Genomic DNA, 57671 nt, shown 5'->3' on the forward strand with positions numbered 1-57671 from the left:
GATCAGTATAGCCGCAGCGTGCTTGTATAATCAACGAACCAAGGGCTATGCGAACTGGTTTAGCAACATTACCTCGGTCACTAGGAAACAGGCATTAAAAAATGGACCTTTCTATCTTTTTTAATTCCTACGATTATCGGATTTAGTGCCTGCTTCATTCTTACTAAAGCGGTCGATTCCTCGGCTTAGTTTAACATAATAGACTCTACACATTGGTTTTACTGGAAGACACTATGTATTCCAGTAAAACTCTATGCCATTCTGGGTTTTGATTTAGAGATGTGACGATTGCTTGGATGGAGCAGATGGTAGCCTCCGAAAGATAATATGTTCCATCGCTTCGGCCGCAATATCGCAGTCAGTATTAATGAGCACCTAAAGTTCCTGTAATAATTGATTACGTTTCACTAAGAAATCGCCAAGTTTTTTTCCTTTTTCTGAAAAGGTAATCTCTCCATAGCGTTGATAATAAATATACTGGCCATTTTTCAATTTGCGCAACGCTTTTGTGACCGATGGCAGTGAAACCCCCAGTTTGATACTGAGGTCAGTGACCCGAACAGTATCTGACGATAAAGAAAAACGGTACTGCTCTTCTAGATAGTCCTCTAAACTGGGGGTGAGAATACCCATTGCTACTCCTTTTTAAAGGTCGTTTTTAATACTTATGCAATATTGCCTTAAAACTTTCCAACTCTCTAAGGAATACCTGGTTTTACTAATTGCAACTATACTGCCAGAATGTATAACACCTATAAAAGCTTTCTCCCCAAAATTAATGATGAGTTTTTTCTGTTAATTATGAGACAACCTAAATTATTTGGATAGAACCCTATAAAAAACATACACTACAACACAGACAGAATTAACGATAATAAGCTGCGGAGGAGGCACCTTCGATGTATAAAAAAGATGGAAAAACTATATCAATAGCTGTCCACCCTGAGCTTCGACGCATTTTACTCAAAAACCCAACTCAAGAATCCTTAAGTACGATTATTGAATACCAGCTCTTTGAACAGGCCACTCCCCCCCTTGCAGACGACATCCTTCGTCTGTTACCTTCATGGGAACAGCAAGCCTTAGAAGGAAATGAGGTACTAGCCAGACTTATCCAGTACATGTCTTATCAATCCCTTAGTTCTATAAAAAACCAGAAAATTATTCAAGCTAACCTCTTACGCATACAAATTTTAGCCTCAACGCCCGGAATTATTTCCTTTCCCGCTACAGAAATTCAAGAAAACCTAATTAAGTTCTTACAGTCTTCTGATATTTTGGCTGATCTTCCAGAACTAGAGGTCGTATCATTTTCTGCGAACGAGATTAAGCCCCTCTCTTCCGACTTAACTCGTTTTCGGCTAACTCCACACAGCCGCCGTTATATTCAGAATCTATTCCACTCTGAAAGGCGCGAAGCTATTCTATCTGTATTGGCCCATATTACTAAGAGTTACCCCCTGCTATCCACTTGTCGTCAGGCCTATGCCCTTATGCTGTCGCTCGATAACCCTGAGATTTGGGGAAATCATCCTTTTTGTGTTCGTCTAATCGCCAATCGTTTTTGGGATAATAAAATAATGAAGACCATAGAAGCATAGCATAACCCTGCTCATTTTACTTGCTATCGCTAACTTGGCTAAACCAATCTATTAATTGCCGGGCTATACTTCCACTGCTCGGAATCAGCGGAAGTTGATCGGCAGTAAACCATCGTGCATCTAAAATTTCTTTCTTGTCGATATTTATATCCCCACTGTCGTAATCAGCTATAAAACCTACCATTAGTGAATCTGGGAAAGGCCATGGCTGGCTGCCGAAATATTTTATGTTTTTGACTTTTATGCCCACCTCCTCTGCTACTTCCCTTTGAACGCACTCCTCAAATGTTTCTCCCGGTTCCACAAACCCAGCCAAAACACTATAAAAGCCAGCTTGAAAACGACTCCCCTTAGCCAACAATATTTCATTTCTCCGAGTAATAGCCACAATGATCGCCGGGGAAATCCGAGGATAATTGACAAATCCACAAGAAGGACAACGTTTGGCCCTTTCATCTATTTTGTTTTCTGTCTGTTCTCCGCACTGACTGCAATACTGATGGGAACGATCCCAATGCATAATTTGATAAGCTTTTCCCGCCAAAACAAATAAATCTTCTGGCATGTGATCGAGTAAGCGCCGTAAATTACAAAATGACGTGCCCTCCGGTGCAACAGTAATTGGAGAAAGTTCAGCAACATAACATGGACGTCCGTCCAATTGACCAACATATTGTCTCCTGATTGGTCTTATATTTAACTTATCCAGATTAATATCAGGCAAAGCAAATTGACCATTATTTTCTATGACAAGGAACTTATTCCCTTTGAACAACAACCAATATACCGTTTCATTTCCTTCCTCTTGCCAGCTGAATCCTGGTTCAAAAAACATTCGGGCATCCTCTTTTCATCGCTAATTATGAGTCATATCTAATTATATATCCTCCCCTACTTTAGATAAATGAACCGTTCCATACTTGGAATATACGGAGACCATTCATCTTCTGGATGGTTCTCTTTAGCTTGCTCAAACTGATATAGTTCTGCATCCATGGCATCTGCATAGTGAATCACTAACGCTTCCATCAATTTTGGACGCTTTGGTGATTGCCATTCATATTTCCCGTGGTGACTAGTAATAATATGCAACAACTTAGAACGCTGATCCCGTGAAAAACTTGGAATTTTAGCAATTTCCTCAGTTAAGAGTTCGATCCCTATGATAATATGCCCCAGCAACCGTCCTTCTGTTGTAAATTTAACTCCCCGATCGTAGGAATACTCACCAATCTTGCCGATATCATGCAAAAGCGCTCCCGTCACAACTAAATCACGATTTATTCCGGGGTAGTGCTTGGAAATTCCTTCTGCAAGCTCTGCCACTCTAACACTATGCTCCCAAAGTCCTCGGAGATACGCTTGATGAATTTTCATGGCAGCCGGAGCTTTGCGGTAAGCATTTCCCCATTTCGGATGCTCTAAAATCATCTCCATTAGCATTTTGAGCTCCGGTTGGATTATCTTCTCTATAAGAACAGCCAACCGTTTTTCTAACTCGTCTGCAGTAACCGGGGAACTTGGTAAGAGATCAGATAAGTCTACATCCTCCTTTGAAACTATCTGGACAGCTTCAATTGTTAGATCAATAGTACCACGGTACTCAGAAGCAACTCCTTTGACCCGAAAGATGTCCTGATCTTTCAGCCATACAAGAACTTGTGGATCATAATTCCACATCTTCCCTTGAATCATTCCTGAACGATCTTGGCACGTCATGGAAAGGTATGCCCCTGGTTTTTGCCGAAAGGGCACCTCTTTCCATTCATTAACCAGCAACATCCCTTCAAATCGTTCCCCAGCTTTACAATCTCTCAGCATATATTAAATACTTCCTTTCTTTCACAGCATCTTTTATCATATCATAACAAACTGGGGAGACATTCAGTTGAAAAGATATTTTACTAAGCTCTCAAGTCGAGCCTTGTTTTTATATCCCATATTTAGAACGTTCTTGGAAATAATAATAATAATAAAATTAAGAAGGGAACTCCCTGTCTTCGACTTTCTAGTCATATTACCTTAAGAGCAATAACAGGAGCCGATCTTGCAGATCCCAATATTTCTCTACATACATACTGCTGTAGCAATTATTTTAATTGGGTTTTCCCAAAAAGTCTTAACAACTTTAATCATCAAGCATCGCAAATTTGGACACCTGCTTACCTTTGAGCCTACAATTGTTATTCAAGATGGACAGTTAATCATGAATAATCTAAAGAGAATTCGTTATTCCGTTAACAATGTTCTTCATATGCTTCGAGAAAAGGATATTTTTGATCTGAGCGATGTGCGTATGTTTAAGAGTATTTTTTTAGCCAATTCTTTTATAGCCCGTTCGAGGGTTTTACTGCAGACTTCTTCATCCCGTCGATTAAAGCGTTTGTAGATTTCGGTTATGGTTAATCCTTGAGGAGTGGCAGTGAGCATGCGCAAAATCTCCATTCTGTGGCAACATTTTTGACGATTTCGCGTTGGCGTGTTAACTTATCCAAACTTAATCCTCCAATCCCTTGCAACCGAAAAAAGAAATGATAGAATAGATATGGCAACATTAAGGAGGTGAATCCACAATTGGATCCTAACCTTAAAATGAGTTCGAATATGAATATTAACATTACACAGAAAGCAATGAAATTCCTTCAGAAGGCTAAAAAAAACAAGCTTTACATAAAGCGCATTGTAGTCACTCAGTGTTGCATCCCGCTCTCTACTCCCCCTGCCGTACGAAAAGGAAGGCCAAGGAAGCCTGAGAATTTTCACGAATTTATTTTTGACGGAATCACGGTGTATTATGATCGCGATTTAATCCCGAAGCCGGAATTAACCATCGATACTGAAGGGCTGGGCTTGTCCGAACGATTAATGGTTTCTGATTGGGTTATTAAATATTAAAGTCGGCCTTTGGCCGACTTTTTTCATATTACTTTAGAAGTTAATCCAATTCATTTACTATTATTTCAAGACTTGCAAACTCATCTTATAGTCGTAAATCAATTCATTAAATTCCTCTGGCGAACCGTTTTCACGAAGTAACTTCTGTGCTTTTTTTAATAAGTATTTATGTACTTCTCCCCTGGTAATTAGAAACATAATCATCTTCTTCATATTTAGATCAACTGTCAGTTCCAGCTGTTGCTGATATAGACGAATCACTCTAGTTTCCGTCTGGATATCCATCTGCAACATTTTAACAACGTCGAGGCTTTGGTTAATCTGCGTAATTCCCCATAAAGCACCCTGGGTATTAACCAGAGTTAAGGGTGGTCCTCCCAGTTTATTAATCGCTACTGAAATCAATTCCATATGTCCAAATTCTTCTGCAGAGAATATCCCCAGCAGTTCTCGAATATGTCGATTTGATATATTCGAACGTTGGTTAAAGTATTGTAAGGCTGATGCCAACTCACTGCCAATTCCTGAATAATGTTCTGTCAGCACTTTTGCAAACACTGGATCTTCACGTTCAACGTGGATCGGATAAAACAAACGCTTGTGATAATTAAACACTTCCATCCCACCCTCTATTTAAAGAATCCTGCCTTTATTATATGGCGATAGAATCCATGTGGTCACAAGCGACTGATAACACTTCTCTTCTGTCATTCATAAACTGCTCAGAGGAAGTGATCGAAAGCGTTATTACATTGTCCCAAAAAGCAAGAATCCTGCCTCATAATTTGTGGGCAGGATTCTTACTCTTATCGCCATGGGGCAAGATGTCATGAAACCAGTACGAGAGTTTAGTGGGGATTAGTCTATCAAAGAAAAAGAAATCCCCTCCCGTCAAAGGAGGGGGGAAAAGAAAGAAAAGAAGGGGAGAAAAATGAGAAGAATATATGTTAACCGTTGCAGTAACGGGTAATCATTACTAACTAATCTAAGTATAGATCATCCGTGTTACATTGCCATGAAGTTTGTGTGAAGAATATGTTAAACCTTATTATGGAAATTTTAGTTTTCTAACCCTTTCACGCCAATATCCCGTCGAAAATGTGATTTTGGGAAATCAATTTCATCTACCAGAGCATACGCCTTCTCTCGAGCCTTTTGAAGAGTTTGTCCTTCAACAGTTATTCCCAAGACCCGTCCTCCAGTACTCAGAAGCTGACCTTCATGAATTCCTGTTCCAGCGTGAAAGATAACTGCATCTTGACCACTCTCCAATGGCAATTGAATCGGAACCCCCTTTGTGTAAGCCAAAGGATAGCCTTCAGCAGCCATTACTACACAAACTGCAACTTCATTTTTCCATTCCACCTGAACTTCGGAAAGTTTTTTTTCTGTACACGCCCAAAGAACTGGCAAAAGATCTGACTTAAGTCGTTTCATAACCACTTGGGTTTCAGGATCACCAAATCGAACATTATATTCCAAGAGTTTAGGGCCCTGCTTAGTTATCATCAACCCCAAGAAAAGTACACCTACAAAGGGAGTCCCTCGTTCTTGCATTATCTTAAGAGTCGGCGAAACAAGGTCGCGCATGACGATTGCTTCAAGTTCAGTCGTCCAAATCGGAGGAGGGCTATACGTACCCATACCTCCAGTGTTAAGCCCCAGGTCACCCTCTAAGGCCCGCTTGTGATCCTGAACAGGAACCATAGGTAGAGCTGTAACCCCGTCCGAAAAACACAGTAAGCTAACTTCTTGCCCCTCTAAGAACTCCTCGATAAGCAATTTTTTACCTGCTGAACCAAAGTTGCCGTCCATTATTTCATCCACCGCTTGGAGGGCAGTCTCCAAATCCATTGCTACTATAACACCTTTACCCGCCGCTAAGCCATCCGCTTTCAAAACACAAGGAGCGCCTATGGTTTCAATGTACTTTTTAGCTCGAACCGGATCTTCAAATACTTGCCACTCTGCTGTAGGAATCTTAGCGCCTTCCATAATCATTTTGGCAAACGACTTGCTTCCCTCCAACTGAGCTGCAGCCTGCGTCGGCCCAAAGATTCTCAGACCCGCCTCCTGAAAAGCATCTGCAATACCTAAACTCAAGGGGTCTTCTGGACCGACAACCGTAAGATCAATCTTCTCCTTAACGGCAAATTCCACTAGCCCTACAATATCCTGAACAGAAATTGGGACATTCCAGATAACTGTCCCGGCATTTCCCGGTGCCACATATAAGCGTTCAAGTTCAGGGCTTTGCGCCAACTTCCAAGCTAAAGCATGTTCTCGTCCGCCGTTGCCTATAATTAACACACGATGCTTCTTCACTGTCTGACCCCGCTTCCCATTTATAGCCTTAGAATTTATCATTAATGCTGAAAGTGCCGGCGATGTGTAAAGACCATAATTATATTTAAGCGATTAGCGGCTTCGATAACCGAAGGATCATTGCGAGACCCCCCTGGCTGAACGATGGCACGAATACCCGCTTTAGCAGCCTCTTCGATCGAATCAGGGAAAGGAAAGAAGGCATCCGAGGCTAGATAAGCCCCTTTAGCTTTATCTCCGGCCTGTTCAAGAGCAATCTTGACTGACCCAACTCTATTCATTTGCCCTGCTCCAACGCCCAACGTCTGTTTATGATCTGTGACTACGATAGCATTTGACTTGACATGTTTCACAATACGCCACGCAAAATCGAGCGCTACCAGATCTTCTTCCGTGGGTTTTTGTTCTGACACAACATCCCATTCGCTAACTGAAGTGGTCCCCTGATCGACCTCTTGAACAAGATATCCACCTTCAATACTTCTGGAAACCCAACCGGGCATAACCTTGCCCACGTCCCCTCTGCCAACCACAAAGAGTCGAAGATTAGTTTTAGCACTTAGAATCTCGCGAGCTTCCAGGCTAAAATCTGGCGCTATAATTACTTCATAGAAACGTTCTTTAAGGGCTTCAGCACATGCTGTATCTACGACACGATTAAAGGCGATAATGCCGCCAAAAGCGGAAACCGGATCTGCAGCAAATGCATTTTCATAAGCCTCAAGCGGTGTCTTGCCCATTGCCACTCCACAGGGGTTAGTGTGTTTAATGATCGTCGCTGCGCACAATTCAAATTCACGCACAAGTTTCCAAGCGGTATTCATATCTATCCAATTATTGTACGAGAGTTCTTTCCCTTGAAGTTGTTTGCCGTTTGCGAGGGTCCCCACTCCGGCTTCTGAACTAATATAGAAAGCTGCCTTCTGCTGTGGGTTTTCGCCATAACGCAGTTCTTGAACCTTTTGTGCAGTTATGCGAAGCGTCTCCGGAAAAGTATCCGGTGGTTCAATCTGCCGCTCTAGATACCCGGCAATCAGTCGGTCATATTCAGCGGTATGAGCAAAAGCTTCAGCAGCTAGTCGTTTGCGCATGCCCGCAGGAACATTCCCAGTTTCACGCAATACGCTTAAAACTTCTTCATAAGATTCTGGATTGACCAACACTGTAACCCGCCCATGATTCTTAGCTGCAGCGCGAACCATAGTTGGCCCACCAACATCTATATTTTCTATGGCCTCCTCAAAGGTCACTCCAGGCTTAGCAATAGTCTCCCGAAATGGATAAAGATTAACCACTACTAAGTCAATATAAAAAATTCCGTTCTGTTCCATTTGTTCCATATGCTTGACACTGTCCCTCGCCAAAATCCCACCGTGAATTAAAGGGTGAAGTGTCTTGACTCGACCATCTAAAACCTCAGGAAATCCCGTGACCTCACTCACATATTTCACCGGGATATTAGCTTCATCAAGTGCTTTGTAGGTCCCCCCGGTTGAAATCAACTCGAATCCTAAACCTACAAGTTCACGCGCAAAAATTACAATTCCCTTCTTGTCGGAAACGCTTATGAGAGCTCTTCGCTTCATCCCAATTCCTCCTGTTGCAAAATATGTACTCTACGCCCAGTCCGCTCTACTTTTCCTAAAGCTAACAAGCGAACGGCATCGGAATAGAGACGGTGTTCCACCGCTAAAATTCTCTGAGACAAGCTTTCTTCTGTATCCTCTGACAACACAGGCACTGCCTCTTGTAAAATAATTGGGCCGCTATCCAAGCCTTCATCAACAAAGTGTACAGTACACCCACTAACTTTGACTCCATATTCCAGTGCTTGACGTTGGGCGTGGAGCCCTGGAAAAGCGGGCAGTAATGAAGGATGGATATTCAGGACCGGAAAATGTATTTGACTCATACAATAAGGACTCAAAACCCTCATATACCCTGCCAAAAGCAACAGCTCCACCTCATTATTTTGCATCCAGATCAAGATATCTTCCTCTTGTGCTTGACGATGCTGGTAATTACTGATCGGAAAAACACGAGCAGGGATTCCAGCCTCCTCAGCCATCATTAATGCCCCAGCCCCTGGAAGGTCTGAGCCAACAGCCACTATCTCGATAGGAAGGTTGCCGCTTTGGCAGGTTGTAATCAAAGCTTGGAGATTACTCCCACGACCTGATGCCAGTATTGCCGTCCTCATAAGCCACCCCTTCTCCAGTAACGACACTTCCAATAACGAAGCTTTTCTCACCTAACTCATCAAGTTTTTGTCGAACTAATCCCTCAGCCTCTGAACGGACAATCAGGACATAACCAATTCCCATATTAAACGTCCGATACATTTCTGACCAGGCCACATCTCCCAAGCGTTGCAACAACGGAAAAATTGGCGGTCGTTTCCAAGCTGATGTATTAATTTGAACCCCCAAACCTGCGGGCAATATTCTGGGAACGTTATCCGTTAAACCTCCACCCGTAATATGGGCCATGCCAAGTATCTCTGCATCAGAAAGAAGCGACAAAATTGACTTGACATAAATGCGGGTTGGGCGAAGCAGTGCCTCCCCAAGAGATTCCCCTAACTCTGGGAATTCTTCATCAACGGAATAGGATTCGAAGATTTTTCGGGCTAAGGAGTACCCATTGCTGTGAAGACCAGACGAAGGTAAACCGATAAGTATATCTCCTGCTTGAATCTTTGAGCCGTCGATTAACTTATCTTCATTCACCACTCCCACTGAAAATCCTGCAATATCATATTCGTCTTCTGCATAGAAACCAGGCATTTCTGCCGTTTCTCCCCCAATTAAGGCACAGCCGGCCATTTCACACCCACTGGCAATCCCGCCAATGACCTCGGCCAGTCGTTTCGGTTCCACTTTTCCAACCGCCAGGTAATCGAGAAAATACAAAGGTTCTGCCCCTTGTACTAAGATATCATTAACACACATAGCTACCGCATCTTGTCCGATACTATCGTGCTTATTCATTTGAAAAGCAAGGCGTAGCTTAGTTCCTACTCCATCTGTTCCAGAAACAAGAACTGGATTTGGATATTTAGCTAAATTTAGTTTAAAAAGCCCGCCAAATCCACCTAGCCCGCCGAGGACTTCTGGTCGGAGAGTCCGAGCAACCGCTGGTTTGATACGTTCTACAACTTCATTTCCTGCTTGAATGTCAACACCCGCATCTCGGTATGAATATCCCAACTGTTGTTCCTCCTTAAAGTTTCAATGCATCGACGTATTCTTTACATAAGTTCACTCACTTCGAACCACGATCTTCGAGCCTCGCAGACCTCATCCACGAGACTTATGAGATTCAAAATTGTTCTTACCTTGGTTTAAACTCGAAACTGGAATAGGATACGCTCCATTAAAGCAAGCCAAGCAAACAGCCTCTGTCCCCAGTGCGCGAAGCAAGCCCTCCTCAGAAATATAGTGCAGTGAATCTGCCCCAACATACTGACGAATTCCATCGACATCCAATTGATTGGCAATGAGCTTTTCCCGTTCAGCAGTGTCAATTCCATAGAAACACGGGTAGGCCACTGGAGGAGAACTGATTAAGAAATGCACTTCTTTAGCTCCCGCCTTCTTGACCATTTCCACGAGCTTAGAACTAGTCGTTCCTCGGACGATAGAATCATCGATCATCACAACACGTTTATCTTTTAGAACGCTCGCATTGGCATTCAGTTTAAGACGAACTGCAACTTCCCTCATTGCCTGGGTCGGTTGAATAAAAGTTCTGCCCACATAACGATTTTTAATGAGTCCTTCTCCAAACGGTATTCCCAAAGCCGTCGCATACCCTAAGGCCGAAGCAGTTCCGGAGTCTGGAACCGCAATTACAAGATCTGCTTCAATCGGGCATTCATTGGCTAGTTCAATACCCATCTGCCGCCGACTCTCAGCTATATTCAAACGATCCATCGTACTGTCTGGTCGAGCAAAATAAATATATTCAAAAGCACAGCACGCCCGCTTAGTTTTGTTTATCCCTAGATGTGAGTGTAATCCTTCTTTATCGATCACAACAATTTCACCAGGTTCTACATCTCTTACAAACTCTGCGCCAATAGTATCAAGGGCACAACTTTCCGAAGCTAGACAATACCAACCACCAAGCTTCCCAATACATAAAGGACGAACACCAAGGGGATCCCTGATTCCAAAAAGCTTATCTTCCGCTAAGATAACTAAGGCATATGCCCCACGCAGATCCATCATGGTCTTAACCAACGCGTCTTCTAATGAATCCCGGCGATACCGAGTTATTAGGTTAATAATCACTTCACTGTCAACCGTCGTTTGAAAAACCGCACCGTTTTTTCCTAGTTCCTCTCTAAGATCTGATGCGTTTGTCAAATTCCCATTATGTGCTAAAGCCATCATACCTTTTTGATAGTGTACCACTAAAGGCTGAGCATTTGCCAGCAGACTTGATCCCGTCGTGGAATATCGCACATGACCGATGGCCATTTTCCCTTTCAAGCCTTCAACTATGCTGTCAGAAAAAACTTCCGACACTAAACCCATTCCTTTATGCACGTTGATGCTCAAGCCATTTGAAACTGCGATACCAGCGCTTTCTTGACCACGGTGCTGTAAAGCATAAAGCCCGTAGTAAGTAAGACGGGCAACCTCTTGATCGGGAGCATAAATACCAAAGACTCCACATTCCTCTTTCGGTTTGTCCTCTCCAAATTCGAACATTTTCGGCCCCTCTCTCCCCCTTAGTTCCGCGCTTGCGGCGAATTACGTCTAGTTCATATAAAGATATCAGTACTTCACTGCGTCATTTTAAGAGATGATTGAATACTATTCTCACTTCTAAACATGCTTTCCTAAGGGTCTATGCAAGGACCGCCTTGACCCTGCGATAGACTTCTTGATACGCTTCTTCGACTTTTCCCAAATCACGTCGGAAGCGATCCTTGTCCAGCTTTTCGCGTGTTTCAATATCCCAATAACGGCAGGTGTCTGGAGAAATCTCATCGCCAAGATAAACTTTTCCATCACGCACTCCGAATTCCAGTTTAAAGTCGATCAACTCAATACCCGCTTTTACTAAGATAGACTGTAAAATCGAGTTGACTTTTAAGCCCATGGCTTGAATTTCTCGCGCAACATCCATGCTCGCCCAGCCCATCGCCTCGACGTGAGATTCATTAACCATCGGGTCTCCCAACGCATCATCTTTATAATATAATTCTACAACCGGGCGTGAAAGTACAAAGCCTTCCTCTACCCCAAGACGCTTTGACAGACTTCCGGCCACAATGTTGCGCACAACAACTTCAAGTGGAATCATTTCTAACCGATGTACAAGCATATCCCGATCGCTTAACAATTTAACATAGTGGGTTGGAATACCCGCTTTTCCAATTTCCTCAAAGAACAGTGCTGATAACTGGTTATTGACCAATCCCTTATCCACGATTTGTCCCTTTTTCTCTCCATTGAAGGCAGTGGCATCATCTTTATAGGCTACCCAGAAATATTCATTTTGATCAGTGTCATACACTCTCTTAGCTTTTCCCTCATATCGTAATTCTAACTTTTCCATTAAGTATAACCCCTTTCATATTTGGTGCAGTATGCCAGTATCTGTTGCAAGTATTTAAGCATTTCATCTTTAGTTGAACGAGTTCACTTCCGTCACCTGTTTTTATTCACCTAAACGAGTTCTAAACGCTGAAAAATATCCGCTACATGCTTTGTATGATAAGCATAATCAAACAGGTCGCTTATTTCTTTTTCATCTAAATAATCTCGAATACCCGAGTCTCTGCTAATTAAGTTCTGAAATTGCTCTTTAGTATTCCAAGCTTCCATAGCATTGCGTTGAACCAAGGAGTATGCCGTCTCCCGACTGACACCCTTATCAACCAAGGCTAACATAACTCGTTGAGAAAAAATCAAGCCAAATCCTTTGTCGATATTTAACTTCATTTGTTCTGGGAATACTTCGAGCCGATCTATAAGCTGTGTCATCTTATGAAGCATATAGTCTAAAGCAATTGTGCTATCCGGTAAGATCATCCGTTCCGCAGAAGAATGTGATATATCTCTCTCATGCCATAAGGCAACGTTTTCCAGTGCTACTTGAGCATTGGCACGAATAACCCTGGCCATGCCGCAGATACGTTCAGGAGTAATGGGGTTTTTCTTGTGAGGCATAGCCGAGGAACCTTTCTGCCCTTTTCCAAAGGCTTCTTCCACCTCATGAACATCGGTTCGTTGTAAGTTGCGAAGCTCAGTTGCCATTTTATCAAGTGAACTTGCAATCCCAGCAAGGGTTGTCATGAAAAAGGCATGTCGGTCACGTTGAAGGATTTGGGTAGAAATTAAAGCCGGCTCTAGACCAAGCACTTGGCAAACATGCGCTTCAACTTGAGGATCTACATTGGCGAAGGTCCCTACCGCACCGGAAATTTTCCCTACCCTTATTTCCTCACGAGCGAAAACTAAGCGCTTTTTTTGACGTCTAATTTCATCGTACCACAATGCAAACTTCAATCCTAAGGTAATTGGTTCTGCGTGAATTCCATGAGTGCGTCCCATCATCAAGGTGTCCCGATGTTCAATCGCTCTGCGGTTCAGAACCGCTTCCAGCCCCTCTAGCTTTGTCAACAAAATATCAGACGCTTCCACTAATTGCAGGGAGAGTGCCGTATCAAGGACATCAGAAGAAGTAAGGCCGAGATGAATGTGTTTTGCTTCATCTCCCACATTTTCTGCTACATTGGTCAAAAACGCCAACACATCATGTTGAGTCACTTCTTCAATCGCTTGCACCCTTTCCCAAGAGAAGGAAGCCTTCTCTCGAATAACTTCGACAGCTTCATTCGGAATTTTTCCTAGCTTGGCCCATCCTTCGCAAGCGGCAATTTCAATTTTCAGCCATAGTTCGAGGCGATGCTCGTCTGTCCAAATCCCCCCCATTTGAGGAAGGGTATAGCGTTCAATCATACTTACATTCTCCTTTAACCTTGACTTAATCTTTGTTGCAGTGCTTCGTCCTTCGCTTCAATATCTTTCATCATCTGAGCTCGATAGTTTTTAACCTTTATACTCAGGGGTTTATCCTCAACAGCTAGAAACTGTATCGCAAGCAAGGCTGCATTGCGTGCCGCACCAATGCCTACAGTTGCCACCGGAATTCCAGGGGGCATTTGCACGATGGAGTAAAGGGCATCAATACCCTCCATAGTGCCACTGCTTAGCGGAACACCAATCACTGGTAGAATTGTTGCTCCTGCTACAACCCCCGGCAAATGGGCGGCTAACCCTGCCGCCGCGATGATAAGTTTACCTCCTTGGGCTTCAAAAGCTTTTACCCAGTCGACGGTTCTCTCTAAAGTCCTATGCGCAGAAGAAATTTTGACTTCAAAATCAAGTTCAAACTCACGAAGAACTTTGACGGATTCCTCCATGACTTTGTAATCCGAATCACTTCCCATAATAACCCCAATCTGGCTCATTTAAGTTTCCCCTCTCTCCCTACATTTTCCTAAAAACAATATTAAAAAACCAGGCAAGGCAGATTACACCCCCTTAAAACAGAGTGAAACCTACCCGCCTGGGCTTTTATCCCTTCGGTGTAATTTGATTTCGCAATCAAACCTGTACCACTCGGACAAAGCAATAATACAAATACATTTGCCCTAGGTACACTTTCGCTCATAGTCAGACCATTTACGGCGGCCTGGTAGAAACTTGCGGACCATATCTCCGCGGTTATATGAACACGTATGAAATTTTGATAAGTTTATTTTACAAGAAGGTATCAATAAGGTCAATAGAAAATCGAACATTAATTTAAATTCTTAAGAAAACGTTCGACTAGTGTCCGATAGATCAAGATCATGTTTTATTCCTACTATCTTTACCGTTTCAGAAAATTTTCATCAGTAAAAAATGAGCCTAGTTAAAATACTACCATCGCTGGCATACTAACCACAGTGTAAGTAATCAAACCAATTGAAAATGCAACAGGGGGCCGTATCGAAACTAAGTTTCGCCACGGCCCCTTATCTTAGTTGTTTTTCAAATCATTGATTTATTTACGGGTTTATATTTTTATCCTAAAATCCCATTTATCTCTTTTTCGGTTGTCTTAACCAAAGTCTCGACCCGCTCTTCCGTAAGCTGTCCTCCAGACTCCAACGTCTCTAAAGTACTCTCAAATATCTTGACCAACAAACCATTGATCGTTGTATATCGTTTCTGGGCATCCTCTGGTTCCCGAACCTTGCCTCCCCATATCCCTGCCATACATTCGAAAAGAAAGTTGGTAATTCTCCTCATGATCATGGCTAAGACCGCTACTTTAGGATCAGTTAGAGTCACAACGCTTTCATACGTTGATGCTCGGACTTCCAGACGCCCAGCCTCCTGCAGATCTCGGTGAGCCTTCGTCCCTTTTAAAACAATCAGGTGGTGGTAGAGCATGTTAGCAGTAATCGCCAGATTATGCAATAGGTCATTTCGTTTTAAAAACTCAAGATTAACCCGGATATCTACTAAAGATGAGTCCGGCTCAAACATAATGAACCCAATATTGGGTTCGATCCCGTAGTGGCGAAGGATTCTGATAGCCCTCTCGTTCTGAGCAACCGTCGTCATCTTATTAATCCGTTTTAACGAACTGTCACTGCCGCTCTCCAGTCCTATGAGAATATGACCCAAGCCTGCTTCTACCAACGCACTTATGGATTCTTCATGAATATCATTAACCCGAGCCTCGATGCCAAAGCGAATGTTTCTGGATTTAAGAAGAGCGGCCAAGCGCAAGGCCCGTTGCTGGCCTCTTTCACCTGGACCAAAAAAATTCGGATCAGTAAAATAGAACTTCTTTATTTTATGTTTAGCAATTAAGTCATCGATTTCCGCGATGATATTTTCTGGAGTTCGTCCACGCCACTGAGAGCCCTGTCCATAAAAAGGGTTAATGTAGCAGAAAGTGCACCCCCCATAGCACCCCCTACTCCCCTGCAAGTTTACTTCAGGCAAGCGGAACAGGGCTTCGGTCCTCGCGGGAAAAGGGAGGGCGTTCAGATCACCCACCAGTTCGCGCCGCCGGAAAACAATCCTCCCCAAATCGTCCCTCTGAGCAAGACCGCGAAAGTTTTCAAGACTAGCTTGACTAACTATAACTTTTGCGGCCTTGGCAAAGGTCAGTTCCGGTTCTCCAAGGATCACTGAATCAAGATCCTGACACTGCTTTAAGATGTTTTCAAAGTCAGTGGTCGGATAGTACCCGTAAGCCGTGATATATGAGGAGAGTTGTTCAACTTTAACCTTGTGCAGAAAATCGTACAAGGCCGTGTCCGTCTGCCAATGATAGACCATATGAACTCCCAGCATGTCCGGTTGCATCGCTTTTACTCTGCACTCTATTTCTTGGTAGTCTAGCCCATCCAGGAAACCTTCAATAATTTCAACCTCGTGCCCTTTACTTGTGAGCATACCTGCAATATAACCAGAATGCAGACAAGAGGAAAGGGGAGTATTGGCGATGTCATTACATCGTTCAGGGCAGACGATTCGTGGGTGCTCTAATAAGAGTATTTTCATTTTGCCTCCCTCCTAACTTCCTGCCACATGAATACGTTTCTGCACTGCTGAAGTGTTTCCAGCTTATATCTGAAGGTATCAAACGGTTTGGGGTTGTAATAGGTGGGATAGAGCAAATCCGTTTCTGAGTTAATAACCCCTTGCGCTCTAGCTATCCTTTCGATCGCTGTGCCTGGTAGAATGCGAATATTATTCAAAATGATGGTTCCCAAATTCCTTTTCTTACTGTGTATTTCATAAAGCCGTTCGACAAACTGGATACTTTTTTCGCAGGTCTTTTCCGTCTCCCCAGGCACATTGACCATAAAATGATAGACACTGACGACCTCCGTTTGCGCAACGAGATTGGCTACTTTTAAAATTTGTGCCTCACTAAGGCTTTTGCCTAAGACATCCAATGATTCTTGACACAATCCATCAGGGGAGAAGGAAAAACATTCACACCCAGCCCGTTCAAACAAAGCGACATTCTTTTCATTAAGCTGGTCTTCCCGCATGAAACCATCCCACCGTATTTTGAGCTTTCTATGGAGTATCTCCTCACAGATTCCCTCTAGGTGACCGCGAGGAACGTTGAGTACAGGATCGGTAAAATGGAAACTCTCAATACCAGAGTCCTTGTGCAAGATTTCCATTTCATCTACGACTGCCGCCGCCGGACGGCACCGCAATCGCTTTCCTTGCAGTTGTGGGTAGACACAATAAGCACAGTTAAGTGCACATCCCCGTTTGGCCTCAATACCAATGGTGGGAACGTAGTTGTTGATCCCTTTATAAAGCTCAGGGCGTAGTAGCTGTCGATTCGCTGGAACATAATCCGCCATGTCAAAATTAGTTGCAGGCGGTGAAACGCGCATCTTCAGGCCCTCTCGCCGACAGAGTCCAGACATTGGCGATGGATTGTCTATAGAACGAAGCAGAGCAGGAAAAGTTACCTCTGCTTCTCCTACAATTCCGTAATCTAATTCTGGCACCTCAAGCATTAGCCGTTCTGGAAAAAGGGAAAAGCCGGTACCGCCCACAATCAACCAAGCTTGGGGCAGAACAGCATCAATCAAGCGAACCGTGACAATAAAGGGCGAAATTAGTGAGCTCGTCTTATTGCCCAGCGGATCAATATTACGCAGGGATAAACCGATAGCCTCAGGTTGGAATGTCAAGAGCTTCTCCTTCAGCACTCCGTATGGGTCTCTTTCCAAGTTCATGTCCAAGATACTTACCTCATGACCATACCCTTGAAGGCGGCCGGCTAGCAGGACAATCCCGATGGGATAGACTCTTTCCTGAGAAATTTCTTCTACTGAAGGGGTTTGAATCATCAAAACACGCACATTAAATCACTCCAATAGCAACATGGCAAAATATCTGACAAACTCACCCTTGTCGCGCAAAATCCGAAGATTAAGACCCGCCCGTCTGACGGTCTCGTAAACATCGATACCCGCGCCCTCCATAGAAGGCCTAGCATCCCGTGTATTGCGACACGTCCCATTGTTATCCGCCACAGCGCAGGTAGTACAAAGAACGCATGGACCGGCCCAATAAGCAAACGCTTTATGAAATCCCGCTAAAAAGGCTTCTCTTTCAGCTTGCAAAACTCGGCTCTGAAACACTTTTCCTGGAGGTTCCCCTTCCAGAAGTAGAGCATAGGAAAAGTCTTTCAGTACCTCTCTCGTTTTTTGAGGAGAGGGACTATTAGGCGGGCAATGACCATCTCCGTACCGACCACAGCCGTACTGGCAACGTAAATCTGTCCAGTCAACAACCCGGATATTATCTTTATCGATAGGAAGGACCTCTCCAAATCCCATTGCCTTAATCCTGGCAATCAAACGGGTTTTCTCATCCAAGGAGAGACTCGATAGTTTCTTTTTATCCTTAGCCGCGAAGATCAGAGCAGTGTCCGTCGCTAAGGGGATGAGCTCAGTTGTGTACAGTTTTGACATGGCTAATTCTTCTTTTACCCATTTTCCAGAAAAGATCCTGCCATTGTAGGTATTGATAAACATATTTAGATCGAGCAAAGCCGACTTGGCAGAGCAGTGCTCAGGAAAGAAATCATGAATAACCAGGAACCCGTCCGACTTAAGACAATTTGCAGCTCGATCCAAGATCAGAGGGATCTCTTCCTCTGAATAAGCGTGGATGATATTTGAAAGAACGACCAAGTCAAACCCTTCCTTAGCTATGAACCAAGGTTCTAAAATATTAGCAGGAATATAGGAAACCCGTTTCCCCAACCCTTTCTTATCCATCAACTCCTGAGTATAGTTAAGGACTTCCTGAATATCCACTAATGTTGCCGATAGAGAAGGAAAGCTTTCTAGAAAACCGACAGCAATCGCCCCAGAGCCTGTCCCAATATCAAGTATTTCCCCCTTGAGTTCAATCCCCTGGAAGAAGGGCAGAATCTCTGCTACCTTTGTTCTAGCTATATTGTCCATAGCATTTATATACTTGCCAATCCGCTGAGCAAACTCCTCTGGACCCTCTTCTTCGACTGGAAAATTCACTCTGCCGCCGGCCTTAAGGCACTCGGTAAGGTCCTGCCACCCAAGCCTAAGGCCTTTTCGCCAAAGGATCGAATCTCCTTGATATTCGGATTTACCTAGGACAAGATAGTCGCTTGCAAGTTTGGTATTATAATAACGACCTGCATCATAAACTACGAGCCCTATAGCACAAAGGGCTTGAAGAAAACGCCCCAAACCACTAGGAGGCATATCCAGTTCTCCAGTAATTTCGTCAGTTGTCATACCTCTAGGCTCCAGAAAAGTAAAGACGTCTAGTTCAACGGCCGTAAATAACACCTCAGAAAACCAGTACCCGGTTGCCATGTCTTCCAGATATTGAGAGCCTACTTCATGGGGATTATTTCGAAGAAAAGGTGCTAGTCCCATCTTTATTACCTCCCCTCGGGATTTCGATTGAGTTCATAAATACAAAGTATGAAAATTCCTTTGGCTTCGATAAAGCTCAAATCGGAATTAGATACACTCCGTCAAAACAAGCTAAGCACGTCCACTTCTCTCATTTCTTGAGTTGGTCGGATGAAGCTTGATGAATATAACGATTTTTTATAATTCCATCTCCGAAGGGAATCCCCATTGTTGTAGCATACCCTAGGGCAGAAGCGGTCCCGGAGTCTGGGACCGCTATCACAAGATCTACGTCCAGTGGATATTCGCGAGCCAGTTCACCCCCCATGCGACGTCGGCTTTCCGATACACTCAGCTGATCAATTGTACTATCCGGAGGGGCAACTTCCTGAGTGTGGGCATGAATCCCAAAAACCCCGCATTCCTCTTTTGGTTTGTCTTCTCCTAATTCGAACATGTTTGCCCCCTCCGAGTTGTGCTCCGTCTTCAAGTTTTTTAACTTAACTGCTTCTGCAATGCTTCGTCCTTCTCCTCAATTTCTTTTAACATCTGAGCTCAAGGCCTCTTCCATGACTTTATAATCTGAATCGCTTCCCATAATGGCCCCAATTTAGCTCATTTGCCTTACCCCCTTGTATCCATGTCTTCTTCCATAAAATTGCTTATCTTTAGGTAGCAGAAAAGCACCAGCTCGGCCTAAATATCTCGGTAGCATCTTGACCTTGCTACGCATTTTTAAAAATTAATGATGTTTGCTTATACTGCTAGCAAGTTCCTCCCGTTTTCCCTAAGTGTTCCCCAACTAATTTCATAGCACAGAAACCACCACACATCGAACAAGCTTCAGCTCCCTCCTCATTACGCTCTCCTCGAATCCGTCGAGCTGTTGGTGGATCGATTGATAATTCAATTTGTTTGTTCCAATCTAAGGCTTTACGAGCATGAGCCATGGCTAAGTCCCATTCCCGCGCACCCTTAACACCATTAACGATATCTGCAGCATGAGTGGCAATGCGTGTAGCAATTACTCCTGCATGTACGTCTTCAGCGGTTGGTAAGCGCAGATGTTCAGCTGGTGTAACATAGCAAATGAAGTTTGCCCCTGCCATAGCAGCCGCTGTAGCTCCGATGGCTCCTGTGATATGGTCATAGCCCGGTGCAATATCCGTGACCAAATTGCCAAGTATATAGTAAGGAACATGATGGCAAAGTTGCTTTTGGAGCAAGATCGTTGCGGGGATCTGATCCACAGGTACATGGCCTGGACCTTCTACCATGACTTGAACTCCGGCCGCCAGAGCCCGTTGTACCAATTCACCAGCCACAATCAACCCTTGGACCTGGGCCCGATCCAGAGAATCTTCAATACAACCAGGTCGGATTGCATCTCCAACACTTAGAGTCACATCATATTTTTTACAAATCTCTAGCACGCGATCAAATTGTGTGTAGAGTGGATTCTCTTGCTCATGGTGGAACATCCAACCCGTTAAGAAGGCTCCGCCGCGACTAACAATATCTGTGATTCGCCCTTGATTTTTTAACCTTTCAACGATAGACATGTTTAAAGCAGCATGAATTGCCATAAAATCAATCCCACGTTCTGCCTGACGTTCAATCATTTCGAACATATCCTCAGCCGTCATACTGACAACGCTTCCATTTTTTACGATACTCTCCATGCCTGTTTGGTAGGTGGGGACAGAGCCGACAGGTAATGTAAAAGTGTCCAGCACCTGACGGTGGAAAGCATCCACATCTCCGCCAATACTTAGTTCCATAATGGAATCCGCTCCAGCCGCGACGGCAACCTTTATTTTATGCAGCTCATCGGAAAAATCGACACAGTCTGGTGACGTCCCGATATTAGCATTTACTTTAGTACGGAGTCCTTCCCCTATGGCGATTGCGACCGAGTTCTTACGTTGTTTGTTCTTCAAGATCACTGCCCGACCTTGAGCAACCTTCTCACATAACTCTTCTGCCCTAAGCCCTTCTACCTTTGCTAATCTCTCTACCTCAGGCGTAATAATTCCTTGTCTCGCTTTAATTAATTGTGTCATATTAATCTCTCCATTTCTTAATTAAACTTTTAATTTAGCCATGACAGAAACATCATTTTCTATTGAAATAAATTTACATCTTACCTCCGGCCTCTGAAAACTGACTTCTGTCAGCACTCCCACGGCAGTTCTTGAAAGAACTCACCTGCTACAGCCATGGCACAAGCGTTTTTACATTTTTTGCAGAAAGATTTTTCGCCCGATTGGAACCCCGTAAGCCTTTCTCGATCTAAGGCTAACGCTTTCTGGGCTTCTATATTCTGCTCCCGACGTGCTTGACTCATTTTAAGGTCCCAATTTACTGCTCCTGGGTACCCTTTTGCCAGATCAGCCACATGAGCAGCAATACGTGCAGCCACTACTCCCCGATAGACATCCTGCGCATCGGGATAACCTATATGTTCGGCAGGTGTAACATAGCAGAGAATATCCGCTCCATCAGCACCAGCCATCGCTCCTCCGATAGCAGCCGTAATTTCGTCATATCCTGGGGCTACATCCGTCGATACCGGTCCGAAGACAAAATACGGAGCACCTTGACATACCTGTTTTTCCAATTTAACAGTTGTCGCAATTTGATTAGGTGGAGTGTGACCAGGTCCCTTAATCATGATTTGAACCCCCGCTTGTCTGCTGCGCTTTACCAGCTCGCCCAGAACGACAAGCTCTTCAGCTTGAGAACGACATAATGAATCAGCTCCGGCACCCGGTCTCATTGCATCAGCTAAACTTAAAGTAACTTCGTACTTTTGGGCGATTTCAAGGATGCGGTCGAACATGGTATACAAAAAGTTGTCCTTACCATGATAGAGCATCCAGCCCATCAACAAGGACCCACCTCGACTAACCAGATTCAAAACTCGCTGATCTGCCTTGGCCGTTTTAAATAAACCAGAGTGCAAGGCGCTGTGTAAGGCCATAAAATCAACTCCATCAGCAGCTTGGCGTTCCATAACCTTAAAAAAGTCTTCTGGCTCAAGTGCTAAAGCTGAACCCTTAGTACATACAGCCTCAGCAAAAGCCTGATACACAGGTAGTGTACCTAAAGGTAACGGTACTCTTTTTATAATTGTCCGCCTTGCTTCGTCCATATTTCCCGCTGTACTCAAATCCATGATGGCATTGGTTCCTGCCCTGATGGCCTCATCCACTTTAAATAGTTCATCCGTTAGACTATCCTCGTCTGCGGCCAAGCCAATACTGGCACTAACCTTGGTACTTAGGCCCAGCCCAAACCCTTGAGGCTTTTGGGGCTTGTGATGACTGTTATAGGGAATAACAATTCGTCCGACAGCAACCCGTTCCATAAGCAGTTGGACATTCATTTGTTCGTTGTGGGCTACTAAGGTAAACAAAAGGCTTTCTTGACCTTTTTGGGCCATTTCCATTAACGTCAAAACTTACAATCTCTCCTTTCCATGTTTGACTCATTCCTTGAAAAGAACAATCTGTAGTGAAAATAAAAAAAGTCTCTAATCACAAAGTGACTAGAGACTTTTCCATAATCTCATCCACACTACTCTTGGTTCTTCGACAAGGTAGGCTTGGCTTAACTACAAGGCAGGTCTCCTGGCTTACGGATCAACACTTCAAAGCACCTTCCGGAAACTAACCCGTGGTAATATGCTTCTTGCTTCCCGTTTACAGTGGCGGGACCGCGCCGGACTTACACCGACTTCCCTATTCTCCTCAAAATGAGGCACCTGTAGTTTTTGAATTTTCTAAATACATTATAAACAATAAATGGATATTTTACAAGGCTTTTTAGTTCCCTGTTGTTCTCTCTTATTGTAACCTTGAAAGTATTCCGAGAAATTTTATCACTATAAAGATAGCCCTACTCTGATGCTTCTTCCGTTTTATAAATTGAATTTTTAGAAAGAATACTATACTCCCCATCACCGTTATGAGTGATTCTTGAAATATGTCTTATAGGGAGGTTACACTTATCACAGTAACCATGAGCAAAATATTTTTTGGCTTTAGTCACTTCTCTAGTTTTTTGCAGAACTCCGTCACATTGTGGACAAAATATACTTACTTTATCTAATAAGGATTTCAGTTCCCTAATCTTTTCCTCGTTTTCTCTCTGTACTTTTTCCCAATTAATGATTGGATTGCAAGATAAATCAAATACTCCTTTGAAAATCTCCGCAGTATAAAATGCATCACTTAATGCATCATGAAAAGGAGATGTTTTTTCAATTTCTAGGCCTTCTACAGCACTTTCCAGACTTGGTTGCTTTGAAAGACCTCCATATTTCATATAGATTTGTTGAATATTTATGTATTTGTCAAATGACAATGAATCAAAACCAAAAAACAGACAATTGTCCCTCAGCCCCAAAATATCATCCTGTCCCCAAGAGCATAAAACTGAATCCTTTCCAAGCCAAGAACTAAATCTTTTAATTGCTTCACCAAAAGATTTCCCTTTAACAACCATACCTGAACTGATATTTGTTTTTTTCTTAACATATGGATTGATTCTCTTATAAATAACAGGCCTAATGATTGAATTAAACTCACTAATAGTCTCTAGATTTTCGTTTAGTTTGACCGCTCCGATCTGGATGATTTCACTTTTCAAAGCGGGATTCGCATAATCCCCTTCTTTGAATTTAAAAAACATATTAAATTCCAGATCAAATACTATATAGTTCATCTTACACCTCCTCTACCACTTGTTTATTATAATCCCTCCACGAGATAAACGCACATACAAGTTTCGATTCTTTTTTTCTAACTGCATTTCAAAGTATATTGCACCCATTATGGTCGCTTTAAACAAGAATCCTGCCAAAGATTGGCTCGATACATCAACTTTTAAAGAGAGACGAGCTCCTTTTCGAATATAGTGAAAGTTAATGAATAATATAAAATCCAGGTCTTTTTTTTTACATTCTGTGAATACTTAATCACGAGGTGATAATATGTGGTTCAATAAAAGTACCGAAGCCGTGCTAGAGGAATTCAAAGTAAATCTAACCACCGGTTTGTCAGAAAATGAAGTGATCCAGCGACGTGAAAAGAACGGTTTAAACGAGTTAACATCTAAAAAACCAAAAACCTTATTTAGAATTTTCCTATCTCAATTGAACAATATCATGATCTACATTTTAATTGGTGCCGCTCTCATTTCGGGGTTTATCGGGAACAAGGAGAAATAACTTCAATTGATTTAAATAAAGAGGCTCATAGACTTCTTCTGGAAAATCTAGTCCTGTGCAATGATTCTACTTACTCAGAAACCACCAAAACAGGAGATCCTACGGAGATTGCTCTCTTAGAAGCCGGCAACAGATTTGACCTCTCTAAAGACTTGTTGCAGAAAACCTATCCCAGAGTTCAGACCGTTTGACTCGGACCGTAAGTTAATGACGACAGTTCATAACTCTAACAATCAATTCATAGTCTTCACCAAAGGTGCCTTAGACAGTTTACTGAAAATCTCAACTTACGCTTACATAAATGGAGACACAGTAACTTTAAACGAAGAACTTAAAACAATTGAAGCCTCAAACAAAATGTCTGATGATGCTTTGAGAGTCTTAGGCGCTGCTTATAAGTCACTTGCCGCTGATCCCTCAAATGAAAGCAGCAAAATAGAAGAGAACCTAACATTTATTGGCCTTGTCGGAATGATTGATCCTCCCAGATTAGAAGTCAAAGACTCTATAGCGCTTTGTAAAAAAGCTGGCATAAAACTGTCATGATTACAGGCGATCATAAAAATACGGCCTTCGCCATAGCCAATGAACAGGTATTTCTAATAATATCGAAGAAGTTATCTCAGGTTTGGAACTAGATATACTAACCCAAGAGCAGTTAACTGATAAAATCGAGGGGTTATCTGTTTTCGCTCTAGTATCTCCAGAGCATAAAGTTACATTGTAAAAGTGATTAGGTCCAGGGGAAATATCGTTTCTATGACTGGAGACGGAGTAAACGATGCCCCCTCGTTGAAAGCTGCGGATATTGGAGTGGCCATGGGAATTACCGGAACCGATGTTGCCAAAGGCGCTGCGGATATTGTTCTAACTGATGACAACTTCTCAACTATTGTCTCTGCCATTAAGGAAGGCCGGAATATCTTTAACAATATAAAGAAATCAATCATCTTTTTACTATCTTGCAATTTAGGAGAAGTAGTAGCTCTCTTCCTGGCGATTCTGTTAGGCTGGGCTTCCCCTCTTAGACCCATCCATATTTTATGGGTCAATCTAGTCACTGACACTCTACCTGCTCTTTCCTTAGGCGTCGATTCTGGAGATCCTACAGTGATGGATAAAAAACCTCGTGATCCAAAAGCCACACTTTTTGCCGAAGGCGCTGGTCTAAGGCTGATTTTAAATGGTGCTTTAATTGGGATTTTAACTTTAACCGCTTTTGTAATAGGAAACAATCTATATCCTGATTCCTTAATGCATGCTCAGACAATGGCCTTCGTAGTCTTGAGTATCTCTCAACTATTTCATTCTTTGAATATACGGCATCCTGATAAATCTATTTTCCAGCTTGGACTCTTTACCAATAAAAACTTAGTCTATTCAATATTGTTCGGTATTTTGCTCCAAGTAATTGTCATTACAGTGCCTGCATTAGCTTCAGTATTTAAAGTCTATCCTTTGACTATAAGGGACTGGGCATTTGTTCTCCTGCTGACTGTTATGCCTTTAGTGATCAATGAAATTATAAAAGCTATACGCCGTAACAATATTAGTGGTAAAACAGTTTAAAAAAGATAGAGACACCTGCAAGAAGCCCTTCTTGTGGTGTCTCTATAATATATTCCTCTTTTACCAAAAGCTTAACTGTTTGTATGTGCTAACCTTTTGGTATTGATTAAGTAAATTGTCTAATTGCTGACTAACTTCAACCACTTCGCTATCAACAAGATTTCGAGTAAGCGCGAATCTATTGAGTCTCTTCCGTAATACCTCAATTCTTTTCAAAAGTTTCTTTTCCACATGGATTCCTCCTGAAATGTGATCTCTCAAGAAGATTTTATTGCTTTTCTGATGAAATGGCAAGAATATATTTCCCATTAAAAGGTAGTCATTTGTCGTAATATGGTATTTTTCCCTCAAGAATTCCAAGTTTATAATGTGCTATGATATTATTTAAACTTTATTGGCTGTCGAAATGCAAAGTAGAGGAATTTCACGCTGAATGCTGGCTAACAGACCTGTATCCACTATGGCGTTCCCGTCCCCCCTCTTTTTAGAGAAATCACAATGAGCGAAAAAAGACAACAAACAGGCGTCTATGATTACCCCCAAAAGGAGTAGATTCATAAACGCCCACCAGATAATCAACCACCTCTAAACCACAGACCCCTGTAGCAATACCTCTTTTAGCCTACTCCCACTCAATCGTTCCAGGGGGTTTCGACGTAATATCATAGACGACACGATTGACACCCTGCACCTCGTTCACAATCCTTGAGGATATGCTATGAAGCAGATCATAAGGAAGCCTAGCCCAATCGGCCGTCATCGCATCTTCGCTAGTGACTGCCCTCAGGATAATAGGATATTCATAGGTTCGACCATCTCCCATAACACCGACGCTTTTGATAGATGGGAGTACAGCGAAACTTTGCCACAGTTCACGATACATTCCAGAACGGCGAATTTCCTCTAAAATGACTGCATCCGCCTCCCGTAAGATATCTAACCTCTCACAGGTCAGTTCTCCAAGAATGCGAATTGCCAGACCTGGCCCAGGGAAAGGTTGACGCCAGACAATCTCCTCACTCATGCCCAGTTCAGTTCCTAATTCGCGTACTTCGTCTTTGAAGAGCATACGCAAAGGCTCAATAAGTTCAAATTGCATATCTTCCGGCAAACCGCCGACATTATGATGACTCTTAATAATTTCTGCTGTTTCTGTCCCGCTTTCCACAATATCCGGATAAAGCGTTCCCTGAACCAAGAAATCTACTTGGCCTAACTTTGACGCCTCTACTTCAAAAACACGTATAAACTCATTGCCAATAGCTTTGCGTTTAGTTTCAGGATCGGAAACCCCTTCAAGCTTTTCCATAAAACGCTCTCTGGCATCTACAAAAACCAAGTTAAGTTGAAACTGCTCTGTAAAAACCTTTTTAACCTGTTCTGCCTCATTTTTACGCATAAAGCCATGATCGACAAAAACACAGGTCAATTGATCCCCGACTGCACGATGTACTAAGGCTGCAGCAACTGAAGAGTCTACTCCACCGCTCAGAGCACAGAGAACACGTCCACCTCCAACCTTAGCCCGTATCTCAGCAACTTGTAACTCAATGAAGGACTCCATCGTCCAGTCTCCAACACATTCACAAATGTCGAAGAGAAACTTCTCTAGCATCACTTGCCCATCTGGGGTGTGCCTAACTTCAGGATGAAACTGGACGCCATAGAAGTGACGTTTTTCGTTCATCATGGCTGCCACTGAAGTATGACTGGTATGGGCAGCAACTACAAAGCCCTCAGGCAATGTTTGAACAGAATCACCGTGGCTCATCCAACATGGACGTTCTCCACCTAATCCTTGCCACAAATCAGTCGCCTTATCAATAGTAAGCATCGCTTTTCCATACTCGCTGGCTACAGGATGGACGACGCTTCCACCTAACTGTACGGTCATTAACTGCATTCCATAGCAAATCCCAAGTATGGGAATCCCCAAAGCATAGATTTCGGGATCTACTTTAGGAGCGTTCGGTTGATTGACACTTGCCGGACCGCCAGAGAGGATAATCCCCTTTGGATGACGAGCTTTAATTTCCTCAATCGATGTTTTATAGGAAATCATTTCAGAATACACATGCGCCTCACGTACACGGCGAGCAATAAGTTGATTGTACTGTCCCCCAAAATCCAAAACCAAAACGACTTCCTTTGTCACTTCATTCATCACCATTCCATATTAATTAAATAAATTTGTAGGCTTCCTGTTTCAAAACACCAACATAAGGCAAATTGCGGTATTCCTCATTAAAATCCAAACCATACCCTACAACAAATTCATCCGGAATCGAAAATCCATTATAATCCGGAAAGACATCTGCCTGTCGACGTGCGGCTTTATCGAGAAGCGTTACTACTTTTACACTTAGAGGATTCCGGGCTTTCAGATTTGTTTTTAAATACTTCAATGTCAATCCCGTATCAACAATATCTTCAGTAATCAAAATATGGACATCATCGACACTGCGCTCTAAATCCTTGAGAATTCTCACTACCCCAGACGATTGAGTGGATGCTCCATAGCTCGATAATGCCATAAAATCATAAGCTAGCGGCAATTTGATCTCTCGAATTAAGTCTGACATAAAAGGTACGGCTCCCTTTAAAATCCCGAGGACTAAAAGATTCTTTCCTTCATAATCTCTAGTAATTTCTGCGCCCAGTTCAGCTACGCGTTTACTCAATTCTTCTCGTGATATTAGGACCTTTGCAATATATTCTTCCATTCAGGGCACCTCCACTATACTATAAAACTGCATTTCTACAAAACTCATGCCAAAACTATACCAGAGGCTTGTCCATTGTGCAAACACTTTATGACTTAATGGCAATTTATTTTAGAAAAGTGGCCGATGCCACGCTGGAGGCGATGTCCAAGTGTCCCCTCACCCACGGACGTCGAGAAGGTCCTCCCTATTCTATTTTATGGACTACAAAAAAATACGCAAGCAGTATGCCCAAACTGGGTAAACCGCTTGCTCTTCAACCATAGAACTTTTCCATTTAGATGTCGGGTTCCTGAATATCTATTTTCTTACCAATATCTTTAAACTCGAGTGTCATCGTCATGGGGTCGGACTTAGCTTTATTTTTCGCTTCAATAGACGCTTTAACAAGTGTCTTATCTGACTTTCGAATATAAAGCGTATACTGGAAATCCGTCCAAAACACCTCCATCATTTGATTCTGTACACTAGGTTTTAATTGACATACCCATACTTTTTCACCATTAACTTTCTCCTGACCGCTAAGCATCACCTCTCCTAGTTCTTTTATTTGAAGCGAAGATAAGGGATTGAGCTCCGCCAGAAAGACTTCCTGGGCTGCTGGAGCGTTGGCAAACCGAATCCACTTCTTACTAAAAGGGTCTTTGCTGTACGTAGAATCTCCGATTTTGATCATCTCTACTTCGCTCCCAACCAGCTGACCCAAGATTCGAGTGTTTCCACCATCCTTTTCTCCTTGAATCTGAGTGAGTACGCGATCTTTTCCCTCAACCCATTGATGCTGGTTTAAACTGTAGCGAAAAGAGGTCGCTGCATTCAGTCGTTCTAAGCCGTGCGTGACTAAATTAATGGGATCCGGCTGCCAAAAATAGCGACCTAGAAATACCCCCATCAGCACGATGCTGATTCCGATGAGTAACCATAATCCTCTTTTCTTCATTTCATGCCCCCCTGGCGGAGTTCTTACCCTACTTATATGTATATATAGCTTGACCTATTCCATCGAAATATACCTTCCAGATCCCAATTTGGTGTATATAAATGCCCTCGAAGAAATTTCAGGTCAATGTACTGAGCAAGATTGCCTTAGAGTTCCATTATTCCCCTTCCATATCCAGGTACATGAATATATTAAGTGAAAATAATCTCAGGAAGAAATAATGCGTAAGGCTCATTATAAAAACCCAATAAGCCACAAAAAAAAGAGGCTTTCCACAAGTTCAGTGTGAACTCATGAAAAACCTCTTAACAGTACTCCAACCGGGTATTATTTTTTCAACCTTTTAATGTGAACATTCATGGTCATTACAATGTCAAATCACCTGATACCAACGGTTTCAGGACAACCTTACATCATTCCGCCCATGCCGCCCATGCCGCCCATGCCGCCCATTCCAGCCATAGCGCCTGCTCCGCCATCTTTTGAAGGCTGGTCAGAAACTAAGCATTCCGTGGTCAGAAGCATTGCAGCGATAGAGCCTGCATTTTGCAGCGCCGAACGCGTAACTTTAGCTGGATCAACAATACCAGCAGCAATCATATCTTCATAGATTTCAGTTACTGCATTGAAGCCGATTCCTCGTTTGCCGGATTCACGAACTTTGCCAACGACAACGGATCCTTCATGCCCAGCATTGTTGGCGATTTGACGAAGTGGCTCTTCGAGAGCACGGCGAATAATATTTACACCTGTAGCCTCGTCACCCGTTAATTTAAGTGAATCCAAAGCTTGGATAGCATCAATCAGAGTTGTGCCTCCACCAGAGACGATTCCCTCTTCAACTGCAGCACGAGTAGCAGCTAAAGCATCTTCAATGCGAAGTTTCTTCTCCTTCATCTCTGTTTCGGTTGCTGCACCTACTTGGATAACTGCAACCCCGCCTGCTAATTTCGCTAAACGCTCTTGGAGTTTTTCACGATCAAAGTCAGAAGTAGTTTCATCAATCTGACGTTTGAGGGCTTCCACCCGCTTTTTAATGTCTTCAGAGTTACCAGACCCTTCAACCAGAGTAGTTTCCTCTTTTGTTACACGAACTTGGCGAGCACGTCCAAGCATTTCAACTGTGGTGTTTTCCAGTTTAAGTCCTAGATCTTCGGTAATTACTGTTCCACCTGTAAGTACCGCAATATCTTCGAGCATAGCTTTGCGACGATCACCGAAGCCAGGAGCTTTAACTCCGACGCAGACAAAGGTTCCGCGAAGTTTATTGACTACGAGAGTAGCAAGAGCTTCTCCGTCGATGTCTTCAGCAATAATCATCAGTTGACGACCTGCTTGTACAACTTTCTCTAATACCGGCAAAACGTCCTGAATCGCACTAATCTTCTTGTCGGTAATTAGGATATAAGGATCATTAAGTACGGCTTCCATTTTTTCTGTATCCGTGATCATATAAGCGGAAATATAGCCGCGGTCAAATTGCATTCCTTCAACCACTTCAAGTTCGGTGGTCATACCTTTGGCTTCCTCAACCGTGATGACGCCGTCTTTTCCGACTTTTTCCATGGCTTGAGCAATCAGATCACCGATGTTCTTATCGCTAGCAGAAATTGATGCGACTTGAGCAATAGCTTCACTAGTTTCAACAAGTTTGGCATTTGCTTTAATGTCTGCAACTACAACTTCTACAGCTTGCTCAATTCCACGTTTGATACCCATAGGATTGGCACCCGCTGCGACATTCTTAAGCCCTTCGCGAATAATTGCTTGTGCTAAAACAGTAGCGGTTGTAGTACCGTCTCCAGCTACATCGTTAGTTTTGGTAGCAACTTCTTTAACCAGTTGAGCTCCCATATTTTCAAATGGATCTTCTAATTCGATATCACGAGCGATGGTGACTCCGTCGTTCGTGATTAGAGGAGATCCAAATTTCTTGTCGAGAACTACATTACGACCCTTAGGTCCCAGGGTAACGCGAACCGCTTCAGCGAGAGCATTGACACCGCGTTCTAAAGCGTGACGTGCGTCTTGGTTGAAAATAATTTGTTTAGCCAACGTATATTCACTCCTTAAAAATAATTCTTATTGAACTAGCCAATAATGGCTAAAATATCGGTTTCTTTCAGAATTAAGTATTCCTCACCATCATACTTAACTTCGGTTCCTGCATATTTGGAATAAATTACACGATCACCTGCCTTAACATCTAAAGCAATGCGTTGACCTTTTTCCATTTTACCAGGTCCTACAGCGACCACTTCGCCTTCTTGTGGTTTTTCCTTAGCAGTATCTGGCATAATAATACCGCTCTTTGTTTTTTCTTCCATCGGGAGTGCTTTAATGATTACCCGATCTGCGAGAGGTTTAATGTTCATGAAGAAAAGTCCCTCCTATGTTTTTTTATTAAATATTTGTTAGCACTCGACTCTATTGAGTGCTAACAATATATCTATAATAATATGCAAGGGGCTGCGGGAAAGCAACCCCCCTATATCACCAAAAATTGGGGTTTAAACGTTATTTACTTTGAAAATCATCCAATTGCTTCTTGTTACACGCTCTAGATATTTTAAATTTCCTTAACCCCTCCCCCCCAGCGCATCTTCCTATCGTCTAAACACTATAATTGCCAGATTTAGACCCTTCTATGCATAATTTTATTCTAAAGTTAATTTCAATTGCCGCTGGGACACTTCCTCATAAAGACTCCCTAATGCCTTCAGAACCTTAGGATTTTTTAGATTAAGAAGATATATTTTTGTCTTACCAATCTTTAAGTTTGGATCGGGATGCTCTTTCTCTGTCAAAATATCTTCCTTCAAAGTATACCGTATAAACTCTTTAACTTGTGAAACCGAACGTCCCAGAAGTTCTGTCAACGCCGCTCTAGCCTTAGTGGATGCGACATAGGGCAGGCGTATCTGGAGTGTTCCAAGGACCTGAATTCCTTGCTCCAAATCCTGCTCTGGATGATACTCCGCTTCATGTTTTTCCTGAAGAATCCACTGCAAAAGATCATCTTCCTCACAAAAAGGTTGCAAAGCATGATGAACACTTCCAGCTATCCCAATCACCTTAACGTCTTTCCCCCATGCTCGTACTTTTCTTAATAATGAAAGAAAGTCTCCATCACCTGTTAGCAATAAATACATATCAAAAGTTGATGCTCTTGTCAGCAATATTTCTTGAGCTTCGAGCATTAGTTCTAGGTCTGCCGCATTTCGCCGAAGTTCTGTGCTTGAATAGTTATTCTTTCCATAGACATGACGTGTAAAAACATTTGTTTTCTCAAAGGTTGTCTGGGTTCTCCAAAATTCCTCGCGGTCAAAGTTAGCATAGAGATAGACCGCCAATAAACAGATATTATTACGCTCTGCATATAGTTTCAGAAACTGCACTAACTGTTCCGGAGATAATTCATACCCTCTGTCTAATAAACTGGTCCAAATATTCTCGTAATCGACAAATGCTATGGCTTTCAAATTGATCACCTCACAGCCCCCTAATCTTCTATATTCTACGTAATAGATGTACAGACGTGACAAGCTACGTTAAAGGCTCTATAGGCAGTATTGCAGAGAATTATTTCGGAATACAGGGGTATTTCCTATTTAATCAAACTCTAAATTTCAGCAATATAGCAGGGATGGACTTTATCCTTGATTGCTGAAACTGAAAACCGAGAAAGGATAGAATCAACGACAAAAGTTGCAAAAGTATAGCAATTAGTACCATAACTCAAAAGGGATTGGCACATCGCCAATCCCTTTTGAGCTACAACTAAATCAACTTTTCAATTATTATAGTCATATTGTAAATCAATCCCAAATTATCGACTGATTAAAGTTGTTAAACCGTTGATGCACATTCATTGGCTTCCCCTTTAAGAATTTGAATTCCATGAGGAATTGCAGGGGCGATTGCAGCGAAACACTCGCGTACCGCTTTAGGACTGCCCGGCATATTAATAATCAGTGTCCGCTTTCTAAGGACTGCAATTGCTCTGCTTAACATAGCCTTTGGAGTTACTTTAAGGCTCTCCATCCGCATCACCTCAGCTATACCCGGAACCATACGATCTGCTACAGCTAACGTCGCTTCTGGGGTCACATCCCGCATTGAAAACCCGGTCCCTCCCGTAGTCAAGATCAGATCCAAACTGAGCTTATCTGTCCAAAGGCACATCGTTTTTTCTAGTGTCGCTTGGTCGTCTGGAAGCACCACGTACTCCACAACCTCTCCGCCAATCTCTTGAACAAGTTTGGCCAAGGCAGGTCCCGACAGATCCTCTCTTTCTCCACGTGATCCTTTATCACTAGCTGTAATTACTCCTACACGAAGCATTGGCTAATCACCTCAATGCTGTCTCCAACTCGAACTGCTCCGCCTTCCAGTAATCGAACAAAGATCCCTTCTTTTGGCATGACACAATCCCCAGCCTGATAGAAAATTGCGCATTTCGTATGGCACTCCTTACCAATCTGGGTAACTTCCCCTATACTGGTTTTTCCGATTTTCAGTTTTGTTCCGATCGGCAAAGTAAACAATTCTATTCCTTCTGTTGTTAAATTCTCTGCAAAATCCCCTGGGCCTACCTTCAACCCTTTATCCTGCATGGTCTTAATACTTTCCATCGCAAGCAAGCTGACCATACGATGCCAATCTCCGCCATGAGCATCTCCTTCAAGACCAAAGTTGACTTTTAAGACTCCTTCACCCACATTCTTTTTGCGCATTCCTTTCCGTTCACTTGTACAAACCGCTATAATTTTCCCCATTATAAAGCCCTCTCTTTCATACCAGATTATTTAACGTACGAAATGTCCACTTTTTCCACCCAACTTTTCAACTAGATAAATATCCCGAATAGCCATAGTCTTATCAATTGCTTTGCACATATCGTAGATGGTCAAGGCAGCGACACTAACCGCTGTCAGCGCTTCCATTTCCACACCAGTTTTCCCCTGGACTTTCACGATAGCTTCGATGTCTATCTCACCGGGCTCTATCAATTTAAAGCTTAGTTTGGCTCCGGTTATTGCCAAGGGATGGCACATAGGGATCAACTGTGAAGTCTGCTTTGCCGCCATGATTCCTGCGACTTGGGCAACTGCCAAAACATCTCCTTTGGCAACAAGACCTGAGCGAATTCTTTCCAAGGTTTCTGGCATCATCATTACTTTCCCCTGGGCAACGGCAACTCGCGCCGTTTCAGTCTTGTCACTGACATCTACCATTCGAGCGCGTCCTTCTTCATCAAAATGTGTTAAATCCATTGCTTACCCTCCGATCTGAGACATTACGCGTGTATCTTGCCACGCTTCACTATTCATATGATGCTCAGCGGGTTTATGCCAAACTGCCTGAGCAAATACATTCAGAATGTCCTGGTCTGAACTGCCTGACCGCAGGACCTCACGCAAATCAACTTCATGTTTGCTATGCAAACACGGTTTTAGCTTGCCGTCCGCTGTTAAGCGCACACGATTACAAGTATTACAAAAATGACGACTCAGGGCACTAATGAAGCCGATACTTCCCTTATAACCGCTTGGCCGAAAATACTGTGCCGGGCCTCCACCGGGAATATCCTTGGTTGGAAGGTCATCTTCATTCAACCCTAAAACTTCTTTCATTTCCTTAATTGAGACAAATTCATTGCGATGCTCTGAGCTAACGCCAATTGGCATGAGCTCAATAAATCGAACATGGAGCGGATATTGCCTAGCCAGCTTTAAAAAGCTGGGCAACTCCTCCGTATTAAACCCGCGCACAACTACGACATTAATTTTAACCGGATTTAATCCAGCCTCAAGCGAACGCAAGATCCCTTGAATCACTTTCGAGACATCCCCTCCCCGAGTATTCTCGAAGAAACGGGTTCGATCCATAGTATCCAAGCTGATATTAACGCGCTGAACTCCCGCAGCTTTTAAATCAAAGGCCATTTCCTGAAGTAACATTCCATTAGTTGTCAGCATAAGATCTTCAACCCCCGGAAGTTGGGCCGCTTCACGCAGAAAATCCAAGATATCTTTGCGAACTAAGGGTTCTCCCCCTGTGATGCGAAAGCGCCGAAAACCTAATTGTGTACTTATCTTCATCAACCTTAGTATTTCTTCGAAAGATAGAATAAGGTCATGGGGCATCCACTCTATTCCGTCGACAGGCATACAATATTTACAGCGTAGATTACAACGATCAGTGACTGAAATTCTGAGATAGTCAATTCGCCTAAGAAATTGATCTTGCATTGCGACTCCTCTTTCTTAGATTAAATTTTGAAACACAAAAAAACCCGCGGTCTGTAAACAACCGGGGGAATATATTCCACCTGTCAACAGACTCCTTTCCAGCAGGAGATATCACAGTTTCCCGTAATACCCGAGTGTCTTGTGACACTAGTCTGGTCACCCTAGCTTCTGCTTTAGGCAATCCAGCTTCGGAGCACGTACTATTTATTATAAAACTTATTATAATATAATTCGCGATAAGTTTAAGAATTCCTTTTATTACATATACACTTTACCTTTTTATAAAAAAAAGATTCAGGTTTTTCTAAAAATATTGTACACTATAAGAAAGGTAAGGTCCAAGGAGGTAACAATGCCAAACCAAACTATTGCCCATTCCATTCTTAAAGCTAAGGGGAAACTACTAGAATGGGTGGAAGACACAGTAGTCCGAGAGGTTCCTCTAACCGTCCACTACAACCGCGAGGAGATTGCTACGCTATTATGCTCGCCTTCTCAAACTGAGGAGCTTACACTTGGATTTTTATTCAATGAAGGGTTCATTCGAGTTCCAGAGGACGTATACGAAATTCGCCTAGATCCCTCGGATCATATGATTTGGGTCGAAGGTAAACCCTGCGTCTTACAAAAAGAACTCATGAGCAAACGATTTGTTTCCGCTTGTTGCGGTAAAAGCCGAGCTTCTTTTTGTTTTGCTAATGATGCTCTAATGGTCAAACCCCTTACATCAACCTATAGTATTTTGCTTCAAGAGGCCTATGATTATGCAAAGTTTTTACAATCTTATCTCCCACTCTTTCAGAAGACCGGTGGGGTACACAGTGGGGGAGTTGGTTATAAAGGGAATGTGATCCTGACGAGTTATGATATTGGCAGGCACAATGTTTTTGATAAGCTCGGCGGTGAAGCCTTTCGCACTAAATTAAATCTCGAAAACCATGTGATTTTTTTCAGTGGTCGAGTCTCTTCGGAAATCCTGCTTAAGGTAGCCAAAATGAAAGTACCCATACTCATCGCCCGTGGGGCACCAACAGATATGGCCCTTTCCCAAGCGACTGCTTTAAATATCACTGTAGTAGGGTTTGCCAGAGAACAACGGTTAAACATTTATACCTGTCCCGAACGAATCATCCTCTGACCACTAAGGGCAGTCTAAGTTTTTGATTATCGTTTGCGGATAGCAGTCCAATCTTCTGGTGTATTAACGTTATAGAAGACGTTCTCTAAATCTGAAAAACTCTCCAATTCCGTTTTCTCCACATACTTCACTGAACAAACCAGAAAGAGATCGATAATCTTGAGGTGACCTGCCTCAAGATTATTTTTTATTGTGGGAAGGCAACGGCGATGATAAAAGGCATGCAAAGGATGAAGGCCGGACTGAGTTTTTGGAACGACGATATCATACTCCGGAATCCACTTTGCCAAAAAACGAATAAGGTCCGTTTTTAAAAACGGCATATCACAGGCAACAAAGAAAACATTATCATAGGCGGCTGTTTTCAAACCTTGATAAAGCCCTTCTATAGGGCCTCGATCAAGAAGCTCATCTTTAATTATTGGTATTTCATAGTGTTCAAAAAGTTCAGGTTTGTTGCTGCTGATGATCACCTCAGAAAATATGGTTTGCAAAACCTCTAAACTCCGTTCCACCAGAGGTTGTCCATCCATTTCGAGAAAGGCTTTCTCTTTTTTCATTCGTGAGCTTTTTCCACCCGCTAATAAAATTCCGGTGGCGTTTAATTTTGGAAGTTGTTTTCCCAAGTCCTGCAGTGGCTTAGTAATTTCTAAAGACCTCCTCGTATTCAGTGGACGAAAACCGAGTCAGAATCCGTTTCCCCACAATAGTTACGGGAACTCCGATCGCCTTCGTCGTATTTCTTAACTCCTTTAGATGCTTAGGTAATAGGATATTCTTTTCTATAAACAAAATCCCTCTGCCTGAAAGAAACAGCTTAGCGCGTGCACAGTATGGGCAAAGGGGCAGGGTATACATAATTACTTCTTGATTCACAAAACTCTCACTCCTCAACTTATTTAAAGCCGACAAATCTGCCTTCAATGTACCATATTCAAAGTTTTATGTCACGCGGATTAATCTCTTCATCCTCCCCAGAGAGAAGTTCCACAAATTGTATATTATTTTATTTACACTTGTATCCTTTCGTAATATAATGGATCAAGGAGTAATTTCTGCCAAAGGATATTACTCACAAGTATTGCTAGGGGTACCCTTCGGGGCTGAGATGAGGAAACTCAATCCCTTTGAACCTGATCTGACTAAATACCAGCGGAGGGAAGCTAATCGTTATACCTATTTAGAAGTACTAGTGAGAACTGCTTACAGCAGTTCTCACTTTATTATTATAAGGATAGCTGCACTATGTGTGGGGAAATGTGTTCAATCTCTCATGAACCAAATTATGGACAAATGGATAAAGTAGCGTTAAAAAAGGCCTTCCTTGTTGGAAGGCCTTTTTTACTAATTAGACTTTTGAAATCTTTACGCCACACACTTTATACTCGTAGGTTTTGGTGACTTTATCATAGGCTCCATTGGTCAAGACGTTAGTCGGTGAATCAAAATAATGAAGGGTCATAAAGACCATACCCACGGGAACTCGTTCCGTAATCATAATTTTAGTTTTAAGCTCACCACGACGGGAAGCGACTTTGACTTGTTCACCGTCTTCGAGTCCAAGTTGTTTGGCATCCGAAGGGTTAATCTCAGCCAACTCTTCCGGAGAATGGGTCTCAAGAGATGGAGAGTGTTGTGTGAAAACATTGTAATGGGAAAGTTTTCGTCCGGTACTGAGTAAGAGTGGATACTCCTCATCCGGTAATTCTGCAGGCAGCTGATTCTCTATCGCCACGAACTGTCCTTTGCCTCGGGTGAATTTCCCCTCATGTAAGAACTTCGTCCCTGGATGTTCAGCATGCGGCACCGGCCATTGCAGACCTTGTGTTCCTAAGCGCTCATGAGTGATCCCAGCAAATTGAGGGGTAAGCTTCGCAATCTCTTGCATAACTTCTTCCGAAGATTGATATTCGAAGGGATAACCCATACGAGTTGCTAATTCAGAAATGATCTCCCCATCTGTCTTAGCATCACCGATAGGTTTAATGGCTTGATTAACCATTTGCACTCGCCGCTCAGTGTTCGAGAATGTGCCTGTCTTCTCAGCATAACTAGCTCCAGGTAAGACAACATCTGCCAACTTAGCTGTTTCGGACAAGAAGATTTCTTGGACTACAAGGAAATCAAGGGCCTGCAGACCTTTGCGCACATGGTTCGCATCGGCATCTGTAATGACTGGATCTTCTCCTAAGACATATAACGCCCGTAAATCTTTACTAACCGCTGCTTCAAACATGTCAGGAATCATAAAGCCCGGATTAGGGTCTAAGGGAACTCCCCAAGCGGCTTCGAATTTCGCCTGCACTTCTGGATTTGCGACCTTTTGGTAGCCGGGATAAACGTCAGGTAGTGCACCCATGTCGCAGGCACCCTGAACATTGTTTTGGCCACGCATTGGGTTGACCCCCGAACTTTCTTTACCGATATTACCGGTTAACATGGCCAGGTTCGCCAAGCTCATGACGTTATCCGTACCACAGGTGTGCTCAGTAATTCCTAAAGTATAGAAGATTTGAGCTCGTTCCGCAGTAGCATAAATTTTAGCGGCCTCTATGAGATTCTCCACGGGAACTCCCGTTACTTTGCTTACTACTTCGGGTGTATATTTTTGCACGGCTTCACGAACTTTTTCAAAGCCTTCTGTTCGTTCTTCAATGAACTCTCGATCTTCCCATCCGTTAGCAAGAATAATGTTCATAATCCCGTTTATCAGAGCAATATCAGTACCCGGACGAAGTCTTAACCAAACATCTGAATGGTCAGCAAGATCGATGCGCCGAGGATCGGCCACAATTAGCTTTGCACCCTTAGCCAACGCTTGCTTCATTTTCGTTCCAATAACCGGATGAGCCTCAGTTGCGTTTGAACCAATTACAAACATTACTTTGGTGTTTGGAATTTCATTAATAGAGTTAGTCATCGCTCCGGATCCAAATGAGGTGGCCAGACCGGCCACAGTGGGAGCGTGTCAAGTCCTGGCGCAGTGATCGATATTGTTCGTACCGATTACCGCGCGCATGAATTTTTGCATAAGATAATTTTCCTCGTTAGTGCAATGGGCAGAACTTAAAGCAGCAATAGAGTTAGGACCGTGGGTCTTCTTGATCTCGCCTAACTTCGTGGCGATTAAATCTAAGGCCTCATCCCATTCCGCTGGAACCAGTACTCCATCTTTCCTGATCAGAGGCGTTGTGAGACGATTATCACTGTAAATCATGTCCATTCCAAAGCGACCTTTGACACATAAAGCTTTGCCATTAACAGGGGCATCCGGATTGGAGGTCACCCCAATCACTTTTCCATCTTTAACATTCAGGTCAAAGTTACATCCAACACCACAGAATGGGCATGTAGTTTGGACTTTCGACACTTCCCAAGGACGTCCTTTACCGACCATTTGCTTCTCTACCAAGGCCCCTACCGGACAGACTGAGACACATGAACCGCAGAAATCACAGTCGGACTCATTATAGGGCAAATTGAAGGCCGGACCCACTTGGGTATCAAATCCACGATGGGAGAAATCGAGAATGCTTTTTCCCTGAATTTCAGAACACGCTTTGATACATTTTCCACACAGGATACATTTATTCTGATCCCTTAAAATGAAAGGGTTCCCACTGTCGATCGGAAGATTGCGTTTCTCCCCTTGATAAACTTCACCGTTTACACCATAGTCATAAGCATACTCTGCTAAAGAACAATCCCCCATCTTCTGGCAAGTCATGCAGTCTAAGGGATGATTGGCTACTAACAGTTCCAAGATTACTTTGCGTGCATTGCGGACTTTAGGATTTTGAGTCTCTACTTTCATGCCCTGTGTTGCCTGTGTCACGCAAGAAGGTGGCAGATTGCGCATTCCTTCGATTTGAACGACACACAAACGGCAGGCACCAGCAGAGGTGAGCTCCGGTGCATGACACAAGGTAGGAATCGGAATATTATTCATGCGACAGGCATCAAGTACGGTCGTTCCCTTAGGAACGCTGACTTCACGTCCATCAATTGTTAATGTAAGCCACTCCAAAGTGTTTCACTCCTCTCAGTTTGTCCATCTCATATGATAGTTTCTTGATCATTTATTAGGCTCGACTAACCGCACCAAACTTGCATTTGTCTATACAGGTTCCACATTTGATGCACTTGTCTTCATCAATGACATACGGAGTATTGGTCTTCTTATCCCCTGAAATGCAATTAGTCGGACAGTTTTTAGCACAGAGGCTACACATCTTGCATTTCTCCACATCAATGGTATAACTCAGTAAAGCTGAGCAATTATGGGCAGGACACTTATGGTTACGAATATGAGCCTCATACTCATGCCTAAAGTATTTAAGCGTTGCAAGAATAGGGTTTGGTGCAGACTGACCCAATCCACATAGGGAGGTTTCTTTGATAGTTAAGGCAAGAGTCTCTAATGTATCAAGATCTTCCTCTTTTCCTTCTCCCTTGGTGATTCTATCGAGGATCTCGTACATCCGCGTGGTTCCCTCTCGACAGGGGGTACATTTCCCACAAGATTCTTTCTTGGTAAAGTTTAAGAAATAACGGGCAATATCCACCATGCAAGTGGTCTCATCCATGATGACAAGTCCACCGGAGCCAACCATTGCCCCAGCTTGCATCAAAGTATCATAATCCACAGAGAGATCGAGCATGTCATCAGGCAAGCATCCACCGGAAGGGCCTCCAATTTGCACTGCTTTAAATTTCTTACCGCCTTGAATACCATCTCCGATGCCAAAGATGATCTCCCTAAGTGTTGTGCCCATCGGGACTTCTACTAAACCTGTATTGTTTACTTTACCGGTCAAAGCAAAGATCTTTGTCCCTTTACTTTTTTCCGTTCCAAATTGACCATACCACTCTGCGCCGTTGCGCAAAATATGAGGAATATTGGACCAAGTTTCTACGTTATTGTTATTAGTTGGTTTTCCCCATAGTCCACTAACAGCAGGAAAGGGTGGTCGAACTCTTGGCATTCCGCGTTTCCCTTCGATGGAAGCAATCAAAGCAGTTTCTTCTCCGCAAACAAAAGCTCCAGCCCCTTCAAACACATTGAGATGAAAATTAAAGCCTGAGCCCAGAATGTTATCTCCTAGGTAACCAGCTTCCTCTGCTTGCCTGATCGCAATTCCCAAATGCTTAATGGCTAAAGGATATTCTGCACGACAGTAAACGTATCCTTCGTCTGCTCCGATGGCATAAGCCCCAATAAGCATTCCCTCAATAACAGAATGTGGATCTCCCTCCAGCACACTGCGATCCATGAATGCACCAGGATCTCCTTCGTCTGCATTACAAATAATATATTTTTTATCACTTGGAGTTGAACGACAGAAACCCCACTTTAATCCTGTAGGGAAGCCAGCGCCACCACGACCACGAAGCCCGGACTTCTTGACTTCTTCCAAGACATCTTCAGGTGACATCTCTTTAAGGGCCTTTTCTATGCCTTTATAGCCATCCCGTGCCGTATAATCCTCAATCTTCTTAGGATCAATTACCCCGCAGTTATGAAGAATTATTCGATGTTGCTTCGCGAAAAACTTAATATCGGCCATTAAACTTACTGGTTTTTGAGTTGTTTGATCGACAAGAAGTAGTCGTTCAACTCGTTCCCCTTTGATAAGCTCTTGCTCAACAATTTCCGCAACATCTTCCCCTGTAACCCGGGTATATAAGATCTGCTGTGGTTCAATAACGAGCGTTGGTCCCTTTTCACAAAACCCTTGACATCCTGTCCCAACGACACTTACAGTTTCTTCAAGTCCTTGCCGCTTGATCTCATCATTTAGAATATCGATGATCGGAAGTGCTCCCGAAGAGGCACATCCCGTCCCTGCACAAACTAGAATCCGTTGGTTCTCAGCCATCCCTTTATCCTCCTACTCGTATTTGGCCAATATCCCGGCAATGCTCTCCGGTAATAATCGTCCATGAACCTCATTATTGATAGATATCACCGGTGCCAGGCCACACGCTCCAATACATGCTATAACTTCCAAGGTAAAGCGACCATCTTCGGTCGTAGCTCCATCTTTAATCTTTAATTCTTTCTCGATCGTTTCAACGATCTTGGCGCCTCCACGAACATGGCAAGCTGTTCCCAAACAGATATTGATTAAATTTCGTCCCACTGGCGTTTGACGGAACTGGGCATAGAACGTGACCACACCATAAATTCTTGCTACTGGAATACGAGTTGCTTTACTGATGTGTTTAATTACATGGGCCGGTAAATACCCATACACTTCTTGGGCTCCTTGTAAAATCGGGATAAGAGGACCATTGCCATGTTTGTGCTTGTCAATAATTTGATCTAACTTAATTTGCTTAGGATCTACTAACTCCTCACACGCAGTGCTCAAAAAAATCCCTCCTATTGAATTCCTATCGTTTCAAAATCGTAGACCGTTTTCTCCGTGATTAATTTAGTCATTTTGGCATCGTGTTCATCAACTGGTACTTGTCCGATAATTTGGCATTCGAAAGCAATCGCAACTCTAGGCGTTGAGGGTTTTATCCGCATAAAAAAGCGATCATAGAAGCCTCCCCCATACCCTAAACGATTCCCTTGCAGATCAAAACCTGCCCCGGGCACAACAACTAAATCAATCTCTAAAGGATTTACTTCATCTTTCGTCAGTTTGGGTTCACGGATTCCCCAAACTCCTGGCTCAAGATCTAATGCCAGATTACTGACTTCGAGTGGAAGAAGTATGCCTTTAGGGGCACAACGAGGTAATATCAGCTTTTTGTTACACGCTATTGTCGCCTCCGCTAAGTCCGTCGTTTCCACTTCATCGCGAAAGTTAAGAAATAACATCACTGTATGAGCCTTTTGGAAGTCCGGTAAATCCCGAAGTTTTTGCTGAATAATTAAACTTTTGGTCCTTCTCTCTTTCTCGCCCAAAACAGCTCGCTGAGTTAAACACGATTTGCGTACTTCGGCCTTCAAGTTCATTTTTTCCTCATTCATCGTAGAGCTTCCCTTTCGGTAGAATCTCGTGCCTTTAAATTAATTCGATTAATATTATCGAAATCCTTCCACTTTAATGAAAAATTTTGATAATATTCTCAATATGCAAACATATCGTCCCCCATATTCATATTATTTACATAAATGAAACAGTATTTCAACCCACAGAGTTATCCACTTATGGAATCTAACTATTTCGGCTTGTCCATAGGTTATCCACATTATCCACAGGACCTGTGGATAATACTATCCCAAACTATCATTTTTTGCGTAAAGCTCTAAAACCGCTATTATGACTTATCTACAGACTTATCCACATTGTCCACAGGCCCACCTTATCCACAGAACATATGATTCATCCTCTGCTCCTCAACCCAGCCTAGACGCATCGTGACATAATCGCGACGTTTTTACGCAACCAAAAAATAGCAAACTATCGTTCAAACTCCTGATGCAGAAGCTTGAACGATAGTTTGTTTGCGTCGTAAAGGTCACTCATTGTCTACACAAGTCCGAGTCCCGGAATCGCGTTAAGGGTCCAAGGGGCAAAATCCCCTTTCAAATAATGATAGTACCCTGCTGTTGCAATCATAGCTCCATTGTCCGTACAGAAAACGGGCGACGGATAAACCAAACAAACACCTTTCTCAGCCAACTTCTGGTCCAGAGTTTCACGCAACAACCTATTGGCCGCAACCCCCCCTGCCAAAAGCAAGGTCTTGACTCTAGTTTCCTTGATAGCATGCAAAGTCTTTCGAACCAGAACATCCACCACTGCTTGCTGGAAAGAAGCTGCAATATCCGGAACACTGAGTGTCTCTCCCCGCATACGGGCAGAATTTAAGGCATTTAAAACAGCAGATTTCATACCGCTGAAACTAAAATCCAAACTGCCCGGCTCTAACATTGCGCGAGGGAAATTAAATGCTTGCGCGTTCCCTTCTTGAGCGATTCTTTGAATCTGAGGACCTCCAGGATAACCCAATCCTAAGGTTCTAGCCACTTTATCCAGTGCTTCTCCTGCCGCATCATCCCGTGTGTGCCCTAAAACCTTATATTGCCCGTGGGCTTCCAATAAAATGAGATGAGTATGTCCTCCCGATACTAACAAGGCAAGAAGCGGAAATTTCAAATCCTGATGCTCCAAAAAGTTTGCATAGATGTGCGCTTCCAGGTGATTAATGCCAATCAGCGGAACTCCAGCCGCATATGCCATTGCTTTAGCTCCTGAAACCCCAACTAATAGGGATCCGACCAGCCCTGGTCCATAGGTTACAGCAATCGCCGATAAATCTCTAAAACTCAGTCTTGCCTCATCCAAAGCTTGTTGCACAACCGGCTGAAAATGCAAGCTGTGTTCACGCGAGGCAATTTCCGGCACAACCCCTCCATACTTCTGATGTGTGGTTATTTGCGAAGATATGACATGACTTCGCAAATCTCTTCCGTTCAACAAAACGGCCGCTGAAGTCTCATCACAGCTCGTTTCAATCCCCAAAATTACAACATCGCTCTTTTGACTCTCCGTCATATCTTATTCACTTCCATTCCTAAATCAGCCCACATTATCAGTGCATCTTCTCCAGTATCAGCATAGTATCCTTTGCGAATCCCCGCTGTGGCAAAACCTAATCGGCTATATAAAGACTGTGCAGGGCTATTCGATTCCCGAACTTCAAGTGTCATCCGTTCCATACCTTCTTGCACCATTTTCTCCATCACGAAACGCATTAGAAATTCTCCCCAATGCTTCCCTCTATAGTTTGGAGCAATAGCCACGTTTGTAATATGACCCTCATCCAAAATAAACCATAATCCCATGTAACCGATTACCTTATCATCCAACTCCAAGCAAACATAACGTGCATACTCATTATCTTTTAGTTCTGCTTTAAAAGCCTGCAAAGACCAGGGCGTAGAAAAAGAGGCAATCTCAATCTCCATAATTGCCTCGAGATCATCCATAAGCATGGGACGTATAATTCCGTTACTCATGTCCCTCGCTCCTCCGCGCTTCCTCTTTCTTCGCCCAATTAACCTCCGCCTCAGAAAAGCGGATGTAATACGGCTCAACCCTTTCTCCTTCGCCCGTTTCTTGCCATCGTTGCCATACTGCACTTACAGCATAAGCACCACGAGGTAAACTTATGTACTCCGGTAAAATCACCGCTCGCTCGCCCAGTACTTCCTCTATACGCCCCTTAGCTTTCTCCGCCGCATCTCCAACGAAACAAATAGAACGGTCTAATCTCTTTAGATATTCCAACCATTTATCTATAGGCATGGCCTGTGGCGAAGTTAAACAAGCAGCCTTTTCAGCTCCTCGCGTCCAGTTATAACGCGCCGTATACCATTCATTCTTGCGTGCATCCAAAATGGGAACAACATCTTCCATTCTTCCCTTACCAGCCCAAGCTAAGGCATCCAAAGACACTACGGCAATCAGCGGGAGCTTCAGAACCTGTGCCAATCCCTGTGCTGTAGCGATTCCAATCCGAATGCCGGTGAACGAACCCGGCCCACGCACTACGCCGATCATATTTAATTCCTGAAGTGTCCAGTCTGCAGCTTTGAGCAGTTGATCCAGCATAGGAATAATACGCTCTGAATGGGTCTTTGTAGTATTTAAAAAACCTTCGCCAACTAGTCTTTTATCTTCACCTAAAGCCACAGCTGTAACTTTTGTGGTTGTATCTATCGTTAAGTACTTCATCTGCATCCTCCTATTATTTGAAGAGAAACTCTAAACGTTGCTCCCAACTGGAGTCTTTAGCATGAAAGATAATCTCACGGGGCATTTCTCCACTTCCACGAATCTCAACATTTAAACAGTCATCCGGCAAATAATCCTCTGCAATTTCTGGCCATTCAATTAAACAAATTGCATCATCCACGAACGCATCTTCAATCCCGATGACTTCAGCTTCTTCCGGGTGTCGCAATCGATATAGATCCATGTGAATTAAACGGATCTTAGTACCTTTTATAAGGCTCTCATATTCATGTATCAAAGTGAAGGTCGGGCTGGTCATAGGGCCGACGACACCTAACCCTTTGCCAATTCCTTGGGCAAAGGCCGTTTTCCCGGCACCTAAATCTCCCGTCAGCCCAACCACATCTCCACCAAGCAAACACTCACTTAGTTGTTTCCCCAACTCCTGGGTTCGCTCAAAGGTTAAACTCGTAACTCTATAATCCATTTCTATTCCCCCTGATACAATAACACTATTATTGTATCCAAAGACATTCGCCCCCCAAACTCCAAAAACAATTCAGAGTTATGCCTGCTGCTTAAACCCAAGCAAACTGCTCTGCCAGAAAAAATACAAACTTATACAACCCTTATCAAGTTAAGAATAGGTGCCGTTTAAAGAAACAGGCAGTTTTGCCTTCATTAATTTAACACTCCATTTCAGTCAGTCCCCAGTTCTCCCCTCTGAAATGCTGTCATGATTGGAGAAACCCCAGATCACTGGACATGAGATTTCCTGCAATTCCCAATTAGTTCATTCCGTCTTCTTTAGATTCGGGTTTTACAATCTTCCCGTCTACGATCACGAAGAGCGGGCTAGCCGTGATTATAAACGGATGTTCTGACCAAATAACAATATCTGCATCTTTTCCAACCTCAAGAGACCCAATGCGGTCGGACACACCTAAGATTTCTGCCGAATTGATGGTAATGGCTCGTAATGCATCTTCTATATCCATCCCTGCCTTACACGCTAAGGCCGCACAGAGGGGAAGTTGTTCAATTGGCGTGACAGAATGATCGGTCATAATCGCAACCTTTACTCCCGCTTCAGCTAAAATGCCAGGAGTTTTAAAAGACTTATCTTTAAGCTCAACTTTTGCACGATTGGTTAGCAAAGGCCCTACCACAGCCGGATACCCCAGTTCAGCAAGCTCCTCCGCAATTTTGTGCCCTTCAGTGCAATGTTCAATAACTAAGTCCACGTCAAATTCACGGGCAATTCGAATTGCAGTCATAATATCATCTGCACGATGAGCATGTGCCCGAAGAGGAATTTCGCGATTAATCACCCTTACAAGGCCTTCTAAACCCAAATCTCGCTCGGGAAGTTTATCAGGATCTGATTTACCTTGGTCTAATTTATCCTTATATGTCTGAGCATCCACTAAGGCTTGACGAAGTAATGCTGCAGTTCCCATCCGAGTCATGGGCATTTTCTTCTGTTCACCGTAAACCATTTTGGGATTTTCTCCAAAGGCTATTTTCATACCGGCAGGATCACGAACAATCATTTTGTCCACGATCTTCCCAGCTGTTTTCATGACTACCCCTGTTCCTCCAATCACATTGGCACTCCCAGGCACAGTAAATACTGCCGTCACTCCACCTAAACGTGCATCGCGAAAACCTTCATCTTCTGGGTTAATTCCATCAATTGCCCGCATGTCCGGAGTCACCGGATCGGTCATTTCATTAAAATCTTCCCCTTCCCAACGAAAGATTTCTTCGCCAATCCCCACATGACAATGTGCATCAATCATCCCTGGCAACACTAGGCAACCTTTAGCATCGATCACTGTTGCATCTCCATGAACATCCATATCTGCAGTTTCTCCGAGAGCAGCTATTTTCGCTCCCTCAATTAGGATATACCCCATAAACTCTCGCCCGGTCATAGTTTTAATCAGACCGTTCTTAATTAAAAGCCTCTTCATTTTATTGTCACCTTTCCACTTGCAAGTGTTCAGTAAAACGTTTTTTAACCCATCTCACATTTTAGTAGACTTTCATCCCTCCTTTGGGCTTACAGGGTGAAATTCTACACTTGCCAAAATAATACTAAAACGTTTATTAGATTATTATAACAGACTCAAGTCCATATCACACACGGGATTGTGAGCAACATTTTTGCGATATCATAAAGACGCTTGGCTTTCACCGAGCGTCTTATTGCAACAATTAAACGGACGTTACCTTCGCCAAAATATCCCGCATAGATAGACTCACTCGGTCTCTCACCTTATCGAGTCCGATCACACGCACCTTGACTATATCACCTACTGCAACAGCTTCCATAGGGTGTTTAATAAATTTGTCACTCAACTGGGAAATATGAACGAGACCATCATGCTTAACACCGATATCTACGAACGCTCCAAAATCTACGACATTTCGCACGGTCCCCTCTAAAATCATCCCTTCATTAAGATCTTCCATATGAGTGACATCTCTCCTCAGTAACGGTCGCGGCAAATCCTCCCGGGGATCTCTGCCGGGTCTTTGTAAGGCATCTAAGATATCGCGAACAGTCGGAACTCCCGCTCCGAATTCTTCAGCAAGCTCTTGAGGATCTAGAACAGAAAGTTTCTTTCGGACTTCAGTGAGGCGATCTCTCAAATCCCCTGGGGTATGTCCGATACTTTTTAAGATGTCTTCAGCCAACTGATAAGATTCCGGATGAACAGGCGTATTTTCCAAGGGATTAACCCCATCCGGCAGACGAATAAATCCAGCACACTGAATATACGTTTGGGCTCCAAGTCGAGGAATTTTCTTAAGTTGATCGCGCCGGCTGAATTTCCCATTTTCATCCCGCCAGGCAACTATATTTTTAGCAACCGCAGGCTTTAACCCGGCCACGTATTGCAGCAGAGACGCTGAGGCGGTATTTAAATCAACACCTACAACATTAACACAAGATTCTACGACCCCGTGCAGGGATTCCTCTAAACGTTTAGGTTGTACATCATGCTGATATTGCCCTACTCCAACCGCTTTCGGTTCAATCTTTACCAATTCAGCCAAGGGATCTTGCAGCCGTCTGGCAATAGATACTGCACTCCGCAAGGAAAGGTCGAATTCTGGAAACTCTTCTCCTGCCAACTTCGAAGCAGAATATACAGATGCTCCTGCTTCACTCACCAAGGTGAATTCAACGGAAATCCCATCCTCCTGAATCATTTCCGCTACAACCTCTTCTGTTTCTCTTGAAGCTGTTCCATTTCCAATCGCAATTATATTGGCATCATGCTCTTGAATAGCCTTCCTCAAAATTGCTTTTGCCTCTTCGCGTTTGTCCTTTCCCGTATGCGGATAAATGACACCCACTTGATGTAACTTTCCCGTCTCATCCACAACCGCCCACTTACACCCTGTCCGAAACCCAGGATCAAGTCCTAAAACCATTTTTCCGCGCACGGGAGGTTGCAATAAAAGCTGACGCAGATTGGAAGCAAAGACTTTTATGGCTTGTTCTTCTGCTTGAGCAGAAAGTTTAGCTCTCATTTCCCGCTCAATTGACAAGTCAATCAATCGCTTATATGAATCTAGGGCAGCTTTTTGGACCAGAGAAGCACATGGTCCTGTTTTGACATACCGCATTTCAATAATTCTATGTATAGTTTCAAGCGGAGCTTCAATCTTGACAGATAAAAACTCTTCTTTTTCTCCACGGTTCAACGCCAAAATCCGATGAGGAGGGATCTTTCGAACAGGCTCCCGATAATCATAATACATTTCAAAAGGAGAGCGCTCTTCGGCTTTCTTCGCTACAGCAACAGCTACCACATCCCCAACTCTGAAGGTTTCTTCCCTTATCCTTTTACGCAAGGCAGCATCATCTGCAATGGTTTCTGCTATAATATCCATCGCTCCAGCTAAAGCTTCCTCAGTAGAATTAACCTCTAACTCCTCATTCAAGTACTTTTCCGCTTCTGCTTGAGGATCTCCTCTGGTATATTGAACTAACAGCCACTCCGCCAAAGGTTCAAGGCCCTTCTCTTTGGCAATTGTAGCCCGTGTGCGGCGCTTCTGCTTATAAGGTCGATAGAGATCTTCGACATCTTGAAGCACCGTCGCACCAGTAATTTGAGTCGACAGTTCTTCTGTAAGCTTCCCCTGCTCGTCAATAAGGCGCAGCACTTCCGTTTTACGCTGTTCCAAGCGTCGTAAATAGTCTAAACGATCAACGATATCACGCAACACATTTTCATCAAGCTCACCTGTTGCCTCTTTACGGTAACGGGCAATAAAAGGAATCGTATTTCCCCCATCCAATAGGTTGACAGCCTCTTTGACTTGATTTATCTTCAGACCAAGTTCCTTAGCAATGACAAGATTGAACTCCAATGATAACTTCCTCCCTAAACCTAATTACAAGCTTAATACAGACATTCTTATCTATTATACCATTGTTCTCCAACCGAAGAAATCTCAAACACTTCTATTCAAATTTTTGGGATGCGCTTGCTAAAGGGAAAGCTGTGGAAGAGTCTTAATACCCTGCCACAGCTTTAAATAATCTCTATAATTCCTTAAGACTTTGGATTTTCCTTGCGAAGCTCTTCCACAGCCACTCTCCACTGTTCTCTCGCCAAATTAACAATCTTCGTTTCTCCATCAGCATCTTTATGTTGTATGATTTTAGAAAAATAAGAGACAGCCTTTTTGTACTGTTCCAAACGCCGACTTAGTTCACCGATCATGAATAAAACTCTTATTTCAGACATTGAAGTATCCGCAAAATCTGAGTGAACAAAGGATTCTTCATAAGCCTTAAGGGCTAAGACTAAGAATCGCTTTTCTTGCTCAGTATTATCTTCAGTCCGATAAAGCCAAGCTAAACGCAAGCAAAGACCTGCCAGCACAGCATTTTTTTCATTTTTGAGAGTGCCTGCTAGAATAGCAAGTTTATAGGATTCTAGCGCTTGTTGAAGATCCCTTTCCTCACCAAAGTTCCTTTTTTTCCAATTATTGGCAATTTGAGAATTTATAAGTTCTTTAGAACCTAATGGAAATTGCTCTGAAAATTCTTCAGAAAAAGCGAAACCACACTCAGGGCAAACATTGACGAAATAATAGTGCGGATTATAATTTCCTTCTCGAAAATGAGGGCAAAAATCACTGTCGGTTCGATATGGAACTGAAAAACGCGAACGAACTCTCTGTGTAATAAACGGCGAACCGCAGTAAATACAAGTTAGTTTCTTCTCATAAAATGCATTGACTGAAGTCATTAACAGGCCCCCTTGTATCTTGGATATATTTATTCACATTTCTGCAACCCGGCTATCGTGAAAATACAAAGTACTTCCTTAACCCCGTGGCTTTGCGTCACTACCTTTCGATAGATTTGCCTATGATGTTCGTAATTGATTTTATTAATATAAATCTGAAAATCATATTCTATAGAATTCGACAGTAAAAGTTGTATTCCTTTAGCATTCCTAAAATTCCCTTAAAAATCTTGTTCCTCAACGCTCAAGAAACCCTCCGTACTTATTAGAGTCGGTTTTTAACATTTTCCTCCACCTATACACTTTGAATTTTAGTATTCTTGACATTATGGATTATATTTATTTAAATCTGCCCTAACAAAAAAGCATGAGTCAGGACTGCATCTTGACTCATGCTTTCGGAGGATATATTTTGAGTATACTTTTAAAGAAACAGTTCCCCATGTGGACAACATGATTTATTAAGAGGCACTAAACTATAATTTAAACATCGTTACACTGCCCTGAAAATCTGTTGCCATTTGGGCAAGAGAGGTTGCTGACCTACGAATTTCCTCCATGGAAGCACTCTGTTCTTCAGTACCTGCGACCACATTTTCTAGGCTACCTGATATTTCTTTGGGAATATTTGCAACATCGAAGATGGATGCAACAATAGTCTCAGTATTTGCCCCAACTTTCTGAACCACATCGGCTACAGCTTGTGCCTGTTTCGAAAAGTCGTTGACTCCTTGCAGGATATCTCGAAATGCTTCGCCAGCCGAATTAACCATTGTAATCCCTTCATGTACTGCAATCGTTCCATCATTCATTGTCATGACTGCTTTCGTTGTTTCCTTTTGAATTTCATCAATCAAAGCACTGATCTTTCCAGCTGCATCACTTGATTGTTCAGCAAGCTTTCGGACCTCTTCTGCAACAACAGCAAACCCTCTTCCCTGCTCCCCTGCTCGCGCTGCTTCAATTGCCGCATTCAAAGCTAGTAGATTTGTTTGAGCGGCAATATTGGTAATTAGGGCTACTATTTGACCAATTTCTCCTGATTTACTCCCAAGAATATTTACAACATCGGCGGCTTCAGTGACTTTATCTCCGATTGATTGCATCTCATTGACTGCTTTTCTAACTACGCTATTACCTATAGCAGCCTTTTCTGATGTTTGCCGAGACCCTTCCGTAACCTTTTGGATATCGTGAGTTATCATTTGCATATGCACTGAAACTTGTTGAGCCGAATCTGCTGTAGCATCAACACCCGCTAGTTTTTGCTTCACCCCATCAGATACCTCCTGAATGGAGTATACTATTTGTTCAGTTGTTCTGCTGCCCTCATCCGCACTTGCTGTCAGCTCTTCCGCCGAGGCTGCTAATTGCTGAGAGCTATTAACAATTCCTTCAATAATCCCCTTGAAATTATCCATCATTTTGTTGAGATTCTCGGTCATTTGTCCGAATTCATCATTCGAACGAACGACTATATTTTGGCTGAGATCCCCTTGAACGATAGTCGCCGCGAACTGATTAACCGTTTTTATATTTTTAACGATATATCGACTATATAAGAAAAGTACTGTGCCAGTTACGACAATTGCCAGCCCAATAAGAATCAACATCTCATTTAATAGAGCCTTTAACGGAGCTAATAAGTCAGTCTCTGAAACATCAATTGCGAGAATCCAGCCAAACTCCGGAACTTCTTCATAATAAATCTGCCTAGCACCGTTGTCATTGTATCCAAACGTCCCGGTTTTCTCAACCATCATGTTCTTGGCTGCTTCCTGCAAGCTAAGGTTCTCTTCTTCCGTGATTTTAATATTCATGATCTTTTCTGGGTTGGGATTCGCCAGATACATTCCTTCCTTATTTAAAAGATAAATATCCGACTCAATATCTAAGTGAATATCCGTTATTAATTTTTGCAAAGTAATAAAGTCGATCCCACCTGTAATGGTACCCTTAAAGTTCCCATTATCATCATAAAATGGGACGTTATCAGTTAATATAGTAGCATTGGTACCCTCATCATAATATGGATCAGTCCAAATCGATTTCTCTGATATTCCTTTGCTAATCGTATACCAAGGTTTGGTAGGAAAGTCATATTTAGGATCAGCGAATTCATTCGTAAACACTACTTTTCCATCTTTATCCTTAAAAACATAGGGACCGAAGTATTGAGTCTCCTTATTATAGGCATAAGGTTCATACCAAACACCCGCTCCAAAGGTTACATTATTAGCTGTTATGATTTTCTTTAGTAAACTTGCGTACTCGTCTGCAGTTATTCCATTTCCAACGGATTCTACAGTACGTGCCAATCCTTGAAGCAAGGTATCATGGGCTGTTAATTGTTTCTCAATATCCTTGATGGTTCCATTTAGCTGAGCAGTCATTTTATTTTGAATCTCATCTTTTAGCAGAGTCTCTGAATACTTGTAGCTAACCATAGACATGGCCACTAGAGTTAATAATACCAGGGGTAATATTGTCAGCATTGTCTTTCCACCAACAGACGAACCATTAAATAATCTTTTAAACATACCCTTCATCTCCATTCATATGTATATTTAAATATTGTGCTGTAGCAATTTACCGATAAAGACAGACGTTGATTTTTCAGATTTATCCCTCCAATCGCATTAAGAGAAAAATGCCTACCTGCCGAACTTTCAGCAGATAGACATTTAGAAAGTATACTCTTCAACCCAACTTATCGATTTACAAAGAACTACCCTCAGACCTGTTGCTTGAGTCCCTACCTTTTGATAGGATTGAGAATTTCAAACTTTGAATTTGCTGATTTTTTTAGGTAATTCGACAGAAAAGATTATTTTCCTTTTATTTAGGGGTAACCAATTCTTATACCCCCTATAACCAAACATACTAAAAAGCAACATGACAAGTTGCCATATCGCCAAAAGAGATTCTTATCAACTGTTCTATTTCTAGCTCTTCTTAAAAAACTGCTGAATTCGCTGTACCGCTTCCTTCAGTACGCTTTCATCTTGAACCAAAGCTACCCTTACAAATCCTTCGCCATGTTCCCCAAAGGCCACCCCAGGGACGACGATCACCCCGGCTTCCCGAGCCAAATCCATGGCAAAGGATACTGAGTCTTGTTCTGTAGGAACAGGTGCCCAGACAAACATCGAACCTTGTGGCATCGGCATTTTCCACCCTGCAAAAGCACAACCTTCAATCAAAAGATCCCGTCGTCTCTGATACGCGTTCTGATTATCTTCAATCGATTCTTGGCCATTATTGAGCGCATAAGCGCCTACAGTCAATACTGGAGCAAAGACACCATAATCGATATTTGACTTGAGTTGTGAGAGGTTTCCAATGACATCCGCATTTCCTACGGCAAAACCCAACCTCGCCCCCGCTAGGTTATATGTCTTTGAAACAGAATGAAACTCAATTCCGACCTCTTTTGCCCCTCGTGCTTGTAAAAAGCTTACAGGCTTAAAACCCTCAAACGCCAGTTCGGAATATGCTGCATCATGACAGATCAGCAGATCATACTCTTTTGCAAAATCTACAACCTTTTCAAAAAAAGATAGATTTGCCACAGCTGCCGTTGGGTTGTTGGGATAATTCAAAAACATCAGCTTCGCCTTGCGGGCCAGATCCGGATCAATCTGCTTTAAGTCAGGTAAGTATCCATTCTCCTCCAGAAGTGGGATAGCAACTTTCTTCCCTCCCGCCAGCATTAAACCAGCCGTATAAATTGGATATCCCGGATCAGGAACAAAGGCTAGATCACCAGGATCGATATAAGCTAGAAAAATGTGAGCAAGTCCATCCTGAGAACCCATTAGCGGCAAAACTTCCGTTTCAGGATCCAAAGCAACTCCAAACCGTTCTCGATACCACTCGGCACAGACCTTTCGAAATTCTTCTGTTCCGCGGGTTAAAGTATATCCATATTGGTTATCATCAAGAACTGCCTGACTCAAAACATTGCGAATTTCCAGGGCAGGGGCACGGTCTGGACTTCCAATACTAAGATTAATCAGATTATTTCCCGCTTTTTCCAATTCTCTTTTCAAATTATCCATTTCTGTAAATACAGAGGCACCTAAACTTTCCAGACGTATTGATGGTATTTGCATTCTTACACTCCGTTCTGTATTCTTGTCTTAATAACTATAACTCTAATCTCTTTTTTATGGCTAAACAGAAGCTGAAATAACATCTTTTACTTTAGCATTAATTAATGATGCCTACTTATTTTATCACGTTAACTGCATGCTCATAAAGCAAAATCAATAAATCAATAAATTTCCTTAAGTCCTTTTGCCGGAAGAACTGAATGATCCATGAAATTATGCTATAATATTAGAAATTATTTTATTTGAGACTACGTTGATTTAAAGCTATGTGGATTAAGAAGGGAGATCAAATCAAGTTATGGCACTAATGAACGAGAATTATCTAAGGTTGCCTGGAAGTTATTTGTTTTCAGAAATTGCTCGCAGGGTGACTCAATTTAAAAACGAAAACCCAGATGCAGATATCATTAGATTAGGGATTGGGGATGTAACCCGTCCACTTCCTCCTGCAGTCATAGAGGCAATGAAAAAGGCTGTCGACGAAATGGGGAAGGCTGAAACCTTCAGAGGGTATGGACCAGAGCAAGGGTATGACTTCTTGATCGAAAAAATTATAGAAAACGATTATAAAACCCGAGGAGTAGATTTCTCTCTTGATGAAGTCTATGTCAGTGACGGGGCGAAGAGCGATACCGCAAACTTTCAAGAGATTTTCGGTGCTGGCAATGTCATGGCAGTCACTGACCCGGTGTATCCTGTTTACGTTGACAGTAACGTGATGGCAGGACGCACGGGAAATTTCAATGCTGAGAAAGGACAGTATGAAAGTATTGTCTATCTGCCGTGCACCGAAGAAAATGGAATGAAACCCCCCTTCCCTACGACTCATGTAGATATGATTTACCTTTGCTTTCCAAACAATCCGACAGGGATGACCTTAAACAGAGCAGAGCTAAAACAGTGGGTTGACTACGCACGGGAGAATAAATCGATAATTCTTTACGACTCGGCTTATGAATCTTACATACGTGAAGAAGAAGTTCCACGCACCATCTATGAGATTGAGGGGGCTCGTGAAGTCGCAGTAGAGTTCCGAAGCTTTTCCAAGACAGCGGGCTTCACCGGAACACGTTGCGCATATACTGTTGTACCAAAGGAAGTTATGGTCTACGATTCCGAGGGTAACCCTCATAGCTTAAACAAGTTATGGCTGAGAAGACAGACTACAAAGTTCAATGGTGTCTCTTATCCTGTGCAAGCCGCTGCAGCAGCGATATACACCCTGGAAGGAAAAAAGCAGGTTAAAGAAACCATTGATTACTACATGGAAAATGCTCGAATCATCCGAGAAGGTCTAACCAAGGCGGGCTACGAAGTATTTGGCGGGATCAATGCCCCCTACATCTGGATGAAAACCCCCAATAAAATGGGCTCATGGGAATTTTTCGACAAGCTTATGAAAGAAGCAAATGTAGTAGGAACGCCAGGAGCAGGCTTTGGC

General features: G+C 42.9%; 50 protein-coding genes, 2 pseudogenes and 5 riboswitches (1 of these 57 running past the window's edge). Of the genes and pseudogenes, 7 read left to right on the forward strand and 45 right to left on the reverse strand.

Features of this window, described 5'->3' with window-relative positions:
• Positions 1-375: 375 nt before the first annotated feature.
• Positions 376-633 (reverse strand): metal-dependent transcriptional regulator, encoded by a 258-nt coding sequence (locus LJE72_RS26775; protein ID WP_396391206.1) that lies wholly within the window; start codon positions 631-633, stop codon positions 376-378.
• Between the two features lie 266 nt (positions 634-899).
• On the opposite strand from LJE72_RS26775, the gene LJE72_RS15470 reads away from it, so the two are divergent.
• Complete coding sequence (locus tag LJE72_RS15470) at positions 900-1601, forward strand: hypothetical protein (RefSeq protein WP_229248656.1); 702 nt, start codon at positions 900-902, stop codon at positions 1599-1601.
• A gap of 16 nt (positions 1602-1617) precedes the next feature.
• Here LJE72_RS15470 and nudC read toward each other — a convergent pair whose 3' ends face one another.
• Both nudC and LJE72_RS15480 read right to left on the reverse strand, forming a co-directional pair.
• Entirely contained in the window at positions 1618-2436 is an 819-nt protein-coding gene (gene nudC / locus LJE72_RS15475) for an NAD(+) diphosphatase (RefSeq protein WP_229248658.1), read from the reverse strand.
• A gap of 56 nt (positions 2437-2492) precedes the next feature.
• The gene (locus LJE72_RS15480; RefSeq protein ID WP_229248660.1) at positions 2493-3422 is read right to left on the reverse strand and encodes a 3'-5' exoribonuclease YhaM family protein; all 930 of its coding nucleotides are present in this window, start codon (positions 3420-3422) and stop codon (positions 2493-2495) included.
• A 226-nt stretch (positions 3423-3648) separates the two neighbouring features.
• On the opposite strand from LJE72_RS15480, the gene LJE72_RS15485 reads away from it, so the two are divergent.
• Both LJE72_RS15485 and LJE72_RS15490 read left to right on the forward strand, forming a co-directional pair.
• Entirely contained in the window at positions 3649-3990 is a 342-nt protein-coding gene (locus LJE72_RS15485; RefSeq protein ID WP_229248661.1) for a YetF domain-containing protein, read from the forward strand.
• A 185-nt stretch (positions 3991-4175) separates the two neighbouring features.
• Positions 4176-4496, forward strand: coding sequence for a CC/Se motif family (seleno)protein (locus LJE72_RS15490; RefSeq protein WP_229248662.1), 321 nt, complete (start codon positions 4176-4178; stop codon positions 4494-4496).
• 60 nt (positions 4497-4556) lie between these two features.
• On the opposite strand, the gene LJE72_RS15495 is transcribed toward LJE72_RS15490, so the two are convergent.
• From LJE72_RS15495 to LJE72_RS15570, 16 genes and pseudogenes are all read right to left on the reverse strand, one after another.
• Complete coding sequence (locus tag LJE72_RS15495; protein ID WP_229248663.1) at positions 4557-5111, reverse strand: manganese catalase family protein; 555 nt, start codon at positions 5109-5111, stop codon at positions 4557-4559.
• A gap of 444 nt (positions 5112-5555) precedes the next feature.
• Positions 5556-6863 (reverse strand): phosphoribosylamine--glycine ligase, encoded by a 1308-nt coding sequence (gene purD, locus LJE72_RS15500; RefSeq protein WP_229248664.1) that lies wholly within the window; start codon positions 6861-6863, stop codon positions 5556-5558.
• Complete coding sequence (purH, locus tag LJE72_RS15505; protein WP_229248665.1) at positions 6863-8407, reverse strand: bifunctional phosphoribosylaminoimidazolecarboxamide formyltransferase/IMP cyclohydrolase; 1545 nt, start codon at positions 8405-8407, stop codon at positions 6863-6865. Before purH ends, purD begins: the two co-directional genes overlap by 1 nt.
• Positions 8404-9021 carry a phosphoribosylglycinamide formyltransferase gene (purN, locus tag LJE72_RS15510; RefSeq protein ID WP_229248666.1) on the reverse strand — a complete coding sequence of 206 codons (618 nt, stop codon included), beginning with the start codon at positions 9019-9021 and terminating at the stop codon, positions 8404-8406. The genes purH and purN overlap by 4 nt, the downstream gene beginning before the upstream one ends.
• The gene (gene purM / locus LJE72_RS15515; protein WP_229248667.1) at positions 8984-10030 is read right to left on the reverse strand and encodes a phosphoribosylformylglycinamidine cyclo-ligase; all 1047 of its coding nucleotides are present in this window, start codon (positions 10028-10030) and stop codon (positions 8984-8986) included. The genes purN and purM overlap by 38 nt, the downstream gene beginning before the upstream one ends.
• A gap of 90 nt (positions 10031-10120) precedes the next feature.
• Positions 10121-11539, reverse strand: a complete 1419-nt coding sequence (gene purF, locus LJE72_RS15520) for an amidophosphoribosyltransferase (RefSeq protein WP_229248669.1) — start codon at positions 11537-11539, stop codon at positions 10121-10123.
• 139 nt (positions 11540-11678) lie between these two features.
• Positions 11679-12392: a phosphoribosylaminoimidazolesuccinocarboxamide synthase gene (gene purC / locus LJE72_RS15525; protein ID WP_229248670.1), complete on the reverse strand. Its 714-nt coding sequence runs from the start codon at positions 12390-12392 to the stop codon at positions 11679-11681.
• Positions 12393-12502: 110 nt separating this feature from the next.
• On the reverse strand, positions 12503-13798 hold the full coding sequence (gene purB, locus LJE72_RS15530; protein ID WP_229248671.1) for an adenylosuccinate lyase: 1296 nt from the start codon (positions 13796-13798) through the stop codon (positions 12503-12505).
• A gap of 14 nt (positions 13799-13812) precedes the next feature.
• Positions 13813-14310 carry a 5-(carboxyamino)imidazole ribonucleotide mutase gene (gene purE / locus LJE72_RS15535; RefSeq protein WP_229248672.1) on the reverse strand — a complete coding sequence of 166 codons (498 nt, stop codon included), beginning with the start codon at positions 14308-14310 and terminating at the stop codon, positions 13813-13815.
• A 182-nt stretch (positions 14311-14492) separates the two neighbouring features.
• Positions 14493-14594, reverse strand: a riboswitch (purine riboswitch).
• Positions 14595-14908: 314 nt separating this feature from the next.
• Positions 14909-16405: a B12-binding domain-containing radical SAM protein gene (locus LJE72_RS15540; protein ID WP_229248673.1), complete on the reverse strand. Its 1497-nt coding sequence runs from the start codon at positions 16403-16405 to the stop codon at positions 14909-14911.
• Positions 16402-17736, reverse strand: a complete 1335-nt coding sequence (bzaD, locus tag LJE72_RS15545) for a B12 lower ligand biosynthesis radical SAM protein BzaD (RefSeq protein WP_229248674.1) — start codon at positions 17734-17736, stop codon at positions 16402-16404. Before bzaD ends, LJE72_RS15540 begins: the two co-directional genes overlap by 4 nt.
• Positions 17737-17742: 6 nt before the next feature.
• Positions 17743-19305 carry a DUF2284 domain-containing protein gene (locus LJE72_RS15550; protein WP_229248675.1) on the reverse strand — a complete coding sequence of 521 codons (1563 nt, stop codon included), beginning with the start codon at positions 19303-19305 and terminating at the stop codon, positions 17743-17745.
• A 116-nt stretch (positions 19306-19421) separates the two neighbouring features.
• Positions 19422-19666, reverse strand: a pseudogene (locus LJE72_RS15555) (amidophosphoribosyltransferase); the annotation flags it as partial.
• 382 nt (positions 19667-20048) lie between these two features.
• Positions 20049-21347: a B12 lower ligand biosynthesis ThiC-like protein BzaB gene (gene bzaB / locus LJE72_RS15560; protein ID WP_229248676.1), complete on the reverse strand. Its 1299-nt coding sequence runs from the start codon at positions 21345-21347 to the stop codon at positions 20049-20051.
• Positions 21348-21457: 110 nt separating this feature from the next.
• On the reverse strand, positions 21458-22744 hold the full coding sequence (thiC, locus tag LJE72_RS15565; RefSeq protein WP_396391216.1) for a phosphomethylpyrimidine synthase ThiC: 1287 nt from the start codon (positions 22742-22744) through the stop codon (positions 21458-21460).
• Between the two features lie 145 nt (positions 22745-22889).
• Positions 22890-23068: riboswitch (cobalamin riboswitch) on the reverse strand.
• A 116-nt stretch (positions 23069-23184) separates the two neighbouring features.
• Positions 23185-24012, reverse strand: coding sequence for a 3'-5' exonuclease (locus LJE72_RS15570; protein WP_229248677.1), 828 nt, complete (start codon positions 24010-24012; stop codon positions 23185-23187).
• 268 nt (positions 24013-24280) lie between these two features.
• On the opposite strand from LJE72_RS15570, the gene LJE72_RS15575 reads away from it, so the two are divergent.
• Both LJE72_RS15575 and LJE72_RS15580 read left to right on the forward strand, forming a co-directional pair.
• Positions 24281-24517, forward strand: a complete 237-nt coding sequence (locus tag LJE72_RS15575) for a cation-transporting P-type ATPase (protein ID WP_229248678.1) — start codon at positions 24281-24283, stop codon at positions 24515-24517.
• A pseudogene (locus tag LJE72_RS15580) lies at positions 24505-26086 on the forward strand (cation-translocating P-type ATPase); the annotation flags it as partial. The gene LJE72_RS15575 and the pseudogene LJE72_RS15580, both read left to right, overlap by 13 nt.
• A gap of 60 nt (positions 26087-26146) precedes the next feature.
• Here LJE72_RS15580 and LJE72_RS15585 read toward each other — a convergent pair.
• The 11 genes from LJE72_RS15585 to moaA form a co-directional block, all read right to left on the reverse strand.
• Positions 26147-26317, reverse strand: a complete 171-nt coding sequence (locus LJE72_RS15585) for an aspartyl-phosphate phosphatase Spo0E family protein (RefSeq protein ID WP_229248679.1) — start codon at positions 26315-26317, stop codon at positions 26147-26149.
• A gap of 391 nt (positions 26318-26708) precedes the next feature.
• Entirely contained in the window at positions 26709-28241 is a 1533-nt protein-coding gene (gene guaA, locus LJE72_RS15590; RefSeq protein WP_229248680.1) for a glutamine-hydrolyzing GMP synthase, read from the reverse strand.
• 25 nt (positions 28242-28266) lie between these two features.
• On the reverse strand, positions 28267-28809 hold the full coding sequence (gene hpt / locus LJE72_RS15595) for a hypoxanthine phosphoribosyltransferase (protein WP_229248681.1): 543 nt from the start codon (positions 28807-28809) through the stop codon (positions 28267-28269).
• A gap of 277 nt (positions 28810-29086) precedes the next feature.
• Entirely contained in the window at positions 29087-29749 is a 663-nt protein-coding gene (locus LJE72_RS15600) for a hypothetical protein (protein ID WP_229248683.1), read from the reverse strand.
• A gap of 408 nt (positions 29750-30157) precedes the next feature.
• Entirely contained in the window at positions 30158-31804 is a 1647-nt protein-coding gene (gene groL, locus LJE72_RS15605) for a chaperonin GroEL (RefSeq protein ID WP_073029819.1), read from the reverse strand.
• A 35-nt stretch (positions 31805-31839) separates the two neighbouring features.
• On the reverse strand, positions 31840-32124 hold the full coding sequence (gene groES / locus LJE72_RS15610) for a co-chaperone GroES (RefSeq protein WP_073029818.1): 285 nt from the start codon (positions 32122-32124) through the stop codon (positions 31840-31842).
• Between the two features lie 282 nt (positions 32125-32406).
• Entirely contained in the window at positions 32407-33231 is an 825-nt protein-coding gene (locus LJE72_RS15615; protein WP_229248757.1) for an NYN domain-containing protein, read from the reverse strand.
• Between the two features lie 367 nt (positions 33232-33598).
• Positions 33599-34093, reverse strand: coding sequence for a molybdopterin adenylyltransferase (gene mog, locus LJE72_RS15620; RefSeq protein ID WP_229248685.1), 495 nt, complete (start codon positions 34091-34093; stop codon positions 33599-33601).
• A complete protein-coding gene (locus LJE72_RS15625; protein WP_229248687.1) occupies positions 34081-34527 on the reverse strand; it encodes an MOSC domain-containing protein in 447 nt (148 codons plus the stop codon). Before LJE72_RS15625 ends, mog begins: the two co-directional genes overlap by 13 nt.
• A 30-nt stretch (positions 34528-34557) precedes the next feature.
• Positions 34558-35025 (reverse strand): cyclic pyranopterin monophosphate synthase MoaC, encoded by a 468-nt coding sequence (gene moaC / locus LJE72_RS15630; RefSeq protein ID WP_229248689.1) that lies wholly within the window; start codon positions 35023-35025, stop codon positions 34558-34560.
• Positions 35026-35028: 3 nt separating this feature from the next.
• Positions 35029-36003, reverse strand: a complete 975-nt coding sequence (gene moaA, locus LJE72_RS15635) for a GTP 3',8-cyclase MoaA (RefSeq protein WP_229248691.1) — start codon at positions 36001-36003, stop codon at positions 35029-35031.
• A 75-nt stretch (positions 36004-36078) separates the two neighbouring features.
• A riboswitch (molybdenum cofactor riboswitch) is annotated at positions 36079-36209 on the reverse strand.
• A gap of 146 nt (positions 36210-36355) precedes the next feature.
• On the opposite strand from moaA, the gene fdhD reads away from it, so the two are divergent.
• The gene (fdhD, locus tag LJE72_RS15640) at positions 36356-37141 is read left to right on the forward strand and encodes a formate dehydrogenase accessory sulfurtransferase FdhD (RefSeq protein ID WP_229248693.1); all 786 of its coding nucleotides are present in this window, start codon (positions 36356-36358) and stop codon (positions 37139-37141) included.
• Between the two features lie 26 nt (positions 37142-37167).
• On the opposite strand, the gene mobA is transcribed toward fdhD, so the two are convergent.
• The 15 genes from mobA to LJE72_RS15715 form a co-directional block, all read right to left on the reverse strand.
• Positions 37168-37767, reverse strand: coding sequence for a molybdenum cofactor guanylyltransferase (gene mobA, locus LJE72_RS15645; RefSeq protein WP_282437914.1), 600 nt, complete (start codon positions 37765-37767; stop codon positions 37168-37170).
• A 13-nt stretch (positions 37768-37780) separates the two neighbouring features.
• A complete protein-coding gene (locus LJE72_RS15650) occupies positions 37781-38017 on the reverse strand; it encodes a glutaredoxin family protein (RefSeq protein WP_229248697.1) in 237 nt (78 codons plus the stop codon).
• Between the two features lie 200 nt (positions 38018-38217).
• Positions 38218-38319: riboswitch (TPP riboswitch) on the forward strand.
• Positions 38320-38489: 170 nt separating this feature from the next.
• Positions 38490-41168 carry a formate dehydrogenase subunit alpha gene (fdhF, locus tag LJE72_RS15655; protein ID WP_229248699.1) on the reverse strand — a complete coding sequence of 893 codons (2679 nt, stop codon included), beginning with the start codon at positions 41166-41168 and terminating at the stop codon, positions 38490-38492.
• 55 nt (positions 41169-41223) lie between these two features.
• Complete coding sequence (nuoF, locus tag LJE72_RS15660) at positions 41224-43020, reverse strand: NADH-quinone oxidoreductase subunit NuoF (protein ID WP_229248701.1); 1797 nt, start codon at positions 43018-43020, stop codon at positions 41224-41226.
• A gap of 12 nt (positions 43021-43032) precedes the next feature.
• Positions 43033-43515, reverse strand: a complete 483-nt coding sequence (gene nuoE / locus LJE72_RS15665) for an NADH-quinone oxidoreductase subunit NuoE (protein ID WP_229248703.1) — start codon at positions 43513-43515, stop codon at positions 43033-43035.
• 11 nt (positions 43516-43526) lie between these two features.
• The gene (locus LJE72_RS15670) at positions 43527-44126 is read right to left on the reverse strand and encodes a 5-formyltetrahydrofolate cyclo-ligase (protein WP_229248704.1); all 600 of its coding nucleotides are present in this window, start codon (positions 44124-44126) and stop codon (positions 43527-43529) included.
• A 502-nt stretch (positions 44127-44628) separates the two neighbouring features.
• Positions 44629-45657, reverse strand: coding sequence for a tRNA (adenosine(37)-N6)-threonylcarbamoyltransferase complex transferase subunit TsaD (gene tsaD, locus LJE72_RS15675; RefSeq protein WP_229248706.1), 1029 nt, complete (start codon positions 45655-45657; stop codon positions 44629-44631).
• Positions 45654-46121, reverse strand: coding sequence for a ribosomal protein S18-alanine N-acetyltransferase (gene rimI, locus LJE72_RS15680; protein WP_229248708.1), 468 nt, complete (start codon positions 46119-46121; stop codon positions 45654-45656). The genes tsaD and rimI overlap by 4 nt, the downstream gene beginning before the upstream one ends.
• Positions 46114-46839: a tRNA (adenosine(37)-N6)-threonylcarbamoyltransferase complex dimerization subunit type 1 TsaB gene (tsaB, locus tag LJE72_RS15685; RefSeq protein ID WP_229248709.1), complete on the reverse strand. Its 726-nt coding sequence runs from the start codon at positions 46837-46839 to the stop codon at positions 46114-46116. The genes rimI and tsaB overlap by 8 nt, the downstream gene beginning before the upstream one ends.
• Positions 46840-46852: 13 nt before the next feature.
• Positions 46853-47326 (reverse strand): tRNA (adenosine(37)-N6)-threonylcarbamoyltransferase complex ATPase subunit type 1 TsaE, encoded by a 474-nt coding sequence (gene tsaE, locus LJE72_RS15690; RefSeq protein WP_229248710.1) that lies wholly within the window; start codon positions 47324-47326, stop codon positions 46853-46855.
• A 301-nt stretch (positions 47327-47627) separates the two neighbouring features.
• Entirely contained in the window at positions 47628-48815 is a 1188-nt protein-coding gene (locus tag LJE72_RS15695) for an amidohydrolase (protein WP_229248711.1), read from the reverse strand.
• A gap of 244 nt (positions 48816-49059) precedes the next feature.
• Complete coding sequence (locus LJE72_RS15700) at positions 49060-51228, reverse strand: Tex family protein (protein WP_229248712.1); 2169 nt, start codon at positions 51226-51228, stop codon at positions 49060-49062.
• Between the two features lie 185 nt (positions 51229-51413).
• Positions 51414-52115: a DUF2225 domain-containing protein gene (locus LJE72_RS15705; RefSeq protein ID WP_229248713.1), complete on the reverse strand. Its 702-nt coding sequence runs from the start codon at positions 52113-52115 to the stop codon at positions 51414-51416.
• A gap of 39 nt (positions 52116-52154) precedes the next feature.
• Positions 52155-52246: riboswitch (cyclic di-GMP riboswitch) on the reverse strand.
• A gap of 345 nt (positions 52247-52591) precedes the next feature.
• On the reverse strand, positions 52592-54655 hold the full coding sequence (locus tag LJE72_RS15710) for a methyl-accepting chemotaxis protein (protein ID WP_229248715.1): 2064 nt from the start codon (positions 54653-54655) through the stop codon (positions 52592-52594).
• A 405-nt stretch (positions 54656-55060) separates the two neighbouring features.
• Positions 55061-56230: an aminotransferase class I/II-fold pyridoxal phosphate-dependent enzyme gene (locus LJE72_RS15715; RefSeq protein ID WP_229248717.1), complete on the reverse strand. Its 1170-nt coding sequence runs from the start codon at positions 56228-56230 to the stop codon at positions 55061-55063.
• A gap of 298 nt (positions 56231-56528) precedes the next feature.
• Here LJE72_RS15715 and LJE72_RS15720 point away from each other — a divergent pair, with 298 nt between their 5' ends.
• Positions 56529-57671 carry the 5' portion of an LL-diaminopimelate aminotransferase gene (locus LJE72_RS15720; protein ID WP_229248718.1) on the forward strand. Its footprint extends 96 nt past the window's final position, so the window shows 1143 of its 1239 coding nt (coding positions 1-1143); its start codon is at positions 56529-56531; its stop codon lies beyond the right edge, outside the window.

It is taken from the genome of Desulfosporosinus shakirovi (genome assembly GCF_020595055.1).
Lineage (GTDB): Bacteria > Bacillota > Desulfitobacteriia > Desulfitobacteriales > Desulfitobacteriaceae > Desulfosporosinus > Desulfosporosinus shakirovi.

What these genes read in the sequence shown, in the direction of transcription:
- LJE72_RS26775 (WP_396391206.1), bottom strand. Translation starts at nt 633, where the DNA reads ATGGGTATTCTCACCCCCAGTTTAGAGGACTATCTAGAAGAGCAGTAC.
- LJE72_RS15470 (WP_229248656.1), top strand. Translation starts at nt 900, where the DNA reads ATGTATAAAAAAGATGGAAAAACTATATCAATAGCTGTCCACCCTGAG.
- nudC (WP_229248658.1), bottom strand. Translation starts at nt 2,436, where the DNA reads ATGTTTTTTGAACCAGGATTCAGCTGGCAAGAGGAAGGAAATGAAACG.
- LJE72_RS15480 (WP_229248660.1), bottom strand. Translation starts at nt 3,422, where the DNA reads ATGCTGAGAGATTGTAAAGCTGGGGAACGATTTGAAGGGATGTTGCTG.
- purD (WP_229248664.1), bottom strand. Translation starts at nt 6,863, where the DNA reads ATGATAAATTCTAAGGCTATAAATGGGAAGCGGGGTCAGACAGTGAAG.
- purH (WP_229248665.1), bottom strand. Translation starts at nt 8,407, where the DNA reads ATGAAGCGAAGAGCTCTCATAAGCGTTTCCGACAAGAAGGGAATTGTA.
- purN (WP_229248666.1), bottom strand. Translation starts at nt 9,021, where the DNA reads ATGAGGACGGCAATACTGGCATCAGGTCGTGGGAGTAATCTCCAAGCT.
- purF (WP_229248669.1), bottom strand. Translation starts at nt 11,539, where the DNA reads ATGTTCGAATTTGGAGAGGACAAACCGAAAGAGGAATGTGGAGTCTTT.
- purC (WP_229248670.1), bottom strand. Translation starts at nt 12,392, where the DNA reads ATGGAAAAGTTAGAATTACGATATGAGGGAAAAGCTAAGAGAGTGTAT.
- purB (WP_229248671.1), bottom strand. Translation starts at nt 13,798, where the DNA reads ATGATTGAACGCTATACCCTTCCTCAAATGGGGGGGATTTGGACAGAC.
- purE (WP_229248672.1), bottom strand. Translation starts at nt 14,310, where the DNA reads ATGAGCCAGATTGGGGTTATTATGGGAAGTGATTCGGATTACAAAGTC.
- LJE72_RS15540 (WP_229248673.1), bottom strand. Translation starts at nt 16,405, where the DNA reads ATGAAAATACTCTTATTAGAGCACCCACGAATCGTCTGCCCTGAACGA.
- LJE72_RS15550 (WP_229248675.1), bottom strand. Translation starts at nt 19,305, where the DNA reads ATGGGACTAGCACCTTTTCTTCGAAATAATCCCCATGAAGTAGGCTCT.
- bzaB (WP_229248676.1), bottom strand. Translation starts at nt 21,347, where the DNA reads ATGACACAATTAATTAAAGCGAGACAAGGAATTATTACGCCTGAGGTA.
- LJE72_RS15570 (WP_229248677.1), bottom strand. Translation starts at nt 24,012, where the DNA reads ATGAACTATATAGTATTTGATCTGGAATTTAATATGTTTTTTAAATTC.
- LJE72_RS15575 (WP_229248678.1), top strand. Translation starts at nt 24,281, where the DNA reads ATGTGGTTCAATAAAAGTACCGAAGCCGTGCTAGAGGAATTCAAAGTA.
- hpt (WP_229248681.1), bottom strand. Translation starts at nt 28,809, where the DNA reads ATGGAAGAATATATTGCAAAGGTCCTAATATCACGAGAAGAATTGAGT.
- LJE72_RS15600 (WP_229248683.1), bottom strand. Translation starts at nt 29,749, where the DNA reads ATGAAGAAAAGAGGATTATGGTTACTCATCGGAATCAGCATCGTGCTG.
- groES (WP_073029818.1), bottom strand. Translation starts at nt 32,124, where the DNA reads ATGAACATTAAACCTCTCGCAGATCGGGTAATCATTAAAGCACTCCCG.
- mog (WP_229248685.1), bottom strand. Translation starts at nt 34,093, where the DNA reads ATGCTTCGTGTAGGAGTAATTACAGCTAGTGATAAAGGATCACGTGGA.
- LJE72_RS15625 (WP_229248687.1), bottom strand. Translation starts at nt 34,527, where the DNA reads ATGGGGAAAATTATAGCGGTTTGTACAAGTGAACGGAAAGGAATGCGC.
- moaC (WP_229248689.1), bottom strand. Translation starts at nt 35,025, where the DNA reads ATGGATTTAACACATTTTGATGAAGAAGGACGCGCTCGAATGGTAGAT.
- moaA (WP_229248691.1), bottom strand. Translation starts at nt 36,003, where the DNA reads ATGCAAGATCAATTTCTTAGGCGAATTGACTATCTCAGAATTTCAGTC.
- fdhD (WP_229248693.1), top strand. Translation starts at nt 36,356, where the DNA reads ATGCCAAACCAAACTATTGCCCATTCCATTCTTAAAGCTAAGGGGAAA.
- nuoF (WP_229248701.1), bottom strand. Translation starts at nt 43,020, where the DNA reads ATGGCTGAGAACCAACGGATTCTAGTTTGTGCAGGGACGGGATGTGCC.
- LJE72_RS15670 (WP_229248704.1), bottom strand. Translation starts at nt 44,126, where the DNA reads ATGAATGAGGAAAAAATGAACTTGAAGGCCGAAGTACGCAAATCGTGT.
- tsaD (WP_229248706.1), bottom strand. Translation starts at nt 45,657, where the DNA reads ATGACGGAGAGTCAAAAGAGCGATGTTGTAATTTTGGGGATTGAAACG.
- rimI (WP_229248708.1), bottom strand. Translation starts at nt 46,121, where the DNA reads ATGAGTAACGGAATTATACGTCCCATGCTTATGGATGATCTCGAGGCA.
- tsaB (WP_229248709.1), bottom strand. Translation starts at nt 46,839, where the DNA reads ATGAAGTACTTAACGATAGATACAACCACAAAAGTTACAGCTGTGGCT.
- tsaE (WP_229248710.1), bottom strand. Translation starts at nt 47,326, where the DNA reads ATGGATTATAGAGTTACGAGTTTAACCTTTGAGCGAACCCAGGAGTTG.
- LJE72_RS15695 (WP_229248711.1), bottom strand. Translation starts at nt 48,815, where the DNA reads ATGAAGAGGCTTTTAATTAAGAACGGTCTGATTAAAACTATGACCGGG.
- LJE72_RS15705 (WP_229248713.1), bottom strand. Translation starts at nt 52,115, where the DNA reads ATGACTTCAGTCAATGCATTTTATGAGAAGAAACTAACTTGTATTTAC.
- LJE72_RS15710 (WP_229248715.1), bottom strand. Translation starts at nt 54,655, where the DNA reads ATGTTTAAAAGATTATTTAATGGTTCGTCTGTTGGTGGAAAGACAATG.
- LJE72_RS15715 (WP_229248717.1), bottom strand. Translation starts at nt 56,230, where the DNA reads ATGCAAATACCATCAATACGTCTGGAAAGTTTAGGTGCCTCTGTATTT.